Source organism: Streptomyces rimosus subsp. rimosus (assembly GCF_000720725.1).
GTDB lineage: Bacteria > Actinomycetota > Actinomycetes > Streptomycetales > Streptomycetaceae > Streptomyces > Streptomyces rimosus_A.
This window is the reverse complement of the sequence record NZ_JOCQ01000042.1, coordinates 1-57,671: the sequence shown is the minus strand read 5'-3', so window position 1 is coordinate 57,671 and position 57,671 is coordinate 1. Positions and strand designations below refer to the sequence as shown.

Sequence of the window (57,671 nt, the reverse complement as noted above, 5' to 3'; positions counted from 1 at the left end):
CCGGTGGCGAGCAGTCCGGCCACCGGCAGGGCTCGTACGCCGTCCGGCAGCCCGTCGGGCGCCGTACCGCCGTGGAGCACCGTCCCGCTCGCGGAGTCGGTCAGGATGTGGCGCCGCCGCTCGGGCGGGCTCAGCCGGTCGAGCGGGACCACCACGGCTCCCAGCCGCAGGATGCCCAGCATCGCGCAGACCAGCTGCCACGAGCGCGGAAGGCAGACCGCCACCGCCTGTCCGGGCCGTACGCCGTGCCGGTGCAGGGCCCGCGCGACGGCGGCGCTCGTGGTGTCGAGTTCCGCATAGTCCAGGCGGCGGCCGCCGTCCACGACCGCGAGGGCGGCAGGGGTGCGGCGGGCCTGGGCGAGAACGCTCCCAGCCAGACAGGGGGAGGCCGGGAAGGTCGATTCGGGTTCCATCATCACTCCTGCGCCTGTGCTGACTCGGCTTCCGGCCCGGCGGGCAGCGACGGGCCGCCGGACGATGGGGGAGCGGCCGGGAAGCGGGCCAGCTCGGCCTCGATCAACGCAGCCACCCGCAGCACCTCGGCGCTCTCCAGCATTTCCCAGTGGTCGCAGTACGCCGGCTCCACCACGAACCCGGCCTGCGCGCGCCGCTGCCAGAAGTCCCGTACGCCCCGCAGGAACGGGGTGTCGGTGCCGTCCTCCACGGCTTGGACGAGGACCGTCCGGGCCGCCGACGGCGGTGCCGGGTAGCCGCCCGCGGTCTGCCGGTTGTGGTTGTAGATGCGGAAGTACTGGTCGATCTGCTCGTCGTCGATGCCCGGGTACATGCCGTTGAACTTGACGAGCTTGTCGCGGAACTCGGCCATGTCCACCGGGGCCGTCGCGGCCGGGTCCACGGGCCCGTCCGAGCCCTGGGTGTCGAGCAGCACCACGCTGACATCCGTACGGCCCGACTCCGCCAGGCGGCGCCCCATCTCGTGGGCGACCAGCCCGCCGTACGACAGGCCGGTGAGCACCACGGGCCCGTCGAGCAGCGGCGCCACCAGCGTCAGATACGCCTCGGCCATGGCCTCCACCGTCGGCAGGAACGTCTCGCCGGGGTTCACGCCGGGCGACTGGATGCCGTACACCCCGCAGGAGCCGGGCAGCGCCTTGGCCAGCGACAGGTAGCAGAAGGCGGTGCCGCCGGCCGGATGGACGCAGATCACCCGCTGCCGGCCGTCGCCCGCGCGGAACTCGATCAGATTGCTGTCCGGCCGGTCCGGCGCGCCCCGGCGCAGCCGCCCGCCCAGCGCCTCGATCGTCGGGTGCAGCATGATCTCGCGCACCGGCAGCGTCTCGCCGAACTCCTCGCGGACCGCGTGGGCCAGCTTGATGGCGGAGATCGAGGTGCCGCCGATGTCGAAGAAGCTGTCGCGGATGCCGATCTCGGACCGGACCAGCACCTGCTGCCAGATCCGGTACAGCGCCAGCTCGATGTGGTCGCGCGGGCTGGCCTGGTTGACCTGGGCGGGGCCGCCGGCCCGCGCCCGCTCCAGCAGCGCGGCGCGGTCCGGCTTGCCGTTGGGGGTGCGCGGCAGCCGCGGCAGCTCCACGAACAGCGCCGGGATCATGTAGCCGGGCAGCCGTCGCGCCAGCGTGGTGCGCCAGGCGTCGGGCTGCCGCGCCTCGGCCTCGCCGCGGCCCAGGAAGGCCACCAGCCGCGCCTCGCCCGCCGCGTCCCGGTCGGCCAGTACGACCGCTTCGCGCACGCCGGGCCCGTCCAGCAGCGCCGCCTCGATCTCGCCCAGCTCGATACGGAAACCGCGCAGCTTGACCTGGTGGTCGCGGCGGCCGACGTACTCGGCGTCGCCACTCGGCAGCCGCCGGGCCAGGTCGCCGGTGCGGTACATCCGCTCGCCGGGCGCGAACGGGTCCGGTACGAAGCGCTCGGCGGTCAGGCCGGGGCGGCCGACGTAGCCGCGGGCCAGGCCCGCGCCGCCGATGTAGATCTCGCCGGTCACGCCGGGCGGCACCGGCCGCAGGCGCTCGTCGAGCAGCCGGATCCGGGTGCCGTCCAGGGGGCGGCCGACCGGGCACTGCCGGGACAGCGGGCGGGGATCGGTGTAGCCGGTGCTGAAGACCGTCGTCTCGCAGGGGCCGTAGCCGTTGAGCAGGCGCAGCTCCGGCAGGAATTCCCGCATGCGGTGCAGGGCCTGTTCCGGTACGGGCTCCACTCCCGTCAGCAGGCGGCGCAGCGCCAGCCCGGCCAGCCGCTCCCCGGGCGCCTCGTCGATCCACTTGACGAAGGCGGGCGGCAGGAACGCCTGCGCGATGCGGTGGGTGCGCATCCAGTCCAGCAACGCTTCAGGATCGGCGCGCAGTTCCCCGGGGACCGGGTGGAGCGCGGCGCCGGTGGTGAGCGGCAGCAGGATCTCGAACGCCGAGCAGTCGAAGCCGATGCTCGACCACCACGACGCGGCCTCGTCCGCCCCGTCGCCGAACCGCGCGACCCAGTGGCCGAAGAGGCTGGCAACGTTGCCATGCGTGACGCCGACGCCCTTGGGGCGGCCGGTGGAACCCGAGGTGAAGACCACGTACGCCAGCCGGTCGGGATGCGCGGCGATGCCGGGCGCGTCGTCACGCCGCCCTTCCGCCTCGACGGCGGCCAGCGACTGCCGGCCGTCCGGCGGCGCGTCCGCGTCACTCAGCACCAGGGCGGGCGCGGCGTCCTCCACCATGGCGGCCAGCCGCTCGGCGGGCAGTTCGGGGTCGAGCGGCAGATAGGCGGCCCCGGCCTTGAGGATGCCAAGGATGCCCACCACCAGCGCCGTCGAGCGCCCGGCGTGCAGGCCGACCACCTGGTCGGGGTGCACACCACGGGCCAGCAGGGCATGGGCGAGCCGGTTGGCCCGCCGGTCCAGCGTCGCGTAGTCCAGCCGCTCGCCGTCGCACACCAGCGCCGTACGGCCGGGCTGTTCGCGCACCCGGCTCTCGAAGCGGTCGATCACACCGGACCACGCCGCCCGGCGGCCGGTCCCGTCCCACTCCGTGACGAGCCGGTCCCGCTCCTCCTCGTCGAGCAGCGCGAGGGCGTCGGCGGCGGCGCCGGGGTCCGCGGCCATCTGCGTCAGGACGCGCCGGAGATAACAGCCGTACCGTTCCACGGTTTCCGCGTCGAACAGTGCCTGCGCGTAATCCAGGCTGCCGACGATACGGCCGTCCTCTTCCGCGAGCGACAGGGTGAGATCGAACTTCGCGACGTCGTACGGCGAATCCAGCGGTGTCACCTCGATATCCGGCAGTGACAGCTCGCCCTCCTCGCTGTTCTGCCACGCGAACATGGTCTGGAACAGCGGGGTGTGCGCCGGGCTGCGGGAGGGATTGACAAGTTCGACCACCTGCTCCCACGGCAGGTCCTGGTTTTCCAGCGCGGCCAGCGCGACGCCGCGTACCCGCTTGAGGAGTTCGGCCACCGTCGGCCCGCCGGAAAGATCGACACGCAGTGCCAGCGTATTGACGAAGAAGCCGATCAAGCCTTCCAGTTCGGCGCGCCGGCGATTGGCCACCGGCGTGCCGATCACCACATCGGCCTGGCCGGACAGCCGCGCGAGGACCAGTGCCCAGCCCGCCAGCAAGGTCATGAACAACGTACTGCCGTTGCGGCGGCTCGCGTTCTTCAGCGCCGCGGTCAATTCCGCGTCGAATTCCAGCGGGAGTTTGCCGCCGCGGTAGTCCTGCTCGGCCGGGCGCGGCCGGTCGGTGGGCAGTTCCAGCAGTGCCGGGGCGTTTGCCAGGACCTTCTTCCAGTGGTCGGCCTGCTTCGCCGGTACACCGTCGGAAAGCCACTTCCGCTGCCAGGCCGCGTAATCGGCGTACTGGACCGGCAACGGCGGCAGCGGGTCCGCTTCACCGGCGCGGAAAGCGGTGTAGAGAGCGGTGATCTCCCGCGTCATCACCGTCATCGACCAGCCGTCGGACGCGATGTGATGGGCGGTCAGCAGCAGTACGTGGTGGTCGGCCGCCAGCACCACCAGGCGCCCGCGGATCAGCGGGCCCTCGGCCAGGTCGAACGGCGCGGTCGCTTCCTCCGCCAGGAGGGCGGTGAGCCGCGCTTCGGCGGCGGACGCGTCACCGGCCTCGCCCAGGTCGTGGACCTGCAAGGGAAACCCCAGGTCAGCGGGGTCGATCTGCTGGTACGGCGTGCCCGCCAGGGCGACCAGGCGCGTCCGCAGGACCTCGTGGCGGGCGACCAGCGCGTCCAGGGCGCGGGTCAGCGCGTCCCGGTCCAGCGGTCCGCGCAGCCGGAACGCCTGCGGCATGTGGTACGCCTCGCCGGCGCCCCGCAGCTGCGCCAGGAACCACAGCCGCTGCTGCGCGAAGGACAGCTCCAGCGGCCCGGTACGGCTCGGCAGCGGCTCGACAGCGGTCTGCTTCCGCGTCGTCCGGGGGTGTGCGGAAGTCGAGGCGCGGAACGTTTGATTCGCCGGCAAAACTAGCTCTTCTTCTGTGCGAGGAGGTTTGTCCGTGCGGACGGCTGAATACCTGCCGCCGGCCGGGCCCGATCACGGTGCGGTAAGGGGCCGGAAAAGAGTGACGGGCGGGGTGTATTCGGACGCCGCGCAGGCCGCTGCGGGAAGTCACGGCTGAACTCGCCGGGGCCGTTTCCGTTGTGCGGAGATGGCCGGGGAGTTCGCGCATGCGCGCCGGAACGGCTCGACGAGGGGCGGGAATGCGGGGTGGGGGTGCTATTTCGTCGCGGCGGTGAAGTGCGGGCGGGGCCGTGGGACTTCCGCGGGGAAGTGCGGTCGGCCACCCCGGCAGGCCGGTGCCGGTCTGCCCGCCGCCTCAAGTGGCCATGGTGCGCACTCGCTTTCCGGGCCGCCGGTCGGGCGGCCCCGTGCACACGGAGCCCGAATCGGGTGCCGTGCTGGACGCTTTGTGACCCCGAGATGATCGAACAGTGCTGCGGAGTGTGTCAATGGTCGTATGTTCCGTGTTTGACCGGTCCGCCGGGGCGTTCCACGACGGCCCGGAAGCGCGAACGGCCGTGTGGGACGGCCTGAGTGGCGCCTCGGGCGACCGTGTCCCGGCGCCCGGCAAACTCGCCGGAAATCTTTCGGGAAGCGATGAAGTTCGCACAGAAAGTTGCATATCCCAGCTGCAGTGAGGCAGATTGAGAGCGCTTCCATCGGCGGGGACCACCCTCGGCCGCAGCGCTGAAGAAAGCTGTTCGATGTCCGACGCACCAGCACGTCCGCGCTCCCCGATCCAGGCCCGGCCGCAGGCGCGTCCCGCCTCGGCCGCCCAGAGCGGGATCTGGTTCAACGAGCAGCTCGACGACTGCGGGGCCGTGCACCACGTGCCCTTCACCCTGCACTTCGACGGCGCGCTCGACACCGCCGCGCTGCGCCGCGCCTGCGACGCCGTACTGCGCAGGCACCCGGACCTCACCAGCGCCGTCGAGAACCGGGACGGCGCCCCCTACCTCGTCCCGGCGTCCGTACGGCCCGAGTTGACGACCGAGCGGGCCGACGCCGAGGCCACCCGGCAGCACATCACGGCGCCGTTCGACCTCGCCGAGGGGCCGCTGTGCCGCCTGGTGCTCCAGATCATCGGCCCCCGTGAACACCGGCTGCTGGTCGTCGCCCACCACCTCGTCTTCGACGGGCACTCGATGGAGTTGTTCGCGGCCGACCTCGCGGCGCTCTACGGGGCGGAGGCCGGCCACGGCACCCCCGTACCGCCGGAGCCCGCGCCCGCCGAGCCGATCGGCGCGGAGGACGCGCGGATCGCCGCCAAGCTGCCTGCAGCGCGCGATTATTGGGCACGGCACCCGCTCGGCGACGGCGACGTGGTGCTCCCCGGCCTGGAGCGCCCCGCCCACGGAGCGGCGCCCGGCGCATCCGCCGCATTCCGCCTCCCCGAAGACCTGCGGTCCCGGCTCGCGCCGCTCGCGGAACGCCTGGGGATCACGCGCTTCGAGCTGATCGTCGCATCCCTGCACGCCCTCCTGTACCGCTACGGCAACGGCGCGCCGGTCACTGCCCTGGACCTCGGCACCCGTACGCCGGAGCAGCAGACCCACATCGGCGTGCACGTCAACGAACTGCCCTTCACCACCGCGCCGGAGCCCGGCCTGACGTTCGCGGAGTTCGCCCGCGCCACCCGGGCCGGGCTGCGCGAGCTGTACCGGGTGCGCGACGTACCGCTCGGCCGCGCCGGCACGGGCGTGAAGCCGGCGGTCGCCCTCGCGCCGGTCTCGCTCACGTACCGGCGCCCGGGGCCCGCGCCGGACTTCCCCGGGCTCACCGTGTCGGCGGACTGGACGCCCTCCAACCACACCGCCCGCAACGCCCTGCGTATCGAACTGGTCGACGGGCCGGACGCGTTCCACGTACTGCTCCAGTACCCGCCGCAGTCCATCGCCCGCGAGCACGCGGAGAGCCTGGCGCGGCACTGGCTGACCCTCCTCGGCCACACGGCCACCGATCCGGACACGCCGCTGGCCGGGCTGCCCCTCCTCGACACCGGCGAACGCGACCGGGTGCTGGCCCGCCTCAACGACACGGCCGTGGCGTACCCGGCACGGACCGTCCCCGAGCTGATCGCGGAACAGGCGGCCCGGCAGCCCGACGCCGTCGCCGTCGTCCACGCCGACCGCCGCCTGACGTACGCGGAGCTGGACGCCGGCGCGGAACGCCTCGCCGCTCGTCTGCGCGCCAAGGGCATCGGCGCGGGAGCGCTCGTCGCCGTACGGGCGAGCCGCTCCGAGCGCCTCCTGATCGGCCTCCTCGGCGTCCTCAAGGCCGGTGCGGCCTACATCCCCCTCGACGCGGAGTACCCGCCCGAGCGCATCGAGTTCGTCCTCGCGGACGCCGACGCCGCGCACGAACTGGGCGACGCCGACCTGTCGGCCGAAGCCGTCGTGGCCGACGGCGAGCCGCTGTCTGCCGACACGCCGCTCCCGTCACCCGCCCCCGCCGACCTCGCCTACGTCATCTACACCTCCGGCTCGACCGGCCGCCCCAAGGGTGTACAGATCGAGCACCGGTCCCTGACGAACCTCCTGCTGTCCCTGCGCGACCTGCTCGGCTCCGGCCCCGGCCACCGCTGGCTGGCGCTGACCTCCGTCTCGTTCGACATCTCCGGCCTGGAGCTGTTCCTGCCGCTGGTCACCGGCGGCACGGTGGTCGTGGCGGGCGCGGGCGACACGCGCGACGGCGCGGCACTGGCGGACCTGATCGCCCGCCACGGCATCACCCACGTCCAGGCCACGCCGACCGGCTGGGCGATGCTCCTGGACAACGGTTTCGACGCGCCCGCCGTGACCGCGCTCGCCGGCGGCGAGGCCCTGCCCCCGACGCTCGCGCGGCGGCTGCGCCCGAGGGTCGGCCGGCTCCTGAACGTTTACGGACCGACCGAGACCACCATCTGGTCAACATACGACGAGATCGACACCGAAACGGACGAGGTGACGATCGGTCGTCCCCTGGCCAACACCCGGGTGTACGTGCTCGACGAGTGCCTGGAGCCGGTACCGGCCGGTCTGCCCGGTGACCTCTACATCGCCGGGGCGGGCCTCGCGCGCGGCTACGTCGGCCGCCCCGAGCTGGACAGTGAACGCTTCCTGCCCGACCCGTTCGGCCCGCCCGGCAGCCGGATGTACCGGACCGGCGACCGGGCGCGCCGGCGCGCCGACGGCCGCCTGGACTTCCTCGGCCGGACCGACGACCAGATCAAGCTCCGGGGCTACCGGATCGAACTGGGCGAGATCGAGTCCCGGCTGCTCGCGCTGGAGGGCGTGGACCGGGCAGCCGCCGCCGTACGGGACGGCCGTTTGATCGGCTACTACGCAGGCGCCGCGGATGCGGGCCGGCTGCGCCGCGATCTGGCGCCGGCGCTGCCCCCGTACATGGTCCCGGAAGTCTTCGTGGCCCTCGAAGCCCTGCCCACCACCCCGAACGGCAAGCTGGACCGGCCCGCGCTGCCCGCGCCGCCCGAGGAGACGGCCGCGCAGCCGTCGGCGGCGGACAGTCCCCTGGAAGCCGTCCGCGACATCTGGCGCGAGGTCCTCGGCCTCCCCGAACTCACCGACACCGACGACATCTTCGACCTCGGCGGCCACTCGATCACCATGACCCAGATATCGACCCGGATACTCGACCGGCTCGGCGTGGAGGTCCCGCTGTCGGCGTATTTCGACGCGCCGACGGTGGAGGGGATCGCGGCCGTGGTGGCCGAGTTGCAGGAAGAGTTCGCGTAGCGCAGGACAGAGCCAGGATCAGGCCCCCAGCACCTCGGACAGGTCATAACGCACCGGCTCCTCCAACTGCGCGTACGTGCACTGTTCCGGCTCGCGGTCGGGGCGCCAGCGGCGGAACTGGGCGGTGTGGCGGAAGCGGTCGCCCTGCATGTGGTCGTAGGCGACCTCCAGTACGCGTTCCGGGCGCAGTGGAATCCAGGAGAGGTCCTTCTTCCCGGCCCACCTGCTGGGGCCGCCGGGCAGCCGTCCCGACGCCTGCGCCTCCTCGCTGGTCCACTCCTCCCACGGGTGGCCCGCTACGGACTCCATCCGCAGCGGCTCCAGCTCCTCCATCAGCTCCTCGCGACGGCGCATGGGGAAGGACGAGCAGACGCCGACGTGCTGGAGCCGGCCGTCCGCGTCGTACAGGCCCAGCAGCAGGGACCCGACGACCGGCCCGCTCTTGTGGTGGCGCAGGCCCGCCACCACGCAGTCGGCGGTCCGCTCGTGCTTCGTCTTGACCATGACCCGCTGTCCCGGCCGGTACGGCATGCCGGGCGGCTTCGCCACGATGCCGTCCAGCCCGGCGCCCTCGAACTGCTCGAACCACTCGCGCGCCACGTCCAGGCCGTCGGTGACCGGCGCGATGAAGACCGGGTCGGCGGCGTCCCGCAGCGCCGTCGTCAGGGCCTCGCGGCGGTCCCGCTGCGCCGTGGCCATCAGCGACTCGTCGCCCAGGGCCAGCAGGTCGAACGCCACGAAGGAGGCCGAGGTGACCTCCGCCAGGTGGCGCACCCTGGAATCGGCCGGGTGGATGCGCTCCAGCAGGGCGTCGAAGTCCAGGCGCCCCTCCCGAGCGATGACGATCTCCCCGTCCAGTACGCAGCGCGCGGGGATCTCCGTACACAGGGCCTGGACCAGCTCGGGGAAGTACCGGGTGAGCGGCTTGCCCGACCGGCTGCCCAGCTCGACCTCGTCCCCGTCGCGGAAGACGATGGCCCGGAAGCCGTCCCACTTGGCCTCGTACTGTATGCCGGGCGGAATGTCCGGGGCGGCCTTCGCCAGCATCGGCTCCACCGGGGGCATCACGGGAAGGTCCATGAGGGCGATTGTGCGATGGCGCGCGCGGGCGGCCGGTGGTACGCGCCCGCCGACGGGCGGGGGGTGCCCGTACGGCCTAGCTTGGGTGCATGGCAGAGTCGCTGGAGCTGAGTGCGGGCGGGCGGACGGTGCGGGTGTCGCATCCGGACAAGGTCTATTTTCCTCGGCGCGGCTTCACCAAGGCCGATGTCGTCCGCTACTACCTGAGCGTCGGTGACGGCATCCTGCGCGCGCTGAAGGACCGGCCCACCACTCTGGAGCGCTACCCCGACGGAGTGGAGGGTGAATCGTTTTTTCAGAAGCGGGCGCCGAAGAACCTCCCCGACTGGATCCCCACCGGCCGCATCTCCTTCCCCAGCGGCCGGTACGCCGACGAGATCTGCCCCACCGAGCCCGCCGCCGTCCTGTGGGCGGCCAACCTCGGCTGTCTGACCTTCCACCCCTGGCCGGTCCGCCGGGGCGACCCCGAGCACCCGGACGAACTGCGCATCGACCTCGACCCGCAGCCGGGCACGGGCTACGCGGACGCGGTACGGGCCGCCCTCGCCCTGCGCGACGTCCTCGACGGCCTCGGCCTCACCGGCCGGCCCAAGACCTCCGGCGGACGCGGCCTGCACGTCTTCGTCCCCATCGCGCCCGACTGGACCTTCACCCAGGTCCGGCGCTCGGCGATCGCGGTGGCCCGGGAGCTGGAACGGCGCGACCCCGAACGGATCACCACCTCCTGGTGGAAGGAGGAGCGCGGCGCCCGGATCTTCGTGGACTACAACCAGACGGCCCGGGACCGCACCATCGCCAGCGCCTATTCCGTACGGCCCTTTCCGCACGCGCCGGTGTCCGCGCCGCTGCGCTGGGAGGAACTGCCCGACGCCGTACCGGAGGACTTCGACCTCGCGACCATGCCGGCCCGCTTCGCCGAGCTGGGCGACCTGCACGCCGATATGGACGCCCATCCGTGCCGCCTGGAGGCCGCGCTCGAACTCGCCGACCGCGACGAGCGCGAGCACGGGCTGCGGGACCTGCCGTACCCGCCGGAGCACCCGAAGATGAAGGGCGAGCCGAAGCGGGTGCAGCCGAGCCGCGCGAAGAAGTGAGGCGCGGCCCGGCTTCCACGGCGGCCCGGTTCCCACAACGGCCCGTCGGAAGGCCGCCTGTCAGAAGACCCCCTGTCAGAAGACCCCCTGTACGCGCCAGGGCCCGCCCGGCCCCTCCGCCGTCGCCGTGTACACATCGTCCTTGGCGTCGCGCCCGCCCTCCGCGTGGTTGTACTGGCCCGCGAAGACATGCCGCCCGGCGGGCACCGTCCGCCCCGCCTTCAGGGTCCACCGGTAGACGAGCACGCCGTCGCGCTCGCCCACGGACACCGTGAAGTCGGCGGGGGGCAGCGTGCTCCAGTGCCCCGTGTCGTGCACGCCGCCGGTCTGGGCGATCCGCAGTTCCACGGTGAGCGCGGTCAGCGGACGCTTCGTCTGGACCGTGACGTTGCTCTGCGCCCAGTAGGCGTTGCTGTGCGGGTCCACGGAGCCGTCCGACCAGAGCGGGCCGCTTTCGGGGCGGGGCACGCCGCCGCCCGGGGCGGACGGCGCGGGGGGCGAGGCCGGCCGCTGTTCTCCCGGCCCGGCCGGGGGCACCGGGAGGGTGGTCACCTTCCCCGGTGGCTCCGGGATCCGTACGGCCGTCGCCACCGCGTAGCCACCGGCCACGAGCGCCCCCACCGCCGCGGCGGCCGCGAGGGCGATCCGCGGCCACGGGCGGGCCCGCGCCGGGCGGCGCCGCTCCGTACCGGTGTCGGGGGAGTCCGCCATGCCGCGCTCCACCCGCGCCAGCATCCGGGCACGGTCCGGTTCGTGCGCCCGCGCCGCCTCGCGCAGCCGTTCGCGCAGGTTCTCGTCCGCCATCACTTCCCCCTCCCGGAGAGGTCGTCCGCGGCGCCCATCCCCAGGTGCCGCTGCAGCTCCGCCATGCCCCGGGAGGTCTGGCTCTTCACCGTACCGACGGAGATGCCCAGGGCCAGGGCGGTGTCCCGCTCCGACAGGTCGAACGCGTGCCGCAGGACGACGCACGCGCGCTTGCGGAACGGCAGCCGTTCCAGCGCCTGGCGGACGTCCACGACCGCGGCCACATCGGGCCCGTCCGCGCGCTCGGAGCGCTGGGACCAGAACAGGGCGATCCGGCGCCGCTCACGCACGGTGCTGCGGATCCGGCCGCGGGCCATGTTGGCGACCACGCCGCGGGCGTACGCCACCGGGTGTTCCGCGCCGCGCACCCGGTCCCACCGGTGCCACAGGGCGAGCAGCGCGTCCGCCGCGAGGTCGTCGGCGGCGTCCGCCTCACCGGTGAGCAGGTGGGCCAGACGGGCCAGTTCGGCGTGATGGCGTTCGAAGAAGGCGTGGAACTCGGCCGACGCGTCACCGGTGGCGGGGGCGGGTCCGGTGGCGGCGGCGCTGCGCGAGGTGTTCATGCTCATCGGAAGGGTGGACGGGCTCATGCCTGCCATTCCGTCTGCGGCAGCAGTGGCCGGTGACCGGGGCGGGGGAGAAGGGTGGGCACGGGGCGGGCTTCCTTGATCGGGAACACTCTGTCAGCCCCTCAGTTGCCGCCGGTCCCGGAAAGGTTGCCGGGGGATGCGGATTTCTGCGGACGAGCCGGCCGTCGGCGCTCGTCGACGGCACACCGTACGGCCGTACGGGCAACCCTTTGCGGGGCGGCGGCAACCAGGGAGCACTGACCCGACCGAAAGGCAGGCCGTCCCATGGCAGCACCTGGCCGTCACCGCTCGTCCCGCAAGCGCTTCCTCATCGCGTTGCTCGCCGCCGCCACACTCGGCGGCGGAACCCTCTTCGCGCTCGACACCGACAACCACCCCGCACGGGCGGCGGACGGCTGCGCGCCGAACGAGTCCACGCCGATGGGCAAGTACTGGCTCAACAACAACACCTGGGGAGCGGGCAGCGGCTCCGGCTGGACCTGCACCTGGGCCACGTACCAGTCCGGGAACACCATCGGCTGGGGGACCAACCACGACTGGACCGGCGCCCCGGAGTCGGTGAAGTCGTACGCGAGCAGCGTCCTGGGCTGGCACTGGGGCTGGAAGTCCCAGGCCACCGGACTGCCCGTGCGGGTGTCCGCGAAGACCCCGGTCCGCGCGAAGTGGTCGTACAAGGTGAAGGAGACCAGGCCGGGCGCGTACAACGTCGCGTACGACCTGTGGCTGCACGACCGGCCGGACACGGACTGGCAGAGCCGCCCCAAGCACGAGGTCATGGTGTGGCTCGCCAAGGGCGGCGGCGCCGCGCCCCTGGGCACCCGGCAGCAGCGGGTGAAGATCGCCGGTGCCGCCTGGGACCTGTACATCGGCCGGACCGACTGGAACGTGTACTCCTTCGTCCGCGTCGGCAACACCACGGCCTCCGACCTCGACCTGAACGACTTCCTCCAGGCACTCGTCCGGCGGGGCGCGGTGGCGCCGGACGACTACCTCAGCGGGGTGGAGGCCGGTACGGAAGCCTTCACGGGGAAGGCGCAGCTGGACACCACCGCGTATGAGGTGAAGGTCGGCTGACACCGTAGGCGCTGACGGGACGTCGGTTGCGGGGCTTCGCCGGAGGTGCGGCGGAGTCTTGCCCGCGGGGCCTGGGTACCGTACGGGAACCACCCGGCCCCGCCGTACCCATTCGTGCCGAAAGGATCCCGCACATGCCGTCCCGCCCAGAGGTGACCTTGCAGGAGTTCGTCGTGGCCGGTCCGGAGGCGGGCCCGTACGCGCTGACCGCCGGGCCGGACGGCGCGCTGTGGTGCACGCTCGTGCACCAGGGGCGGGTCGCGCGGGTGACCACGGCGGGGGATGTGACCAGCTACCCCCTGCACACCGCCACCGGCGGGCCCACGATGATCGCCACGGGGACGGACGGCGCGCTGTGGTGCACCGAGTTCAAGGAGCACCGCGTCACCCGCCTCGTGCCCGGCGGCACCGCCGGGGGCGGCGCGAAGGTGGAGTCCTTCACCCTGCCGACCCCGGATGCCGGGCCCCTCGGCATCGCCGCGGGCCCGGACGGCGCCGTCTGGTTCACCGAATCCGCCGCCGACCGCATCGGCCGCATCACGCCGGACGGCACGGTCACCGAGTACCCGCTGCCGGTACGCGGCGCCTTCGCCTCGGTGATCGCGACGGGTCCGGACGGCGCCCTGTGGTTCACCGCCAACCAGGCCAACGCCATCGGCCGTATTGCCCCGGACGGCGACACCGTGCTCCACGACCTGCCGACGCCGGGCGCGGGCCCGGTGGGCCTCGCGCCCGGGCCCGACGGCGCCCTGTGGTTCGTGGAGATCGCGGCGGGCCAGGCCGGCCGCATCACCACGGACGGCACGGTCGAGGAGTTCCCGCTGCCGGACCCGTCGTCCCGCCCGCACGCGATCGCCGCGGGCCCGGACGGAGCGCTGTGGTTCACCGAGTGGGGCGCCGGCCGCATCGGCCGCATCACCACCAGCGGACGCATCGACGTGTACGACCTTCCGGACCCTGCGTCCGAGCCGCACGGCATCGCGCTCGGCCCGGACGGCGCGATGTGGGCGGCGCTGGAGACCGGATCGGTGGTGCGGATCGCGGTGGCCACGGAGGGCGCGTAGGCCGTCAGCTCTTCCCCGCTGTGATCCACCGGTAGGCGGCCTCCGCCGTGAACTCCCGTTGGCCGCCCGGGAAGAGCAGCCCGGCGCCGCTGAAGGCCGGGTCCGTCGCCGTCTCCGGTACGTACGGGATCGCGATGCACCGGATGTCCGCCCGGCGCGCGGCCTCGGCGCCGGGCGGCGCGTCCTCCAGCACCACGCACTCCCGCGGCGCGGCGCCCTGCCGGCGCGCCGCCTCCAGGAAGACGTCCGGCGCGGGCTTGCCCTGCCCGACCTCCTCGGCCGAGACGAGCACGGTCAGCTGCGCGTCCAGCCCCGTACTGCCGAGCACCGCCTCGATGGCGTGCCGCGAGGAGCCGGAGGCCACCGCCAGCGGGTGCCCGGCGGCGTGCAGCAGCTCCACGAGCTTCCGCATCTCCGGGAACACCTCGGTGTGCGCCCGCGCCCGTTCCAGATAGGCGCGGTTCTTCTCGGCCAGCAGGTCGTCGAGGGGCGCGTCGACGGCGTACTCCCGCTGGAGCGCCTCCAGCGTCTCGCGGGTGCCGATGCCGATGAAACGGATGTGGTCCTCCCAGGTGAAACCGGTGACGCCGTACCGGGCGAGCGCGCTGCGCGTCGCCTCGAAGTAGTTCGGCTCGCTGTCCACGAGCGTGCCGTCCAGGTCGAAGATCACGGGGGCGGGGGAGCCGGGGCCGGACGCGGCCGGGGCGGGAGAAGCGCTGGTGGAAGTGCTCATGGCCCCAGCATGCCAACAGGGCCCTCAGCGCGGTCCGGCGGTCCCGCCCACGGCTTCGACCAGCGGCAGCATCCGGTGCGGCACCCGTTCGCGCAGGGCCACCTCCGTGCGCGTGCGCACCACGCCCGGCATGCTGATCAACCGTTGGATCACGTCCTCCAGATGCGCCGCGTCGCGTGCGACCACCCGGGTCAGCAGGTCACCCCCGCCGGTCGTGGAGAACGCCTCGATGATCTCGGGCACCTCGGCCAGCGCCTCGGCGATGTCCTCCAGGTGCCCTTGGGTGACCTCGATGTGGACGAAGGCGAGTACGGGGTGGCCGAGCGCGGCGGGCGACAGGCGCGGTCCGTACGCCGTGATTACCCCGTCCCGCTCCAGCCGGTCCAGCCGCGCCTGCACGGTGCCCCGGGCGATGCCGAGGATACGGGCGTACTCCCGCACGCTGGTGCGCGGCTGCTCCAGCAGCAGCCGCAGGATCTTCGCGTCGAGCGTGTCCACGGCCATGGGCCAACGGCCTCCTCAGGGGCGGGGTGGGGTCCGTTGACTGTACCAATGGCCTGGTGGTGGGGGTGTGGGGCGGGCTGTCGGCCCGTTCACGGGGCTTGGTCCCCGTCGCTCACCGCTCGGCTCTCACCGGCTCACCGGCTCACCGCTCACCGGCTCACCCTCACCCCTCACCCCTCTTCTGGTCAGCAGACGCCGTCCCCCGGCTTCGGGTTGGCCAGCCGGAAGACGGGCCGCAGTTTCAGGCCCGCCCAGGTGCCGAGCAGGGCCGTCGCGCCCCAGATCCAGCCGTGCAGGCTGCCGGAGGCGATGCCGGCGAGGTAGGCGCCGATGTTGCAGCCGCCGGCCAGCCGGGCGCCGATGCCCATCAGCACGCCGCCCACGACGGCCGCGACCGCGGTACGCCACGGGGTGCCCCGGTGCAGCGCCCAGGTGCCGCCCAGCGCGGCGGCCACCGCCGCGCCGATCATGATGCCGATGTCCGTGAGGCTCGTCTTGTCGGCCAGCACCGGACCGGACAGCGCGTGCGCGTTCGCCGGCTTCTGCCAGTACGACCAGGTCTCCGGATGCCCGCCGAGCGCGCTCACCAGCTTCGCGCCCCACAGGCTGAACGCGCTGGTCACACCCCACGCGCCGCCGGAGACGAGGAGCACGCCGCCGCCCAGCACCGCCAGCACCACGGCACCGGCCGCCAGCGGCCAGGAACCGCGCAGCACCCGGGCGGCCGTGGACTTCGCCGACGGCACCGGGCCGGTCGGCGGCGGGTTGCGGCGCGCCTGGACCGCCCGGCTGACGACCACGATCACGGCCAGCGCCAGAAGGGTGACGGCCCACGACCCGAACCAGCCGATGTGGTCGGCGAACACCACGGGCTCGTACGCCGGCAGGTCCTTCCACAGATCGAACTGCCAGGCGGCCAGCGTCGAACCGGCGACGAAACCGCCCAGCGTCAGCACGATCGAGGTCTGCCCCGACCCCACGGCGAACAGCGTGCCCGAGGCGCAGGCGCCGCCCAGCTGCATGCCGACGGCGAACACGAACGAGCCGAGGAGCAGCCCGACGCCCAGCGGCCCGCCGGACGGCGCGGGCGCCGAGCCGAACAGCCCGGTGCTTGTGCCGATGACCAGGGCGAACAGCGTCGCCGTTGTACCGAGCAGCAGCGCGTGCGCCCGCAGCCCGGAGCCGTTGCCCACGGCGACGAACTGCCGCCACGCCGAGGTGAACCCGAACCGCGAGTGGAACAGGGCCACTCCCAGCCCGAGCCCGAGCAGCAGCAGGACGCCCGGCTTCGCGCCGTACGAGGCGAAGACGTAACCCGTCAGTGCCGTGGCGATCAGCAGGCCGACGACGAGCGGCACCCGGCGGACCGGCGGCGCCTCGGGGGCCGCCGGGCGGGGCGCGGAGGTGGGGGAGGGGGCGAGCAGGGCCGTGGCCGGGCGGGGGACTTCGACGATCGGATCAGGGGATGCTGTGGTCACAGCGGGCTCCGTGAAGGTGAGCGGGGAGGAAGGAGGGGGCGGCCGGCGGATGTTTCCGGGGTCCCCTGGGCGCACGTCGCCCCGGGAGGGCCCGGGGGGAGCGGAGGGGGATTCACACACGCCGGCGCCGTGCCGTACGGCACGGGCGGGCAGGCCTCAGCGGGCAGGCTTCAGCGGCGACAGAGCCCGTCGTCGACGCACCAGGCCGAGTTCGCGAAGAGCGCGAGACAGAGGAGGCGTGCGGGTGCGGACATGACGACGAGGGTAATGCGTGGCGGATGCACGGGGTCGGGGTGTTCCGCGATGTGGACGTCTGGATGAGACGCGGGGCGGGGTGGGGTTGGGTACGGGCTGGGCGCGGGTGAGGTGCGGGCCGGATGCCGGAGGGGGGTGCCGTCCGGTGCGGGCCGGATGCCGGAGGGCTGGCGCGTCCGGTGCGGGCCGGACGCCGGAGCGGCGGCGCGTCCGGAGCCCGCCGATGCGTACACCGGGCAGTGAGCCGCGCCATTGGCCACCCTCTGGCCCGCGATCATGCATCCCTGCTGGACCAATGGCTCAGTGCTCAAGGAGTCTGTTGAGCCAACGGTAGTGTTGATGTTGTCATAGGCCAGTCGATGGCGCTGCGGATTCCGCGGCGCCTTTTTGATGTGGGAAAGCGGCGCTGCGCGGCGGCGCCGGTCCGCGGCCGGCATACCGAGCTGACTCGACGAGGGGTGGGAAACCGTGGTGAAGAGGGTGTTCATGGCGCCGGACCCGGGGCGGCTGCGGCTGCGCAGCGCCGCCCGGGCCGTGCTGGGCGTCGCCGCGGCGGTGGCCGTGTGCGGCCTCGTCGGGCACTCGCTGGTCGGTGCCGTGGTGGGCGGGCTCGCCGCGCTGCTCGCCCACTTCACCGTGGCGGACACGACGGTCCGCGGCCAGATGGTCTCCACGGCCCTGCTGCCGGTGGTCGGCTTCCCGGTCCTCGCCGCGGCGGCGCTGCTGCACGACCACCCGGTCGTACGGGACGTGGCCTTCCTCGCCATGGTCGGCGTCGGTGTCTACGCCCGCCGGTGGGGACCGCGCGGCAACGCCCTGGGCATCTTCGCGTTCATGTCGTTCTTCGAGGCCCAGTTCCTGCGGACGGTCCCGGAGCAGCTGCCCGAGCTGTACGCGGCCACCGCGCTCTCCCTCCTGGCCTGCTCGGTCGTCCGCTTCGGGCTGTGGTGCTACGAGCGCCGTACGCCCCCGCCCGCCGTACCGGCCCTGTCCGGCGGCAAGGGGCTCGCCCGGGCGACGACCCGCCAGGCGCTCCAGGCGACCGCCGCCGGAGCCTTCGCCCTGCTGGCGGGCCAGCTGCTCTCGCACGAACGCTGGTACTGGGCCGTCGGCGCCACCTGGTGGATCTTCGTCAACACCGCCTCGCGCGGCGAGACCGTGGTCCGCGGCTTCCGCCGGATGCTGGGCACGCTCCTCGGCATCCCCGCCGGTCTGCTGATCGCCGTACCGCTGCACGGCGCCGTGGCCCCCACCGCCGCCCTGATCGCCGTCTGCGTCTTCTCGATCTTCTACGCGTCGCCGGTCTCGTACACCTGGAACATGCTCGCGGTGACCCTGCTCGTCGGCCTGCTGTACGGGCTGCTCGGCGTACTGGACCCCGGCCTGCTCGCGCTGCGCCTCGCGGAGACCGGCGTCGGCGCGCTGAGCGTGATGCTGGCCGTCCTGGTGGTGCTGCCCGTCACGACGCACTCCACGACGGACGCCTGGATCCAGCGCGCCCTGCGCTGTGTGCACCGCTGCACCGCCGAGGCCGCCGCGCGCATCGCCGGCAACGCCACGGCCGACCCTGCCCCGCTCGTCGCCGAGCTGGAGCTGCTGCTGCGCCGCGTACGGCTCTCCCTCTCGCCGCTCGTACACCCGCTGGCCCCGATGCGTGCGCGCAAGGAGCGCGCGCGGCAGGTGCTGGCGCTGCTGGACGACTGCGCGCGCGAGGTACGTGGCCTGACGTCCATCGCCGCCGACCCTGAGGCCTCGCACGACGCCCGCCTCACTGCTGCTTGCCAGCGAGTGGAAGCCGCCGTCGAAGCGCTGACCACGCCCCAGCAGGCCCACGAAGCGGCAGCCGCGAACCCGGCCGCTGCGCCGCACCCGCCCGCCCTGGAGCCGGCCCTCGCCCACCTCCACAGTCTGGAACGAGCCCTGGCGGAACTCGCCGCCCCCCTGCGCAGCCACCCACGCGCCCCGCTGGCCGACGCCTGAGTCCGGGCGAGCTCTCCTGGCGTACCCGGCGGGCTGTTAGCGTCAGCGCGTAGGCGTACGACTCCGTACGACGCGCAGGGCGGACGAAGGGCAGGCGGGGAGCCGATGGGCACGACAGGCAGCGGACGGCGGGCGTACATCGGGTCGTTCACGTCGGCGGGCGGGCGCGGGATCGTCACCGCGGCGGTCGACGTCGAATCGGGCGCCCTGACCCCGCTGCACGCCACGGACGAGGTCGGCAACCCCAGCTACCTCGTCCCCGCGCCCGACGGACGCCACCTGTACGCGGTGAGCGAGACGTCCGGCGGCGCGGCCGCCGCCTTCGCGCTCACGGAGCACGGGCCGCGGCCGCTCGGCGCGCCCGTGCCGGTGCGCGGCGCCGACCCCACGCACCTCGCCCTCTGGGCCGGGCATCTGCTCACGGCCAACTACAGCTCCGGCAGCGTCAGCGCGCTGCCCGTACAGGCCGATGGGGGCCTGGCCGAGCCGGCCGCCGTGATCCAGCACGAAGGCGGCGGCCCGCACCCCGACCGCCAGGAAGGCCCGCACGCGCACGCCGTGGTGCCCGACCCCACCGGCCGCTGGCTGCTCAGCGTCGACCTGGGCACCGATTCCATACGCATCTGCGAACTTCCGACGGCCGACGGGGGACTCGCCGTACGCCAGGAAGTGCCGCTCCGGGTACGCCACGAAGTGCCGCTCCGGCCGGGCAGCGGGCCCCGGCACCTCGCCTTCCATCCGCGCGGCGGCCATGCGTACGTCATCAACGAGCTGGCCTCCACGGTCACGCCCTGCCGCTGGGACGCCACCACCGGCACCCTCACCCCGCTGACCGAGACGGCGATCCTGCCGCCGGGCGCGAACGGGCACGCCGGCGACGGCGCGGCGGGGGAGGCGGCGGACAACTACCCCTCCGAGCTGGTCGTCTCGCAGGACGGCCGGTTCGCCTGGGCGGCGAACCGGGGGCACGACAGCATCTCGGTCCTCGCCATCGACCCGTCGGGGGAAGGGATCTCCCTGGTCACCACCGTCCCGTGCGGCGGCCACTGGCCCCGCGACCTGGCGCTGCACCCCGGCGGACGGCATCTGTACGCCGCCAACGAGCGCTCGGGCGACGTGACCTGGTTCGCCATCGACACCCGCACCGGAGTGCCGGAACAGGGCGGCTCGATCGAGGTGCCTGCCGCTTCGTGCGTGGTGTTCGTCTGAGGCGGGTGGGCGGCGGGCCCGTACGGAGGGCGTGAGCCCGTACGGATGGCGTGGGCCCGTACGGATGGCGCGCGCCCGATGAGCAGAAGGACCGTCGGCAGGCCGCGGGGCGCCGCCGGTAAGCCGCAGGGCCGCTTCCCGGCGGGGAGCGGCCCTGCGTCATGCGGCGGTCACCGTACGGGCGTGCCCTGGCCCGCCGACTGCAGCTTGATGCCCAGCGCCGACGCGTAGTTCGACAGCACCAGGCGGCCGACCGTGCCGTACGCGCCCAGCGGCTCCGCCGCCGAGCAGCCCGCCTCCGCTGCCGCCGCCCCCACCAGGCCGTCGGCGATCTCGGGGCCGATCAGGTACGGGGCCAGGGCCAGCTGCTGCGAGCCGGAGGAGCGCAGCTCGTCGGCCGTACGGGCGATGGCGCCCTCCTCGTCCAGCGCGGCGGCCAGCACCGGCACGGCCAGGCGCGCGGACAGCAGCATGCCGGTGATCCCGGCGGCCTGCACCGCCTCGTCGCCGCCGACGGTGGCGAGGACGATGCCGTCCGCGGCCGTCGCGACCGTGAACAGGCGGGCGCGGTCGGCACGGGCCAGACCGGCCTCGGAGAGGCGTACGTGCAGGGCCTCGGCGAGCAGCGGGTGCGGGCCGAGCACATCGGTCAGCTCGGCGGCCGAACCGCTGTTCATGATCGCCTGGCGTATGCGGCGGAGCAGCGCGCTGTCCGGCCCGGCCAGCAGCGGGACGACCACCGCGGGCGGACCCTGCTGCTCGGGCTGCGCACCGTCGCCGGTACGGGCCTTGTGCTCGGCGGCGGCCTGCGCGAGCACGGCCTCCAGCGCGGGGAACTCCTCGTCGCCGCCGTCCACGTAGCCGACCCGGGCGTCGAGGCCGGGCAGCTCGGAACGCGCGATGCTGGTCACCTCGGCCGCCAGGCCGCGCGCGGCGGCGGAGGGGGCGCCGGGTACGGCGAGGACCAGGGCGGGCGCGCCCTCGGGCGCGACGACGGGCTCCGGTCGGCGGTGCCGACCGGGCTGCCGGGGACGCGGCATTCGTACAGGCAGGCCGGGTGCGGCGCCCGGGCTCGGAGAAACTTCGTCAAAGCGGGGCGAGCCGGGTGCGGGCCCAGTGGGGGAACTCATGGCGTCGCATGCTAACGCCTCATAGGTCCCCCGCGTGGCGGGAGGGCTCGGTCGGGAGGTATCCGTCCCGAATTGTCCCGCGCGGCGTATGGCCAGGTCAGAGCCCGGATGGGCGGACGAGCGGCACCATGCCGGACGGCTCGGTACGGGGTGTTCCGCACCGCCCGCACGCCTGCCCGCGCGCCCGCGCCTTCGATGGTGCTCCGCGCCCCTTGAGTGCGCCTTGCGCGGGCCCGGGTAGGTGTGATGTCGCCGTCGCACGTGGCGGCAGGGGAGCGCGTCGAGGTATCGGGCGAAACGTGACGGTTTCGGGATACGCGAGGACTTCGAGATGCGCGAGGACTCGGAATGCGTGACGGCTACGGAATGCGCGCAGGCTTCGGGATACGTGACGACTTCGGGATTTATGGGGCTTGGAGGGCTGGAGGGCGTCATTGCCGATATGTCTCGGATGTCGCGGCGCCCGTCTCACCGGGCGAACACCCTGCCCACGTACTGGACCGGGCCGCACCTGTGCACCTATCCCGTAACCCGCAGCAACTTCTCATCCCTGGGCAGCCGCAACGCGTCCGTCGCCAGCGCCGCTGCGACGCGCAGCGCACCGTCCAGGGGATCGCCCGCCGCTCGGACGCGCCGGGCGTGCGGCAGCAGCTCGGCGAACGCGGTGCGCAGTGGCGCCAGCAGGGGCTCGCCCAGGTGCAGCAGGCCGCCGGTGAAGGCCACCGCGCTGCCCGCCGCCGGGGGACAGGCCGCCGCTGCCGCTTCCACCAGGTGGCGCGCCGCCTCGTTCAGGATGGCCGACGCCACGGTGTCGTGTCCGGCGCAGGCGGCGACCTCGGGCGCGAAGGACGCCAGGACGGCGGGCCGGTCGGTGCGCGGATAGAGCGCCCCGGGCAGCTCCGCCGCCGGGCCGAACACCGCTTCCATCCGGGCCAGCAGCGCGGCCGAGCCACCCGCCCGCCCGTCGTGGGCGCGCAGCGCGGCCTCCAGCCCGGCCCGGCCGATCCAGGCGCCGCTGCCGCAGTCGCCCAGCAGGTGGCCCCAGCCGTCGGCGCGGCGCCAGCCGCCCGCCGGCGTGAGGTCGGTGCCCATCGCGATGACGCCGGTACCGGCGGCGACGACGGCGCCCGGCGCCTGGCCGAGCGCCCCGGCGTACGCGGTCACCGCATCGGCGGCCAGCGCCAGGCGCCGTACACCGAACGCCTCGGCCAGCGCCGCGGGCAGCTCGGCGCGCAGGTCGTCGCCGAGCGACGCCATGCCGGACGCCCCGACGCACACCGCGTCCAGCTGCCGGGCACCGGTGTCCCGCATCAGGTCCTGGGCCGCGGGCACCAGCTGTTTGAGCAGCTGGTGGGCGTCCATGCCCCTCGGACCGGTGCCGATGGGCTCCTGAGAGGTGTACGAGGCGAGCGGCCGCGCGTCCCCCTCGTCCGCGCGGGCCACGGCGATCCGCAGGCCGGAGCCGCCCGAGTCCACGCCGAGAACATGGCCGGACACCGGGCCCGCCGCACCGCCCCGTGGCTCAGCCAAGCCCGCGCGCGTCCTGTTTGAGGGCCGTGTCCACGGTCAGGGCCGTGGCGACGACCAGGCTCCGCAGCGGTTCGGGGAGCTGGACGTGGATCTGCAGGACGTAGTTGTCCGCGGTGGTGAACATCGTCTTGGCCAGGCCCTCCCAGGTCTTGGTGATCCGGGCGACCTCGGAGTCGGTGTGGTCGACGATCGCGAAGTTCCAGGCGCGCCAGTTCTCCGCCTTGATGGCGCCGATCTGCTGTCCGCCCGCCATCATCGCGAAGTTGATCTTCCCGATGGCGTTCTGCTGCACGATCTCGCCGACCGGCTGCCCGTCGGGCCGCTCCACCAGCACCTTCGACTTGATGAACTTCGCCGGGCGGGTGAGCACCAGCTGCGGCTGCCCGTAGGCGTCCCGGATCTCCAGCCGGTGGGTCATGTACTGGTCGAGGCTGGAGACGATCCGCAGCACCTTCTTCGCGGTGCTCTGGCCGACCTGGACGACCGTGCCGAGCGTGTTGCCGTGCTGGTCGAAGACGCTGTACTCGTTCGTCACCTCGATCAGCTTGGCCTTCTGGTTCACCACCAGGACCGGTTCGGTGAACAGCGTCCCGCCGCCCTGGGCGGTGGGGGCGACACCGGCCTGCTGCTGGACCTGGTACTGCACCGCGCCGGGGGCGCCGCCCGGCTGCCCGTACCCGGGCTGAGCGCCCGCCATCGGCTGTCCGGCCGGCGCCTGCTGTCCCACCGCCACCGGCTGTGCCGCCTGCGGCGCGTACTGCTGCGGCATCGGCTGCCCGGGGCCCTGCTGTCCGTACCCCTGCTGCCCGTACGGCTGCCCGCCCTGCTGCGCCTGCTGCGGCACCTGCTGCGCCTGAGCCGCGTGCGCCGGTACGGGGACCTGGGCCGGTGCCTGCTGGGCGGCCTGCCCCTGGTTCTGCGCCGGAGCCTGGGCCTGCTGCCCCGGGTGCGTGTGCTCGGTCCACCGGGAGCCGTCCCACCAGCGCAGCTGGTCGGGCGTGCCCTGCGGGTCGGCGTACCAGCCCGCAGGGATGTTCGCGTTCGTCATGCGGGCACACTATCCCGCAGCCTCAGGGCAGTCTCCAGTCCACCGGCTGTGCCCCCTGCCGCACCAGCAGGTCGTTGGTCCGGCTGAACGGGCGCGAGCCGAAGAAGCCCCGGTCGGCCGACATGGGGGAGGGGTGCGAGGACTCCACCGCCGGCAGGTTGCCGAGCAGCGGGCGCAGGTTGCGCGCGTCGCGGCCCCACAGCACGGACACCATCGGGCGGCCGCGGGCGACCAGCGCCCGGATGGCCTGCTCCGTGACCTCCTCCCAGCCCTTGCCCCGGTGCGCCGCCGGCTTGCGCGGCGCCGTCGTCAGGGCCCGGTTGAGCAACAGCACACCCTGCTGCGTCCACGGGGTGAGGTCGCCGTTGGACGGCCGCGGCAGCCCCAGGTCCGAGGCCATCTCACGGTAGATGTTCTCCAGGCTTCCGGGCAGCGGGCGGACGTCCGGCGCGACGGAGAAGCTCAGCCCCACCGCGTGTCCGGGGGTCGGGTAGGGGTCCTGCCCGACGATGAGCACCCGTACGTCGTCGAAGGGCTGTTGGAAGGCGCGCAGCACATTGCTGCCCGCCGGGAGGTAGGTACGTCCCGCGGCGATCTCCGCCCGCAGGAACTCGCCCATCTTGGCGATCTGTCCGGCGACCGGCTCAAGTGCCTTGGCCCAGCCGGGTTCGACGATTTCATGAAGAGGTCGTGCAGCCACGCCGTCACCCTACTGGCCGCAAGGTGATCCACTTCAACCGATGGCCCGATCCCGGCTCAGCGTTCCACCCGCTCACCTCCCTCTTGTACGGTCCCGTACGGTCCGGTCGCCGCGCCCGGGTCACCCGACGGCGGCCGCCCGCACGCACAGCACATCCGGCAGGTGCGAGGCGAGTTGCCGCCAGCTGTCGCCGTCGTCGGCGCTGGCGAAGACCTCTCCGTTGCGGTTGCCGAAATAGACGCCCGCGGGGTCGGAGTCGTCGACGCACAGCGCGTCCCTGAGCACCGTGCCGTAGTGGTCCTCCCGGGGCAGGCCGGCGCTGAGCGGTTCCCAGGTCGCGCCGGCGTCCTCGGTACGGAACACCCGGCACCGGTGCTCCGCGGGGACCCGGTCGATGTCCGCGGTGATGGGGAAGACGTACGCGACGTCCGCCCGGCGCGGGTGAGCCGCCGTCGTGAACCCGAAGTCGGAGGGCAGCCCCCCGCCGATGTCCGTCCACTGCGCGCCCGCGTCGTCGCTCCGGTACACGCCCCAGTGGTTCTGCAGATAGAGCCGGTCGCGGTTGACCGGGTCCTGCGCGATCTTGTGGACGCACTGCCCGAACTCCGGGTCCGGGTCCGGCAGGAACACGGCCTTCACGCCGCTGTTGGACGGGGCCCAGCTCGCGCCGCCGTCCGTCGTGCGGAACACCCCCGCGGCGGACACCGCGACCGTCACCGCGTCCGCGTCCCGCGGGTCCGTGATCACCGTGTGGACCGCGAGCCCGCCACCGCCGGGCACCCACCGCTCGCGGGACGGGTGGTCCCAGAGAGGCCGTACGAGCTCGAACGTCTCGCCGCCGTCCGCCGACCGGAACAGCCCGCCGGGCTCCGTCCCGGCGTACACCACGTCGGGGGCGGCCGGGCCGGCCGGGTGGAGCTGCCACACCCGCTCCAGGGAAGTGCCGGTATCCGGCGGGTATTTGACGGGCGGGCGGGAGGGTTCCTGCCAGGTCTCGCCGAGGTCGTCGGAATGGAAGACCGAGGGGCCCCAGTGCGCGCTGTCCGCTCCGGCCAGCAGCCGGGGTGTCGGACGCCGGGTGTCGATGCCGATCGAATAGACCGCTTGCGCGGCGAAGTGCGGTCCGCTCAGCTCCCAGTCGCCGCGCCGCCGCCGGCCGATGAAGAGCCCTTTGCGTGTGCCCACCGCGAGGAGCACATCTGTGGTGTCGGATGCCATGTCGGAACACCTCCGGGACGCCGTTGTCTCCGATACCGCTCAGTCTGCACCCGACCACTGACAACGGCCCTCCGATGGGCTGTCCACGCAGGTCAGACCCACTTTCCGGCGTCCACGGCAAAGGCGGAGGCCCCCTGTCGCCAGGGGGCCTCCGCCTTTGCCGCCGCGCGGTCAGCGTTGCTGATTGCGGCCGATGGTCACCCGGTAGATCGCCAGGACGATCACCGAGCCGATGATGGCGGCGATCCATGTGGAGAGGTGGAAGAAGCCGTTGATCGACTCCACCCCGAAGATCACCTTGCCCAGCCAGCCGCCCAGCAGGCCACCGACGATGCCGATCAGCATCGTGACGAGGCATCCGCCCGGGTCCTTACCGGGCATCAGCGCCTTCGCGATCGCACCCGCCAGCAATCCGATCAGAACCCACGCGATGATTCCCATGGCAGCTCACCTCGTTCACAAATAAGATCAAAACGCTTCGACTCTGGTGTTTCCCGGTTTTGCGGATCGAAACACTGCAAGCGGTCAGGGTCTCGGTGCGAGACCGGTCAGGGCCGCCACCGGCGCCGGCGCGTGGTCCGCTCGTACGGCTGGGCGTCCGGGTACGTCAGCAGTTCCAGCGTGCTCCCCCAGGGCGTGCGCAGATACGCGAAGCGGTTCCGCCACCCCTCCTCCGGGCCGGGCAGGGGCCGCGGAGGCCCGAGCGGCACGGCGCCCGCGGCCTCGGCCCGCGCCACCGCGGCGTCCAGATCGCCGGCGTAACAGGCCAGGTGCTGCCACCCCAGGTCGCACGGGACCGCGGGCGGCCGCTGCCGCGGACCGGTGAACTCGAACAGCTCGATCCCGGGCCCGTTCGGCAGGGCCAGCATCCGTACGGCCGCCTGCGCGGTGCCCTCCGGCACACCGAGCCGCCGCTCGACCTCCTCGCCCGCGTTCGGCCCATCCTCGCGGCGCAGCGTGTCGTACAGCACCTCCGCGCCCAGCGCCGCCGTGAAGAAGGCCGTCGCCGCGTCGATGTCGGGAACCGTGACGCCTACGTGGTCGATGCCGCGGATGACCATGTGCGCGCCCTCCTCGGGACGTTGGGCGGGGGAGTCGCTTGCCCGTAGGCCGTGCCACGCCCCACCTGCGCCTTCTCCCGGGGCGGCGAAATTCGCTCGAAAGGGCGGCGCCGGGCGTCCTATCGTGAGCCGATCGGCCCAGGGCGACGCCCGAGGGCCGACTGTCGGCCGCGGCGATACGGGGGTACGCCGCGGACCGGACGGTGCGGCGGCGATCGGTACACGCGCCGCGGTACGACGTGCGGGGCCGGACCCATGACGGGCCGGCCCCGTTTCCGTACGCGCCGACGGCCACCGCCCTCCCCGTACGCGATCACTCCGCCGTGCCGCCCGGCCCACCCGCCCCGCCATGTACGAGATCCATCGTAGTTTGACAGCTTCCGTACTACGAGAGTTATCGTACGAGGCGTCAAGGTGAAGCAACCCCAACCGCGGGAGTCCGTCGTGAGCGCACTGTTCGAGCCCCTCACCCTCCGGTCGCTGACCATCCCCAACCGCATATGGATGGCCCCCATGTGCATGTACTCGGCGGCGCCCGACGGACCGGAGCAGGGCGCGCCCAACGACTGGCACTTCCAGCACCTGGCCTCCAGGGCCGTCGGCGGCACCGGGCTGATCCTGACCGAGGCCACGGCGGTGAGCCCCGAGGGGCGCATCAGCCCGTACGACCTGGGGCTGTGGAACGACACACAGACCGCCGCGTTCCGGCGGATCACCGACTTCCTCAAGGCGCACGGGTCCGTCCCGGGCATCCAGATCGCGCACGCCGGGCGCAAGGCCTCGACCGAGCGCACCTGGGTGGACCGCGGCGCCCCGATCGCCCCGGGCGAGGGCCACGGGTGGCAGCCGGTGGGCCCGAGCCCGCTGCCCTTCGACGACGCGTCCACCACGCCGGAGGAACTGTCCGTCGAGCAGATCCAGGAGATCGTCGGGCAGTTCGCCGCGACTGCGCGGCGGGCGCTGGAGGCGGGCTTCCAGGTGGCGGAGATCCACGGCGCCCACGGCTATCTGATCGGCGAGTTCCTCTCGCCGTACACCAACCGGCGCACGGACGGGTACGGGGGCTCCTTCGAGAACCGCACCCGCTTCGCGCTGGAGGTCGTGGACGCCGTACGGGCCGTGTGGCCCGAGGAGCTGCCGCTGCTCTTCCGCATCTCGGCGACCGACTGGCTGTCGGAGAACGCGGACGACGAGCGCGAGGGCTGGACCGCCGACGACACCGTGCGCTTCGCCGCTGACCTGAAGGCGCACGGGGTGGACCTGCTGGACACCTCCACCGGCGGCAACGCCCCCGGCGTCAAGATCACTGTGGAGCCCGGGTACCAGGTGCCGTTCGCCGAGCGGGTCAAGAAGGAGACCGGGCTGCCGGTCGGCGCGGTCGGCCTGATCACCGAGGCGCGGCAGGCCGAGAAGATCATCGCGGACGGTCAGGCGGACGTGGCCCTCATCGGCCGCGAGCTGCTGCGCGACCCGTACTTCGCCCGCGGCGCCGCCCGCGAGCTGGGCGCCGACATCCAGCTCCCCAACCCGTACCACCGCTCCTGAATCGTACGGGTGAGCTGTACGGTTGAACCGTACGAACGCGCCGTGCCGGATCATCCGGCACGGCGCGTTCGGGTATCCGGTGCGAACCCGCATACCCGCGCCGTCGGCCCGTACGGAAACCGCCGGTGATCAGCCCGCCGCCGTACCGCCCTGCCTGCGCACCATCTCGCTGATCCAGACAGGCGCGAACGGAGACGTGCACCCCGGAGAAGTCGGGTAGTCCTTGAGCACTCCCAGGCGCTCGCCGATGTCGATCGCGCGGGCGCGGTGCTCCGCGTGTCCGATCCCGATCTGCGCCAGGCAGTGGTTCATCGCCCACTGGAGGCGGTCCGGGGCGTCCCGCATCTCCGCCTCGATGGTGTCGAGCAGTCCCGCGAGGTCGAGGCCCGCGGGCTTCTTCGCCACGCGTTCGGTCGTCAGTGCCCAGCCGGCGCTCGCGACCACCGGATCCGGGTCGGCGGACCAGGCCACGCGCAGCTCCTCCGCGTGCGGGCTCTTCTTCACCACGTAGTTCACGAGCCAGTCGTGCACCTTGGGCGTGCGCGCCTCGCGCAGCATGCCGTCCAGCTCGTCGCGACCGAACGCCTTCGGGCGGCAGATCAGGAGCGCCAGCAGCCGCGCCGCGCTGTCGCCCGTCCCCCAGAGCTCGCACGCGAGCTCCTGCTGCGTCTTGAGCCGCTTCGCGAGCGCGCGCAGCTTGCCGAGGTTCACACCGTGATCGTCACCGTGCTTCGCGTTCACTTCGCGTGTCCTGGGGTCCGCCAGCCCGGCCAGCTCGGCCATCACCTCGGACACCGTCGTCCCGGCCACCGCAGCCTCCTGCTCCTCGTGTCCGGAATTCAGCCTACGACGGACGTCGGCCTCGCGGCGTACGCACCCGTCCGGCGACAGCTACCGGCCCGAAGTCCCGCATATCGGCCGCACATATCCGGCAAAGCGCCCCACCGCCCCACCCCCTGAGCAACGAAAGAGCGGTGGGGTTAGCATCTGAGCACCGCCTAGCTCGAAAGATGGACCTGTGACTGTCAACGAGGACTCGTTCACAAACTGGAAGAACCGCGAGGAGATCGCGGAGTCGATGATCCCGATCATCGGGAAGCTGCACCGGGAGCGGGACGTCACGGTCCTGCTCCACAGCCGCTCCCTGGTGAACAAGTCGGTGGTCAGCATCCTGAAGACCCACCGCTTCGCGCGCCAGATAGCCGGTGAGGAGCTCTCGATCACCGAGACGTTCCCGTTCCTGCAGGCCCTCACCGCCCTCGACCTCGGCCCCTCCCAGATCGACATCGGCCGGCTCGCCGAGACGTACAAGGCCGACGACCGCGGCCTGACGGTGGAGGAGTTCACCGCCGAGGCCGTCGCGGGCGCCACGGGCGACGACAAGATCGAGCGCCGTGAGGGGCGCGACGTCGTCCTCTACGGCTTCGGCCGCATCGGCCGCCTCGTCGCCCGTCTGCTCATCGAGAAGGCCGGCTCCGGCAACGGCCTGCGGTTGCGTGCCATCGTCGTCCGCGGTGGCGGTGACCAGGACATCATCAAGCGCGCCTCGCTGCTGCGGCGCGACTCCATCCACGGCCAGTTCCAGGGCACGATCACCGTCGACGAGGCGAACAGCACCATCGTCGCCAACGGCAACGAGATCAAGGTGATCTACGCCGACGACCCCACCGAGGTCGACTACACGGCGTACGGCATCAAGGACGCCATCCTCATCGACAACACGGGCAAGTGGCGCGACCGCGAGGGCCTGTCGAAGCACCTGCGCCCCGGCGTCGACAAGGTCGTGCTGACCGCGCCGGGCAAGGGCGACGTCCCGAACATCGTGCACGGCGTCAACCACGACATGGTCAAGCCGGACGAGCGGATCCTGTCCTGCGCGTCCTGCACCACCAACGCCATCGTCCCGCCGCTGAAGGCGATGGACGACGAGTACGGCGTGCTGCGCGGCCACGTCGAGACGGTCCACTCGTTCACCAACGACCAGAACCTGCTGGACAACTACCACAAGGCCGACCGCCGCGGCCGCTCGGCGCCGCTCAACATGGTCATCACCGAGACCGGTGCCGCCTCCGCCGTCGCCAAGGCGCTGCCCGACCTCAAGGCGAAGATCACCGGCAGCTCGATCCGCGTCCCGGTGCCGGACGTCTCGATCGCGATCCTCAACCTCCAGCTCGCGCGCGAGACCAGCCGCGAAGAGGTCCTCGAACACCTTCGTGACGTGTCGCTGACCTCGCCGCTGCGACGTCAGATCGACTTCACCAGCGCCCCCGACGCGGTCTCGAACGACTTCATCGGCTCGCGCCACGCCTCGATCGTCGACGCCGGCGCCACCAAGGTCGAGGGCGACAACGCGATCCTCTACCTCTGGTACGACAACGAGTTCGGCTACTCCTGCCAGGTCATCCGCGTCGTCCAGCACGTTTCCGGCGTGGAGTACCCGACCTACCCGGCCCCGGTGATCTGACCCGGCTCCTGTCCGGCCGGTTCCGGTCTTCTCCGTACGGGTACCGCCCGTGCTCCGTACCGCCCCAGCACGGGGGGACGGAGCACGGGCGGCGTGCAAGCGGAGCGAGCCCACGGTGTGGTCCCGGTCGGCCAGGGGAGCGGCCAGCATGTACGCGCCGACGAGCGCGAGGCTGGTGCCCTGCCCGGTGAGGAACGAGGGCGCGTACGCGGCGTCCGGTCGGAGCCGGGGGACATCTGCGTTGCGGAGGTCGGCGAAGCCGGCGTGGGCCAGCTCGACGGCCTCGGGGTATGCCTCCCGCGCTTGGCGTGCTCGGCGAGTGTTCGGTAGATGCTCGCCGCCGAGGGTGCTGCCCCTTGCGCGCCACGGCCGATGGATACCCGGCGCAGAGGTTCGGATGAACCACCGGAAAGCGTACGGTGCGTCGTGACTAAGCCGGAATGAAGCCCGCATCGCCGGCAGCCGGATCCGGGGCACGGAAGGTGCGACGGTACGCCGACGGGGCGACTCCGGCCTCCGCCGCGAGGTGCCGCCGCAGCGAGGTGGCGGTGGCGAATCCGACCTCGTGGGCGACGCGTTCCACCGGCAGATCGCTGGACTCCAGCAGGTGCCGGGCCCGCCGCAGCCGCTGCGAGGTCAGCCAGCGGCCGGGGCTCAGACCGGTCTCCTCCTTGAAGCGCCGGGCGAAGGTACGGGTGCTCATCGCCGCGTGCGCGGCCAACTCGCCCAGCGACAGCGGTAGTTCAAGCCGCTGCAATGCCCAGTCGCGGGTCGGCCCGGTGCCGGTTGTGCCCGTCGGCGGCAGTGGCCGCTCGATGTACTGTGCCTGCCCGCCGTCCCGGTACGGCGGCACGACGCAGTAGCGGGCGGCCTGGTTGGCGACCTCGGTGCCGTGGTCCTGGCGCAGCAGGTGCAGGCAGACGTCGAAGCCGCTGGCCGCCCCCGCTGAGGTCAACACGTCACCGTGGTCGACGAAAAGAACGCCGGCGTCGAGCTCGACCCGGGGGAACAGTTTCCGGAAGTGGTCGCTGAGCGCCCAGTGGGTGGTGGCCCGACGCCCATCGAGGAGACCGGTGCCGGCCAGCAGGAAGGCACCGCTGCAGATCGACACCAGACGGGTGTCGGGCCGGACCCTGGAAAGCGCGTCCAGGGCCTTCGAGTCCGTGGCGGCGGCCGGGGTCTGGGTGATGGCGTACCCAGGGATGATCACGGTGTCCGCCTCGGCCAGCACCTCAGGGCCGTGCCCGGGGGTGACGGTCAGGTCCGAGACGGTGCGCACGGGATTCCCGTCGACGCCCGCGGTCACCACCTCGTAGCGGCCACCGGCGGAGCCCAGGACATGTTGAGGCATGCCGAGTTCGAAGGGGTAGACCCCGTCGACTGCGAGGACGACCACCTTGTGGGCGGCGGGCTGTGGTTCCGGTCGCATCGCGCGATTCGGTTCGGCGGTGCGACCGGCCAGGTCGCGGGCGCCGGGAGTACCGGGGGCGGCATGGTGGACGGGCATGGCGAGAATGTATCGGGAGCTGACCTTTCTGCCATGGCCGAGGCCGGCTCGAACGGCAAGGATCGAGGCATGACCTCGGCGGAGGCATGGGAGAACCTCGCTTCCGGGCCGTCGTCGGGATCGAGCAATCCGAGTGACAATTCGACGTCGGACGTGTCCGGCCGAGCACAGGAGGTTTCCATGGCCAAGGGCTACTGGGTCAGTGTCTACCCCGCCATTTCCGACCCTGAGGGGCTGGCTGACTACAACGAGCTGGCGGGTCCGGCTGTCCGGGCCGGGGGCGGGCGCGTCCTGTCCAATTTCGGCCGAGTCGTCGCCCACGAGGCCGGAATCACCGAACGCGTCGTCCTGATCGAGTTCGACGGCTTTGAACAGGCGGTCGCGGCATACGAGAGCGAGGCATACCAGAAGGCGCTGGCGGCCCTCCCCGACGGCTTCGAGCGCGACTTCCGCATCGTCGAAGGCATCGACTGACCGGCGGGCCCGGCCAACGCTGGGCATCCGTCACCTGATACGCCCACGGTGCTCAACGACGAGGCACGGGACGAGGTCCGGGCTGGGCACTTGAACTCCTCCTGGATCTCCTCCGCGTGCTCGTACACCGTCGGCCTGGTGCGTGTCCCGCAGGCGCGGCAGGATGCCCATCCTCCGGACGACCCCAAGCGCGGTGCCGCGCACGTCGACGGGGTATCCACCGTTACGAAACGTGTCCGCCTTCTCGACCGCCGTGACCTCGAATCCGTAGCGGTTCAGCCGGAACGCCAGGGCGGACCTGCCACTCCGGCCCTGGATATCAGGACCTTGTGCCTTGGTGTGGTACGGAAATTCCTCGGCGGATCGGTGTAGCTCATTTCTCGACTTTTTTGCTCGTGGTGCGGGTGACCAACAGGGAGAGCGCCGAGACGGCACCGGCTATGACGAAGCCGGTGACGAAGGCCGATTCGGCCGGGACGTCCGACCCGGGAGGGGTTCCGGCGGTGAGGATCGCACCGCTGACCTGCACCCCCACGGCGTAGCCGAGCACGCGTGTCACCAGGACCAGGCTGGTGGCGATGCCGGTGTCGCTGTGATCGACGGATGTGGCGGTGCCGGTCACCATCGCCGTGACGCACAGGCCGTTGGCGAGCGCGATCAGCACCTTGCCGACGACGAGGTGCCAGATCTCGGTGTGCACGGCTGCCAGGGCGGTCAAGGCGGCGACCATGATGAGGATTCCGGTGGTGACCACGGCACGCGAGCCGAAACGCCGCGCCCCGATCCCGCCGATCGGCCCGGCCAGCGACGCGGCCACGGCGCCGGGCAGCAGGAAGAAGCCGATCTCGGTGGCGCCGGCACCGAAACCGTGCGTGCTGCCGGACACCGCGAACAGTTGGGGGACGAGATAGACCGCCACCGAGGTGCCCACGCAGACCACGAACGTCAGCACGCACGACTTCCACACCGCGGGCCGTGCCAGCATGCGCAGATCGACCGTCGGCGAGGCCGCGCGACGCTCGACGGCCGTCCATCCCGTCACGAAGGCGGCCAGCACCACGACGAGGGTGCCGAGCAGGAGCGGCTGCGAGCCGATGTCGGGCGTCAGCGAGAGCAGGAGCATGAGCGTGACCAGCGCGCCGCTCAGGAGAAGCAGACCGGGCCAGTCGACCCCGGCACTGCCCGGCCGGCCCGGCGGATCATGCGGCAGCAGCCTGTTCACCAGCAGGGTGGCCCCGATGACCGCGATCGTCGGCAGCGCGAACATCCAGTGTCGGGACAGCCCTTCCGCCACGGGCCCGGCCGACAGCGTGCCCGCCATCCCGCCGCCCACGAACAATCCGCTGACCACCCCGATGGCCACCTTCGACGCATCCGCGGGGAGGTGTGCGCGCACCAGGATGAACGACAGGGGCAGTGCGCCGACCATCGCCCCCTGAAGTACCTGACCGAGCAGCAGCACCGGCAGGTTCGGCGCCAGGGCGGACACCAGACCGCCGGCACAGACCACCGCCATCAGCCGGATCAGGACCCGCTTCCCGCCGTAGCGGTCGCCCAACTTGCCCGCGACCGGTGTCACGAGCGCGCCGGTGATGAGGAGCACGATGCTGAGTAACGCCCCTTCGGCGGGACTCATGTCCAGCTCGCGTTGCAGGAGCGGCAGCGTCGGCGTCACCACCGACTCCAAGGCACCGGTGGCGACTGCCAGCATGCCGAGGGCCCCGACAGCGGCCTTCCCGATGTGCACCGGTGGAGCCAGCGTTGCGGTCATGAACGTCCTTTCCGTCGGCGCCGGGCGAGGAAGGGGGCCGCCGTAGGCGCAGCGCTGCCGCCTTGCCGTGTCCGGCGCGGAGGCGGCGGCCCCGCACGCGGGGCGCAGGGTGCGTGGTGCGTTGTGGACAGGGCCGGTGGCGTTCGGCTGGGTGAACGCGGGGGAGGTTGTGGCCGAGGCGGCTCATGTACGTATCCGCCGGGCGGAGTTGGTGGGCGGGGAGGCTCGCTCGGGCAGTATTACACTACACCGTGCAGTGTAGAAACGGTACGATGTGCCCATGCCGACCACGAAGACGCCGACCACGAAGACACTGCGCGAGGGGTCCGCGCGGAAGCGGGCCGCCATCCTCTCGGCGGCCCGGGAACTGTTCCTCGCCGACGGCTTCGACCGGTCCAGCGTCGACGCGGTCGCCGCCCGGGCCGAGGTGTCCAAGCGGACGGTCTACGACTACTTCGGCGACAAGCAGACGCTGCTGCGCGCAGTCGTCGACGCCGTCGGCCAGTCACTGGTCACCACGATCCGGCGTACCCTCGACGACACCCTCACCGGCCTCACCGAGGACGCCGATCTCGAAAACGGTCTGGTCACGTTCTCGATGTGCATCGCGACCGACATGCTCGGCTCGGCGGAGTACGCGACGCTGCAACGACTGGTCCGGGCGGAATCCGGCCACCTGCCGCACCGCGGCTACAACTCGATGGCCGACACCCCCGACGAAGCACTCGCCGAGCGGTTCGCCGCCTTCGCCGCGGCCGGACTGCTCGACGTCCCCGACCCCCGGCTCGCGGCCGACCAGTTCATCGCGCTGACCTTCGGCGTCGCGCTGGACAGGCTCGGTTCCGCGAATGCCGCGGAGGACGCCCGTGTCCGGCCGCTCGTCGTCGAAGGGGTACGGACCTTTCTCCGGGCCTACCGGACCAGGTAGGGCCGGGGCGGCGTGCCGCCCCGGGGGCGGCCCGGTCCCCGGGCCGTCACCACCGTCCCTCCCCGTAGCGGCGGCGCAGCTCGTTGATCTCCTGCTCGTCGCGGGCGGCCGGGGGCCGTGCGCGCCGTACACCGGCTTCTATGAGGAACACCACCAGCCCGCCGACCAGTACGGAGGCGAGCAACAGCACCACCACATACTCCACATATGCCTTCTACCCGCTTCGCGGGAATCCAACGAAGACCTGTGGTGCGCGGCAGTGCGCCCGCCGGTCCGTCAGGCCGAGGAGTTGAAGGAATACGCGTGGCCGCAGGCGTCGCACGCGAAGCGGCCGTTGAGTCCGTCGTTGGCGGTCTGGCAGCGGGGGCACGGGGCCGTGGTGAAGTACTCCGGCCGCCGTACGGCCGGTTCCCCGATGCCCGCGCTGCCGGGACCTGGTTCAGCCTCCGTCATCCAGACGCTCCACAGTTGCACGACCATCCGCCGTCCGGCCCTTGAATGACCTGGGCACCACACCGGTTGCAATACATAGCAGCTCCTCGAACCCACACCACCCCGCGTGCAGCCCGAGTACACCCATCACAACATCAGCACGCCGTTATTCAGAGAATGTCCGGAAAAGGCGCGCCGTTCCGGAGGAGGGATGCCGCACGGTCATCCGGTGTCCGTTCCGGCGTCATTGGCCCCACCAGCAGCCGTACCATAGACGACTTGTCCTGATCTGGGGATCACTTTCGGCCAGTACTTCTCCTGTCGCCCGCTCCGGCCCGGCCTAGAGCCAGACGATGCGTGTCGCCGGGTCCGGCGCATACGAGCAGTACGCCCCGGTTCGTACGCTGCGTTGCAGATGCAGCCCGAGCACCGGGTCGTGCACGGCAACGCGTTTCACCGCGGCTTTCAGGGCTTTGGTGACGCTCAGGCGGGCGCGCTCGCTGTCGGAGGCGGCCCGGCGGTCGCGGCCGCCCAGGCCGACCGCACCGGCGAGCTGCTCGGTCACCGCGTCGAGTTCGACGCGGGCCCGTTCGGCGCGTCCGGTGTCATGGAAGCGCTCGGCCTCCTCCAGCTCCCCGGCCAGCTCGCGCACGCGCCTGCGGTAGGCCGCCTTCGCGCGGGCGTCCAGGGCCGGACCGGCGTCGCCGGAGCCGGAGAAGGCGGGCCATTCCCGTACGGCCGGGACGGGAGCCGCCGTACCGCGCTCGGCCGCCGCCAGTTCGCGGGCCAGGAACTCCCGGTCGGGATCGGCGAGCAGCCGGGCCAGGTAGCCGAGACCGACCGTGTGCTTGAGGTGGACGACCAGCCCGTCGTGGCTGAGGGTCCAGTAGTCCCCTTTTCTGCGCAGCGCGGCCTGGTGGGGCACTGCCGCCCCGGGGCCCGCGGGGGCGCGGATGTCGGCGACGGCCGCGCCGTTACGGGGCGTCTCCACAAGAGGTGACTCCGTACGAGGCGTACGAGGTGTCTCCCTGCGGGGCGTCCCCGAACGCGCCGTCTCCCCGGGGGCCGGGGGGAGCGGCGGCGGTGCCGTACCGAGTTCCGCCGCGGCGGCCAGTACGGCGGCTTCGAGCGGCCACCGCAGCCCGTGCTCCCGCGCCGTGCCGAAGCGCTGTTCGCCCAGTTCCGCCCGCACCTTGCGGATGCCGGCCGCCCGCCACCCCTTGAGGAAGGCGAGCAGCGCGGCACCGGACTTCTTCCGTGCCGTGTCCGCGGCTCCGAACAGCGCGGCGGCCCGCTCCCAGTGCCGATGGGACATGGCCAGCATCGCCGCGACCTGGAAGACCTCGGCGAGACCCCACGGCGCGTCGAGCCGCTGGAACAGGCGCAGCGCCTCTCCCGTACGGGCACGGGCGTCCCGGACGTCCCCCAGGCCCCACGAAGCGGTGGCGAGGGTGAGGTGGGCCCAGGCGATGCTCTTCGGCTCACCCGCCTCGTACAGCAGGTGGAACGCGGTCCTGCCGTGCCGGGAAGCCTGCGCGAAGTCGCTCCGTACGACCTCCACCGTGGCCAGGAACAGGTACGACCAGCCCGTCAGCCACGGTTCACCGGTCTTCAGGGCGGCCTCCAGCGACTCGCCCAGCTTCTCCGCCGCGCCGTCCGGATTGCCCAGGAGCAGTGCGGCGAACCCGAGGCACTGGAGGGCGCACACGAGGCCGGGCAGGTCGCCGTTGCGCCGTGACAGAAGCTCGGCTTCGGAGCAGGACAGCCGGGCGCGTTCCAGGTCCCCCTGGATCACGGCGAGGAGCCCCAGCCCGTTCAGCGCCCGTACGCGCCCCTTGGCGGCGGCGTCGCGATCCGCGCCCAGCGCCCGTTCGAGCCGTACGCGCCCCTCGGCATAGTGGCCCTGCACGTCCCAGAACGAGGCGAGGGCACCGGCCAGGCACACCGCGTTGTCGGTGTCGTGGGAGGCCAGCAGGTATTCGAGGGCGGCCCGGAGGTCGTCGTGCTCGGCCCTCAGCCGCTCCAGCCATACCGCCTGGTGCGGGCCCCGGAACCGTTCCCACGCCTGTTCGGCGAGGTCGTGGAAGTACGCGGCGTGCTGCGCGGACAGCGACGCGAGGCCGCCGCGCTCCCGTAATCGCGCCAGCCCGTACGCGCGCAGGGTCTTCAGCATCCGGTACCGGACGGGGGTGTGCTGCGGTACGACCGTCACCAGCGACTTGTCGACCAGCCGCAGGAGGAGTTCACCGAGGTCCGCGGTGCCGGCCCCTTCGGCGGCCACGGCCTCGACGGCGTCCAGTGTGAAGGCGCCCGCGAACACCGCCAGCCGCTCGAACAGCGTCCGTTCGGGCTCGCTCAGCAGGTCGTAACTCCACTCCACGACGCTGTCCAGCGTCCGGTGGCGGGGCGAGGGTGCCCGGGTCTGCCACGCCAGGGACCGGAAGCGGCCGTCCAGCCACCCGCTGAGCTGCGCCGCGTCGAGCGCGTTCGTGCGCGCCGCGGCCAGCTCGATGGCCAGCGGCAGGCCGTCCAGCTTGCGGCAGATCTCCGCCACCGCCGCCGCGTTCGCGTCGGTGACCGCGAACCCCGGCTCGACCGCGGCGGCCCGGTCGGCGAACAGCCGCACCGCGTCGTACTCCAGGATCTCGGCCCCGCCGGCGTGCGGCGGGGGAGTGGCCAGGCCCGTCACCGGCCAGAGCACTTCGCCGGGGACGCCCAGCCGCTCCCGGCTCGTCGCCAGGACGCGCAGGTTCGGACAGGCGGGCAGCAGGGTGAGGACGAACTGCGCTACCGCTTCCACGCGGTGCTCGCAGCAGTCCAGGACGAGCAGCATGTCCGCGTCGCGCAGCCGCTCGGCCAGGACCTCCGGCAGCGTCCGGCCCGCCTGCTCCTGTACGCCGAGACCGGCCGCCACCGCGTGGGCCGGCAGCAGCGGATCGGCCAGGACCGCCAGTTCGACGAAGCGCACACCGTCCCGGTGGCGGGGCGCGCGGCTCGTGGCCACCTCGATGGCGAGCCGGCTCTTGCCGGCGCCGCCGGCTCCGGTCAGGGTGACCAGCCGGCTGCTCTCCAGACGCGCCCCGACTCCGGCGGCTTCCTGCCGACGGCCCACGAAGGTCGTCAGTGGTGCGGGGAAGCCTTCGGGTCCTGTGGCTGACACCATCTTCGACGCTCCAACCGAGTGGCGCATCGTGGTGCACCCCCCGCCGCGAGGATAAGTTCGCCGCCGTCGCCGGAACAACCGAAAGCGGGCCGATTCCCCGCAGCCCGCCCGTACCGACCAGGCGGTTGTATACGGCAGTGACAGGTCTGCCGGTGGCGGGTGAGGCAGACGGCGTCGCCGGTTAACGGGGCACCGGCGGCAGGCCGCCGCGGCGGTCGGTGGGCGGCGCCGGGCGAGCGTCCGGAGCGGATGAACGTGAGGGTGCCACGGCCGCCGTGGACGTACCGGCCCTACGGATTACGGACCCCTCCGCGCTGCCCGGCCGGCTGTGGTCTTCCCAGTGTTACTTGAATTTTCACGATGTTCCTTCGCTGTTCACGCCTCTCCCGGAAAGAGCCCCCGAGCACCGCCGGCGCACCGGGAACCGCCCCGTCGGCAGACGGCCGCCCGGTGTGCCCCCACCTCTTCCGCCCCTCCGAAGGAGCTCACGTGCTGGGAAAATCCGTCGAGGTACCAGCAGCCGGCCCGGCCGGCGCGTCCAGCGGCCCGGCAGCCGCACCGCCGGCCGGTCCGTCCCCCGTCCCGCACGGCCCACCCGGTGCCCCGGCCGATACCGGGGCCGTGCTCGCCGCGACGCTGGCGGACCTCCTGCGCGTCGAGCGGGTGCCGGCCGACGCCCACTTCTTCACCGACCTGGGCGCCGACTCGCTGGTCATGGCCCACTTCTGCGCCCGCGTCAGGAAGCGCGCCGACCTCCCGTCGGTGTCGATGAAGGACATCTACCGGTACCCGACGATCGGCGACCTGGCGACGGCGCTCGCCGGGTCCGCGGCAGAACCGGCGGCCCAGGCGCCGGCCCCCGAGCCGCCCGAGGCGGCGCGTCCCGTCGGCACCGCCGCGTACGCACTGTGCGCGACGCTCCAGCTCCTGACGCTCCTCGGCTGCTCCTACCTCGCCGCGGTCGTCACCGCCACCGGTTACGACTGGATGTCCGCCGCACCGGGACCGGGCGGCGTCTACCTGCGGGCGGTCCTCTTCGGCGCCGCGGTCTTCCTGGGCCTGTGCGGCCTCCCGGTGCTCGCCAAGTGGGTGCTCATCGGACGGTGGAAGCCGCGGGAGATACGCATCTGGAGCCTGACGTACTTCCGCTTCTGGGCCGTCAGGACCCTGCTGCACGTCAGCCCGCTGGTGCTCTTCGTGGGCTCACCGCTCTACGTCGGCTACCTCAGGGCGCTGGGCGCCAGGATCGGACGGGACGTCACGATCCTCTCCAAGCACGTGCCGGTCTGCGCCGACCTGCTGACCGTCGGGGCGGGCACGGTCATCCGCAAGGACGCGTACCTCACCTGCTACCGGGCCCGCGCCGGAGTGATCCGGACGGGCACGGTCACCCTCGGACAGGATGTGCTCATCAGTGAGGCAACGGTGCTCGACATCGGAACCTCACTCGGCGACGGGGCCCAGCTGGGCCACGCCTCCTCCCTCCACCCCGGCCAGACCGTCCCCGCCGGCGAACACTGGCACGGCTCTCCGGCGCAGCGTACGGAGGTGGACTACCGGACGCTCGACGCGACCGGCCGCGGCGGCCCGCGCGCCGCCTACGGCGCGCTGCAACTGCTGAGCGCGCTGCTCGTGTACCTGCCGCTGAGCATCGGCGGGGTGAGCATCCTGCTCGCCGAGGTCCCGCGGCTCGCCGCGCTCCTGGACGCGGGCCCGCTCGCCTTCACGACCTGGTCGTTCTACGGCGAAGCGCTGGTCACCTCGCTCGTGCTGTTCTTCGGCGGCCTGCTCGCCGGCCTGCTCGTGGTGACCACCGTGCCCCGGCTGCTCAACCTCCTCATCGTGCCCGGCAAGGTCTACCGGCTCTACGGCCTGCACTATTCGCTGCACCGGACCATCGCCCGGATGACCAACCTCAAGTTCTTCACACGGCTCTTCGGCGACAGCTCCTACATCGTCCCCTACCTCGGCCGCCTCGGATACGACCTGTCCCGCGTCGAACAGACCGGGTCGAACTTCGGCACGGAGGTGCGCCACGAATCGCCGCACCTGAGCACGGTCGGCAGCGGCACGATGGTCGCCGACGGCCTGTCGATCATGAACGCGGACTACTCCCGGACCTCCTTCCGCCTGTCGCGCGTCGCCATCGGACCGCACAACTTCCTCGGCAACGCCGTCCACTACCCGCCCGGGGGCCGCACGGGCGACAACTGCCTCCTCGCCACGAAGGTCGCGGTCCCCCTGGACGGGCCCGTCCGGGAAGGCGTCGGCCTGCTGGGCTCGCCCTGCTTCGAGATCCCCCGGTCCGTCGAGCGCGACGCCGCGTTCGACCACCTGCGCAGCGGTGCGGCACTGCGCCGCCACCTCGCCGCCAAGAACGCCTACAACCTGCGCACGATGGGCCTGTTCCTGCTGGTCCGGTGGTCGCAGGTGTTCGTGGTCACCCTGATCGCCTGGGCCGCCGCCGACCTCTACACGGTGCTCGGCGCCTCGGCGGTCGCGCTGGGCTCCGTCCTCGCGCTGCTCTTCTCCATGGGCTACTCGGTGTGCGCCGAACGCGCCGTCAACGGCTTCCGGCGCCAGGCCCCGCGCTACTGCTCGATCTACACCCCGTACTTCTGGCGGCACGAACGGTTCTGGAAGCTCCACGCGATGCCCCTGCGCTTCCTGAACGGCACCCCGTTCAAGAACCTGTTCTGGCGGCTGCTGGGCGCCCGGATCGGGCGGCGCGTCTACGACGACGGCTGCTTCCTGCCCGAACGCTCCCTCGTCACCATCGGCGACCACGCCACGCTCAACGTGGGCAGCGTCATCCAGTGCCACTCCCAGGAGGACGGCACGTTCAAGTCCGACCGCACCACCCTCGGCGCCGGCTGCACCCTCGGCACCGGAGCCTTCGTCCACTACGGCGCCACCGTGGGCGACGGCGCGGTGCTCGCGCCCGACTCCTTCCTCATGAAGGGCGAGGACGTGCCCCGGCACGCGCGCTGGGGCGGCAACCCCGCCCGGGAGATGCCCGACGCCGTGCCCGACACCATGACCGAGAAGTGAGGACCCCACGATGGCCAGGTCAGCAGCAGAAGCCGACCGCGAGTTCTGGCGTGGCGTGCTCGGCGGCGGTGGCTTCACCGCCATCCCGCGGTGGACCCGCGACCCCGTACCGGGCCTGGCCGAGCACGAGGCCACGATCCCCGGCGACACCCTGGCGGCCCTGCGACGCGTCGCGGACGAACTGGCGGTGCCGCTCCGCTCCGTACTGCTGGCCGCACACGTCAAGGTGCTCGCCGCGCTGACCGGCGAACGCGCGGTCACCATCGGCTATGCCGCGACGGCGGGCGGCCGGCCGCTCCCGTGCCGCCTGACGGCCGCCCCCGGCACCTGGCGGGCGCTGGTGCTGCACACCCGCCGGGCCGAATCCCGGCTGCTGGCCCACCAGGACGCGCCCGTCGAGGACCTGGAACGTCAACTGGGCCTGGCAGAACCGCTCTACGAGACGGTCTTCGACCCGCACGACACCGGCGACGGCCTCGCCCCGACCACCGTCCTCGCGATCACCACGGCCCCGCATCCGGACCGCCTGACCTTACGGCTGCGCCACCGCACCGACGCGCTCGACGCGGAGTGCGCCGCCCGCATCGCCGGCTACCACCTGACCGCCCTCGCCCTGATCGCCGCCGATCCGTACGCCGAACACGACCGGCAGAGCCTGCTCTCCGCCGGTGAACTCCACCATCAGCTCGAAGAGCTCGCCGGACCCCGCAGGGCACTCCCGGACCACCGCGCGCACGAGATCTTCGAACAGCGGGTGGCGGCGCACCCCGACGCCGTCGCCGCCGTCCACGGCGATCAGCACTGGACGTACGGCGAACTCAACGCCCGCGCCAACCGGATCGGCCGGGCCCTGCTGGCACGGGGCCTGCGCCGCGAGGGAGTCGTCGCGGTGGTCACCGAACGCACCCTGGACTGGATGGCAGCCGTCCTCGCCGTCCTCAAGGCCGGTGGCGTCTACCTGCCCATCGAGCCGCATTTCCCCGCCGACCGCATCGCGACCACCCTCACCCGGGCCGGCTGCGGCCTCGTCCTCACCGAACGCGGCAGCACGGCCACCCTCGACGCGGCCCTGAAGACCTTGCCCGAGGTCCGGTGCCTGCCCGTGGACACGGCCTACACGGAAGACCACCCCGGCCACGACCTCGGCCTCCGCGTCACGCCCGGACAGCTCGCCTACATCTACTTCACCTCCGGCTCCACCGGCGAGCCCAAGGGCGCGATGTGCGAGCACGCGGGCCTGGTCAACCACCTCTACGCCAAGATCGACGACCTGGAGATCGGCCCGGGCCAGGTGGTCGCCCAGACCGCGCCCCAGTGCTTCGACATCTCGCTGTGGCAGCTGGTCGCCGCGCTCCTCGTCGGCGGCCGCACCCTCCTGATCGAGCAGGAGGCCGTCCTGGACGTCCCCCGCTTCGTCGACCGCCTCGCCGACGGCCGGGTCCGCGTCCTCCAGGTCGTACCGTCGTACCTGGAAGCCGTCCTGTCCTACCTGGAACAGCACCCCCGCGAGCTGCCCGACCTGGCGTACGTGTCCGCGACCGGCGAGGCCCTCAAGCCCGAGCTGGCGCAGCGCTGGTTCGCCGCCCGGCCCGGCGTCGCCCTGGTCAACGCGTACGGGCTGACGGAGACCTCGGACGACACCAACCACGAGGTCATGCGCCGCGCACCGGACGGGCCCCGCGTCCCGCTCGGCCCGCCGGTCGGCAATGTGCGCCAGTACGTCGTGGACGAACACCTCGCGCCGGTCCCGCTCGGCGCGCCCGGCGCGATCGTCTTCTCCGGCGTGTGCGTGGGCCGCGGCTACGTCAACGACCCCGAACGCACCCGCGCCTGCTTCGGCACCGACCCCCACCGGCCGGGCCAGCGGCTCTACCAGGGCGGCGACTTCGGACGCTGGCGGCCCGACGGGAAGCTGGAGTTCCTCGGCCGCCGTGACACCCAGGTCAAGGTCCGCGGCTTCCGCGTCGAGACCGGCGAGGTCGAGAACGCGCTGCTGCGGGCGCCCGGCGTCCGCGACGCCGCCGTGGTCGTCAGCGAACGGGCCGGACAGGCCGCCCGCCTGGTGGCCTTCTACAGCGGTCCGAGGTCCCTCGGCGCCGACACCCTGCGCGGCCGCCTGGCACGGTCGCTGCCCGCGTACATGGTCCCTTCGGCCTTCCACTGGCGCGGCGACGGACTGCCGCTGACCGCCAACAGCAAGACCGACCGCAAGGCCCTGACCGCGCTCGCCGCCGAACTGGACGCCACCGACGACCACCGCCGTACGCTGCGCACACCGACCGAACGGCGGCTCGCCGCCGCGTGGGCCGCGGTCCTCGGCATCCCCCAGGACCGCGTCGACCGCCGGGACCACTTCTTCGACCGGGGCGGCACCTCGCTCGCGGCGGTGAAACTGGCGATCCTCCTGGACCGCGCGGTCACCCTCAAGGACGTCACCCGGCACCCGGTCCTCACCGACCTGGCGGGTTTGCTCGACCGCAGGTCAGGGGCGGTTACGGAGACGGGTACGCAGCTGCTGCGCCCGCTGTCCGCACCGGAGGCCGCCCACGCGGGCGCCCTGGTGTGCTTCCCCTGGGCGGGCGGCGACACGGCGGCTTTCCAGCCGCTGGCCGAGGCGCTGCGGGGGAGCGGGTGGCAGGTGCACGGGGCCGAGCTGCCGGGGCGGGAGCCGCCCGGGGCCGGACCGACGGCCGCCACGGAACGCGTCGGTCACCTCGTCGCCGAGCTGACCCGGCTGGCCCCGGCCGGGCTCCTGCTGTGGGGGCACGGCCCGGGGGCCGCGTACGCCGTGGAGGCGGCCAGGCAACTGGAGGACCGCGGGAAACACGCCCGGCGGCTGTTCATCGGCGCGCACCTGCCCGATGACGTCCACACCCCGCCCGTACCGCCCGCGGCGAAGCTGACCACACCGGTCACCGTCGTCGTCGCGGCCGACGACCCGAGCACGGCCCGGTTCCGGCACCGGTACCGCGCCTGGGAGCTGCTGGCCGAGCACGTCGAGCTGTACGCACTGCCGGCGGGCGGCCCCGGCTTCCCGCTCACCAGGCCGGACGACACGGCACGGGCGGTGCTGAGCGCCGCCGGAACCGCGGGCGCCCTCCTGGGCGGTACACGGACTTCGCAGCCGGGCCGCCCGTAACCACCGCAACCAGACCACCCGTAAGTACCGCCTGTACGACCGAAAGGACGACCACCCATGCCACCCTCACCCGCCACCACACCACCCGTCGACGTCAGCCTCGTCCCCGGCACGCCCCCGGTCCTCCTGGCCGAACCCACCGGCGACGCGGCGAGCTGGGCCGCCGGCTACCGGGAGACCCTGCGGGCCCTCGCAGTCGAGCACGGCTGCGTCCTGGTCCGCGGCCTCGGACTGCGGGACGCCGACCAGACCACCGCCGTCTTCCGGCACCTGGCCACCGGACTGCTGACCGAGCGGGAAGCCTTCGCGCCGCGCAGTGAGTACGCCGACGGCGTGTACTCCTCCGCCAAGTGGCCGCCGTACCAGCCGATGTGCATGCACCACGAGCTCAGCTACACCCTCGCGGCCCCCGGCCTGCTGCTCTTCGCGTGCCTCGGCGCGCCGGACAGCGGCGGCGCCACCGCGGTCGCCGACGCGTCGGCCGTCCTCGACGCGCTGCCCGCCGAGCTGACCGCACGCTTCGAGGCCGAGGGCTGGCTGCTCACCCGGACCTACAACGACGAGATCGGGGCCACCCTCACCGAGGCGTTCGGCACCGACGACCGCCGTGCCGTCGAGCGTTACTGCCGCGGCCACGCCATCGAGTACGCCTGGCAGCCGGACGGCTCCCTGCGCACCCGGCAGCGGCGCGGCGCGGTGCTGTGCCACCCGGTCACCGGCCGCCGCTGCTGGTTCAACCAGATCGCCTTCCTCAACGAATGGACGATGGACCCTGAGGTGCGCGAGTACCTGATGGACGTGTACGGCGCCGACGCGCTCCCGTTCAACACCCGTTACGGCGGCGGCGACCCGATCGGCGAGGACGTCGTACGGCTGCTCAACTCCGTCTACGAGGCCCACACCGCGCGCGAACCGTGGCAGGCGGGCGACCTGATGCTCGTCGACAACGTCCGTACGGCACACAGCAGGGAGCCGTACGAAGGCCCGCGCGAAGTCCTCGTCGGCATGACCGACGCGGTGCACCTCACGGCCGGCGCGCCCACGGGGGAGGCGATGGCCTCATGACCAGCACGCATTCCACCGGGACCGACACCGGGACCGACACCGGGACCGACACCGCGGCGCGGAAGGCGCCCGGCACCCCGGAGGGGCCGCACTCGGTGCCGCCGTTCGCGGTGATCCCCGGTGCGCAGGTGCAGCAGGTCCTGCAGGGCCGCGAGCGGCAGCTCGTCCGCCTGGTCGAGGGCACCTACCGGCTGCACGGCGACGGCCGCACGCTCAACCCGCCGTCCTACTTCCTGCGCTTCCCCGACCGCCCGGACTCCCGGATCATCGCCCTGCCGGCCTCGCTCGGCGGACCGCACCCGGTGGACGGCCTGAAGTGGATCTCCAGCTTCCCGCGGAACGTGGCGGCGGGCATCCCGCGCGCCTCGGCCGTGCTGATCCTCAACGATCCGGCCACCGGCTACCCGTACGCCTGCCTGGAGAGTTCGATCATCAGCGCCACCAGGACGGCGGCCTCGGCGGCAGCGGCGGCCGACCGGCTCAGCCGCGGCCGGCCGCGCCCGCTGCGCGTCGGATTCTTCGGCACCGGCCTGATCGCCCGCTACATCCACACCTTCCTGGCCGCCACCGGCCGGCGGTTCGAGGCGACCGGAATCTACGACGTGTCCGCCGACAGCGCGGCCGGCTTCCGCACCTACCTCGAACAGCACGCGGAAGCACACCCGGCGCCGCCCTCCGGCCGCATCACCCTCCACACCGACCCCGAACGGCTGATCCGCACCAGCGATCTCGTCGTCTTCGCGACCGTCGCCGCCCGGCCGCACATCACCGACCCGGCCTGGTTCGCGCACCACCCGCTGGTGCTGCACATCTCGCTGCGCGACCTGGCGCCCGAGATCGTGCTCGACTCGGCCAACTTCGTCGACGACGTGGAGCACTGCCTGAAGGCCGACACCTCACCGCACCTCGCCGAACAGCGCACCGGAACCCGGGACTTCATCGACGGGACGCTGGCCGACGTGCTGGCCGGGCGGGTGCGCGTACCGGAGGACCGGACCGTTATCTTCTCGCCCTTCGGGCTCGGGGTGCTCGACCTCGCCGTCGGCGGCTTCGTCCACGGCGAAGTGGCCCGCTCCGGCGAACTGAACGTCATCGACGACTTCTTCCGGGACCTGCGCCGGTACGGATGAACGCGCCGCCGGCGCGGACGGGCCGACCACCTCGGCCCGTATGAACGACTGCGTGCACGGCAGAACGAGGGGGACCTAGTGCCAGTCATATCCATGCCGCTGGACTTCAACGAGGAGGACCTCTACGTCGACCTGCGGGCGACGTTCGGGCATCCGCTCTTCCTGAAATGCGAGGGCTTCAATTTCGCGGGCTCGATCAAACTGAAAGCCGCCACGGAAATGGTGGCGGCCGCCGAACGCGACGGGGTGCTCACGCCCGGAGCCACCCTGGTGGAATCCTCGTCCGGAAACCTGGGGGTGGCGCTGAGCATCATCGCGGCCAGCAAGGGCTACGGATTCCTGTGCGTGACCGACGCCCGCTGCAATCTGTCGGCCCGGCGGACCATGGAGGCGCTGGGCAGCCGGGTACACGTGATCACCGAGCCGGACGCCCAAGCGGGCTTCCTCGGCGCGCGCATCGCCTACGTGCGCAACCTGACCGCCTCGGACGACCGCTACGTCTGGCTGAACCAGTTCGCCAACCCGGACAACTGGAAGGCGCACTACCGCCGGACGGCGCCCGCGATCGCCCGCCAGTTCCCGCAGCTGGACGTGCTGTTCGTGGGCGCGGGCACCACCGGCACCCTCATGGGCTGCGCCCGGTACTTCCGCAGGTGGCACCGGCCGGTGCGGGTCATCGCGGTGGACAGCGCAGGCTCGGTCTCCTTCGGCGGCGCCCCGGGCCGCCGGATGATCCCGGGGCTGGGCACCAGCGTCCCGCCGCAGCTGCTCGACGCGTCGTACGTGGACGAGGTGATCCGCGTGGAGGAGACGGACACCATCCGCGCCTGCCACCGCCTGGCCGGCCGCGGCTTCCTCTTCGGCGGCTCCACCGGCACCGTCGTCAGCGGCGCCGCGGACTGGCTCGCCCGCCACCGCCCGCACCGCCTCACCGCCGTCGCGATCGCCCCCGACCTCGGCGAACGCTATCTCGACACGGTCTACCGGCCCACCTGGCTGCAGGACTGTTACGGCGACGACCTGCACGGCGAGGGCCCGCTCGCCTCGGACCGGCTGACCGGCATGCGCTCGGCGTGATCCGCGCCCGCCGTCGCCGCCCGCCCCGGCCGGAGGTCCGTCCACCGGCCGGGAACGGTGCCGGGCGATTCGCTCCCGGGGACGGACAAGAGCGTGAGCCGCCCCGGCGGGGGTACGTGAGCGGTTCCGAAGGCCCGGATGCCGAGAAAGGGTGGACGACGTGCGCAGTGTGGGTGTGGAGGAGGAACTGCTGCTGGTGGATGCCCGTACGGGGCTGCCGCGCGCCCTGTCGGCGGCGGTCCTCGCGGCGGCGTCGAGGGACCCGCAGGGCAACGAGGAGGTCTTCGAGAGCGAGCTGCACCGGCAGCAGCTGGAATTCGCCACCCGGCCCCAGACGGACATGGGCGACCTCGACAAGGAGATCCGGCGCTGGCGGGCGGAGGCGGCGCGCCACGCCGAAGGGCTGGACGCGGCGGTCGCGGCCCTGGCCACCTCACCGCTGGAGGTGAGCCCGTCCATCGGCACCGGCGAACGCCACCAGTGGCTCGCGCAGCACTTCGGCCTCACCGCCCAGGAGCAGCTGACCTGCGGCTGCCACATCCACGTGGCGGTCGACTCGGACGAGGAGGGCGTGGCCGTACTGGACCGGATGCGCCCCTGGCTGTCCGTCCTGCTCGCGATGAGCGCGAACTCACCCTTCTGGCAGGGCGAGGACACCGCCTACAGCAGCTACCGCAACCGGGTCTGGGGGCGGTGGCCGTCGGCCGGGCCGGTCGAGGTGTTCGGGTCGGCCGACCGGTACCACGAGCAGGTACGCGACATGACGGCCAGCGGCGTACTGAAGGACGCGGGCATGGTCTACTTCGACGCCCGCCTGTCCCACACGTACCCCACCGTGGAGGTACGGGTCGCCGACGTGTGCCTGGACCCGTCCACCACGGTGCTGCTGGCGACCCTGATCCGCGGACTGGTGGAGACGGCGGCACGGCAGTGGCGCGACGGGGTCCCGCCCACCCGGCACGCGGTGGCGCTGCTGCGCCTGGCGGCCTGGCGGGCCGCCCGCTCCGGCCTGGACGGCGAGCTGATCCACCCCGTCACGATGCGGCCGGCCCCGGCCGAGGCCGTCGTACGGGCCCTGTTCGACCACGTACGCGACGCCCTGGAGGACAGCGGCGACATCCTGCCCGCGCAGGAGGCCCTGGCCGCCCTCCTGAAGACGGGCAACGGCGCCCACGTACAGCGGCAACTGCTGCGCCGCACCGGCAGCCTCCAGGGCGTGGTCACCGAATGCGTACGCCGCACGCTCGACTGAGACGGACGGGCCGCCCGCCCCCTCCCCGCCCTCCGGTTCTGCCGCGACAATCCCCGCACCCGACGCGACGAGGCAGTGACCGGAGGGAAGATGGACCAGTTCCGGAACAAGGTCGCAGTGATCACCGGTGCCGCGAGCGGAATCGGACGCGGTATGGCCGAGACGTTCGCCGACGCGGGAATGCGCGTGGTGCTGAGCGATGTGGAGGAGGCGGTCCTCCATTCCACGACGGACGCCCTGCGCGCCGGGGGCGCCGACGTCCACGCCGTGGTCACCGACGTATCGGTGGCGGCGGACGTCACCGTGCTCGCCGAATCCACCCTGCGGGAATTCGGCGCCGTACACGTCCTGTGCAACAACGCGGGAATCTTCACCGGCAGCCGCCCGAGCTGGGAGAGCACGCTCGACGACTGGGCATGGATCCTCGGCGTGAACCTGATGGGCGTCGTCCACGGAATCCGCGCCTTCCTGCCCGTCATGATCGAACAGAACGAGGACGCGCACATCGTCAACACCGCGTCGATGGCGGGCCTGCTGCCCGGCGGCTCCCTCTACGGCGCGACGAAGACGGCCGTGGTCGCCCTGTCCGAAACCCTCCACTTCGAACTGCTCAAGGGCGACCTCAGACCCCGCGTCTCCGTGCTCTGCCCCGGCCTGGTGGACACCCGCATCCATGACTCCGCCCGCAACCGCCCGCCCCGCTACCCCGACGCGGGCCCGACCCCGGACCACTGGTCCACCGAGGCGGCCCGCCAAGCCTTCCGGAAACACGGCCTGCCGCCGCGAACCGTCGGCGACCAGGTCCTCCAGGCGATCCGCGAACAGCGCTTCTACGTCCTGACCCACCCGGAATACGCGAAGCATGTGGAACATCGCGCGCGACAGATCACGGCGGGGGAGAATCCCACGCTGCTGCCGCCTTTGGGGACGTGACGCCGGCACATCGGGACAACGAAAGGTGCGGAGCAGCCATGCAGCTGCTCCGCACCGGGAATCACGCGCCGCGCCGTCAATGGCGCGTCAGGGTGTCGACGTCAGTCGTTGACGCAGGTGTTGCCGAACGCCGGGTTCAGCAGGCCGACGACGTTGATGCTGTTCCCGCAGACGTTGACCGGTACGTGGACCGGGACCTGCACGGTGTTGCCGGACACCACGCCCGGTGAGTTGAGCGCCGCGCCCTGGGCGCCGGAGTCGGCAGCCGCGAGGCCCGCTCCGCCCAGGAGGATGGCGCAGGTTCCCACGGCGGCAGCGGCAGTCTTCTTGACACGCGACATGGAATGTTGCTCCTCGGAATCTGAGATATCTGGACAGGCGGCCTGACAGGGGCCATGGGGTGCCCGCTGTCCCGGCTGGTGGGCCGCCGTGTCCAATCAACCGGATACCGGTGCCGTCTGTTGCGGGACACGGAAGGTGTTCACTCTATTTAGGGTGTATCGAATCAGCGTATTAATTCCACTGGTCCGGGCGGACGCCGGGCCGCTTCCGGCGCTTTCGCGGAACCGGCCCGGCGTCCCTCCCGTTGCTCAGCCGCAGCGTCCGGCCGGCCGCGTCCGCGTGACCAGGTCGGTGTAGCCGGTCGTGCCGTCCACCCACACCACCTGCCGGCCGCCGGGCATCGCGGGCCACCCCTGCTGGCCGCGGTTGCAGGAGACCCGGCCCCGCTGTTTCCCGTCGGCCGAGAACTGCCAGAGCTTGAACAGCGACTCGTTGGTGTACACGATGTTCGGCGACCAGGTGGCGACGGTCACCGCCTCGTCCGTGGCCACGATGTCGTAGCCGCTGAGCGCGTCCGGCCCCTCGGCGGGACTGAGGTCGGTGACCCCCGTACCGTCCAGGTCGGCGCGGCGCAGCGCCGCGCGGTCCGATTCGCCGCCCGCGGGCACCAGCCAGAAGACGTGCTGCCCGGTGACCGCGGTCGCCCCGATGTCCGCGGGGGTCCCGAGCTGGCCCATCCGGGTGTGCCGGCCCGTCTTCAGGTCCAGCGTCTCGACGCCGAACACCCGGTCGTTGCCGGTGCCGCGGATGGTGCTGTACGCGATCCGGCCGTGGCTGATGGAGGGGTTCCCGGTCCGCACGCCCTGCTCGTCGGTGACACTCACCGCGGTCGGGTCGCTCAGCCGTACGTACCGTACGTTCTGCCCGCCCGGCCGGGGCCGCGACTCGAACACCACCACGTCGCCCTCGACCCGCACGTTGTCGGAACCGCGCCGGCCCGACCACAGCTTCTTGATCGGCCCGCCCGCGAGCGGCCGCGCGAGGATGTCCACGGTCCTGCGGTTGTACGCCTGCCAGACCACCGTCTTGCCGTCGGTCGCCGGGTGCACGTGGAAGCGGCCGTCGTTGGGGCTCATCAGCTTGAGCGCGCCGGTGCCGTCCGCCCGCCCGGCCCATATCGAGTACGGCTCGGTGCCGTCGTCGTTGGACTTGGCCGCGGCCCACCAGCCGCCGCCGGCGCCGGTGGCCGAGCCGTCCGTGTTGACCCGGCCCAGGAGCGGGTCGGAGTCGACGCCCAGCGCCAGCTCCCAGCCGGGCACGATGCCGTGTGCGTTGAACGCCCGCTCCGCGGCGCGCAGTTGGGCGTCCGTGGCGTGCAGGTCGCGGGCGGCGGCGAGGACGGCGGCGCGGCCCTCGGTGAAGCCGTCCAGCGGGGTGAGGTACTCGGTCAGCGCCTTGTAGACGATCTTGTCGGCGAGGGTCTTGCCGAGATCCTCGCGCAGGTCCCACAGGGCGCCGGAGAAGATCGTGGAGTTCAGGTGGACGCCGCCGTTGTCCTCGGAGAACGACACGCCGAGGAAGGACTTGGCGGTGGTCCGACCGTCGTTGAGGTCGCGGATCGCGCATTCGCGCGCGGGCTTGGTCCGGCACAGTGTCTCGCCCAGCAGCCCGGAGTCGGGGCTGTTCATGGGGATGCCGTAGGTGTCGTTCTCGATGGCGTTGCCGAAGTAGTCGGCGATGCCCTCGTTCAGCGCGCCGGACTGGCCCGCGTAGACGAGGTTGGCGGAGTGCTCCACGACGCCGTGGGTCATCTCGTGCCCGACCACGTCCAGGCCGGCGGAGAGCGCGCGGTACTCCGCGTCGCCGCCGCCGTAGACCATCTTGGAGCCGTCCCAGAAGGCGTTGATGTACGGCTGCCCGAACTGCGTGACGCCGACGAGCGAGTTGACGGCCATGCCCCGGCCGTCCAGGCTGTCGCGGCCGTGCCGTTCGCGGTAGTAGTCGTAGACCTTGCCGGCCGCCCAGTGCGCGTCGACCGCGCCCGCCTCGGTGGCCTCCGGACCGAAGGCCGGGGTGGGCGACCCGAACTCCTGGATGTCGTACGGCCAGGACGGGGTGACCTCGCTGACGTCCTTGCCGCGCGCGTCCCACGTGGACAGCGTGTTCTTGCTGGTGCCCGCCATCCGGGTGTCATCGCGCAGCACGTAGGCCTTGCGCGACTCCTCGTACACCACGGGGAGTTCGACGGTCTTGCCGTCGTACTTGACGCCGGAGCCCTGGATGCCCTTCACCCCGGCCGCCGCACGGGCACTACGTGACCGGGCGTCCCCGGCCCGCGGCGCGCCGGCCGCCGTGCCGGCGGCCGGGGGCCGGAACGTCTTGATCCCGCTGTACTGGAGCACCGGGTACCCGGCCCGCGCGTCCACGTAGACCTCGTGCAGCACCGGCTCGCCGGTGACCGGATGCGTGCCCCGGACGGTCACGTGCCGGGCGAGCACGCCCGCGCCCCGCGGGATCACGACCAGCCCGCGTGAGGTGCCGGTCAGTGTCGGCGCATCCGTGCGGGGGAGGCGCTTGTTCAGGAGCCGGTCGGTGGTCGCGTCGACCGCCCGCTCGACCGCCAGCGCCTCGTCCACCTCGGGTTCCACGTCGGTCTTCAGCCCGGTGAAGTACTTGCCGGAGGTGCCGGTGACGACCCGCTCGCCGCCCTGGTGCTCCATCCGCACCACGTACTGCCCGCCCAGGACGTCCACGCCCCGGTGCTTCTGCTGGAGCCGGACGACCTCATGGGTGCCCGAGTCCACCGTCTGTACGGGCCGCAGGTCGCGTGCCGGAGCGGCGATGTGGTAGCGGCCCTCTTTCGCCGCGAGGTGGCCGCGCGCCGCGTCCGCCGGGCTGCCGGTGGCCCTGGCCGGTTCCCGGATGCCCTCCACCAGGGCCGGGGTGGCGGTGCGCTGGCCCGGCACCACTTGGCCGGGGCCGGGCGGCGGGCCGGCGGGTGCCGCGCCGGCCGGTACCGCCGAAGCCAGCAGTGCGGCGACGCCCAGAAGCGCCGCCGCACCCGTCAGGCTTCCGCGGACCCCGGCCGCCGCACGCGACCCGCCCGGCCCGCCGGGTCTTCCGCCCCTCGCTCTCCCGTCCCGCGCTCTTCGCTCACGCAAGGTGACCCCTCCCGCCTTCTGCCACATGCCTGGCAGCCGTCACTGACACGGACAGGCATATGCAAGCGGCACCGGTTCACCACCACAACGAATCCGGCAAGTCGATGGACGACTTCCGGACGGCCGCACTGCGGCGCCTGACAGCGGCAGGGTCAGCCGGAGATCGCGGTCTCCGTGACCTGCCGGCCCAGGAGGTCGTGCAGCAGGGTGGTGGCGGGGAGGGCGGGGTGGAGGTAGACGCGTTCACGGCGGTGTTCGATGACGGCGAGCATCTTGCGGAGGGTGGCCGCGGCGTCGTCGCGGCGGCCGACGTGGTGCTGGGCCTGGGCGAGCAGGCCGAGGTGCAGGGGCAGGCGCAAGTGCGAGCGGGAGGGGCGGAGTTCGGCGATCGAGGTGTGCATCAGGTCGAGGCCCGCGTCCGCGCGGCCCAGGTGGGCCAGGGACCAGCCCTCGGTGAGGCGCAGCATCGCCTTCCAGTACAGGAGCCCGTGCTCCTCCGCCACCCGCGCGCCCTCGGAGCCGGAGGCCCGCGCCGTGTCGGGGTCGCCTTCCCAGGCGGCCAGGACCGCGTCGACGTACAGGGCGAAGCACCGGTCGGAGGGCCTGCTCTCGTACGCGGTCAAGGCCTGTAACTGGCGGCGGCGCCCGAGGGCGGTGTCCCGGTCGCCCAGGATCCAGTGGGTGAAGGCGTCGTAGGAGCGGCAGGAGACGCGCGGGTCGTGCTGGAAGGTGCGGGCCAGGCTGCGGCCCTCCCGGGCGAAACGGTCCGCCAGCCCGACGCTGCGCTCCAGTTCCGCGAGCGCCTCCGGCAGCCGGCCGCGTACGTGCAGCGCCACGCCCTTGCCGTACGCCGCGCCGAGCTGGGCCACCGGGTGCCGGGTGCGGCCCCCGATGTCCCGCAGCAGCCGGGCGAACCGCCCGGACTCGTCGTAGCGGCCGGTGACCAGGAACGCCGCGCACAGCGCCCACAGCACCGACGGGTCCTCGGGCGCGTGGGTGATCGCCCCGAGAGCACGGCCCCGGCTGAGCGCCGCCTCCGCCTCCGCGTCCCCGTAACCGCGCACGGTGGCCAGCAGCTGGCCGAGCTGGACGTACAGGCGCTGCTCCAGCGAGCGGGCCGACGCGTCGTCGCGCGGCAGCAGCCCGGCCAGGTGGACGGCGCGCCGCAGCCACGTCTCGACCTTCTCGTACGCCAGCTGCTGTTCGGCCTGCTCGGCGGCGCGCAGCAGCCGGGGGAGGGCCTGCCGGGCCGGCAGCGCGTCCTGCGCGTGCCAGGTGTGGTGGGCCAGCCGCTCGTACTCGTCGTCGCCCACCTGCCCTCCGCGCGCGCACAGCGCACCGGCCACCCGGGCGTGCAGCTGCTGGCGTTCGTTGCGCGCGAGTACGTCGACGAGCGTTTCGCGGACCAGGGCGTGTACGAAGTGCAGCCGCCCGGGATGGTGCGGGTCCTCGCCCAGCAGGCCCGCCCGGATCGCCGTCTCCAGGGCCGGGGCGACCGGTTCGTCCTCGGTGGCGGTGCGGTGCAGCAGGTCCGTGTCGATCTCGGTGCCGATGACCGCGCACAGCCGCAGCACCCGCAGGGCGGGTTCCGGCAGCCCGGCGAAGCGCTGGCGCAGCGCCTCGCGCACCCCGGTCGGAATCTGCGCCAGCAGGACGTCGGTGGCGTCCGCGTCGTGCAGGCGCCGCACGTCGCCGAGGAGGGAGAGGAGCTGCATGACGAAGTACGGATTGCCCTTGCTGCGCTCGTGCAGCACCTCGATCACGTCGTCGCCCACCCCGTACCCGGCCCGGGACTCCACGAGAGCGGCGACGGCGCTGCGGGGCAGCCCGCCGAGCCGCAGCGATTCGGTGCGGGGGCTGCGCAGGACCTCGGCCAGGATCCGGCGGATCGAGGCGTCGGAGTCGCCCTCGAAGTCCCGGGCGGTCAGCACGATGCTGATCCGCTGCCCCTGGCGGCGGGTGCCGAGCAGCCGCAGCAGGTCCAGGGACGCGGCGTCGGCCCAGTGCAGGTCCTCCAGGAGCAGCACCAGCGGGCGTTCGGCGGCCAGCGTGAGCAGCACCTCGCACACCGCGTCGTGGGTGAGGAACCGTGCCTGCGCCCAGTCGTCCTCGTGGTCCTGCCCGCCAGGGCCCGCCGACTGCTCCGGCATCAGCGGGGCGAGCAGCGATCCGAAGGGCGCGGTCGCGCTGCGGAAGGCGTCCGGCCGGGTGGAGCACAGGCGTCGCAGCACCTGCGTCCACAGCCAGTACGGCGGTACGCCCTCGCCCGGGAAGCAGTGGCTCCACACCACTTCGAGCGCGTCGCCGTCCTCCAGCGCGGGCGCCAGCTCCATCAGCAGACGCGTCTTGCCGACTCCGGCGGCGCCCAGGACGCAGGCCACGTGGCCCTCGCCGGTGACGGCGCCGGCCGCGGCGGTGACCAGGCGGTACAGCTCCTGGTCGCGCCCGATGAACGGCCAGGGAGCCGTCGTGTCCTCGGCAGCCGAGCTGCCGTCCGGGGCGGACGCCGCCCGGACCGGCGCGGCCCTGCCGGCCCCGCGCACGCGCCGCGCGCCCGCAGCCCGCGCGCCCCGGGCCGGCCCCGTCACCGCCGTACCCCGGTCCGCAACTCCCCCGCCCCGAGCCGGACTTTGTGCGGCTGCGGCCCGCACCGGCGCCGCCGCGGCTTCCTGCGTACGCGCGGACGGGTCGGCAGGGGCCAGGGAGGCCTCCGCGGCCGGGGGAGCGGCCGGAGCAGCAGCGGGGACAACGCCGTTCGCCGGGCCGTGGTCGTCCAGCTCCTGGCGGAGGATGGCGGTGTGCACCCGCTGGAGTTCGGCGGCAGTGTCCACACCGAACTCCTCCACCAGATGGGAGCGCGTCCGCTCGTACACCTCCAGCGCCTCCGCCTGCCGTCCGAGGCGGGACAGCGCCGTCATCAGGTGGCCGACCAGACGCTCGCGGGTCGGGTGATGACGTACCTCCAGGCCCAGTTCGGCTGCCACCTCCTCGGGTGCGCCGAGCGTGAGCCGGGCCTCCGCACAGGCCTCCAGCGCGGTGAGCCGCACCTGTTCCAGGCGGGCGGTCTCGTCGGAGAGCGGCGGCTGGGCGCCGAACTCCGTGTACGGAGAGCCCTGCCACAGCTCCAGCGCCTCGGTGAGCCGGTCGCGGGCGCCGCGCGGATCACGCCGGTCCAGGAGCTGCCGCCCGTCGGCGACCATCCGCTCGAAGCGGTACGCGTCGACCTGCTCCGGGGCGAGCTGGAGCACGTACCCGGGCGCCTGGTAGCGCAGGACGGACGAGGCGCCCTGGCCCGCTGCCGGGGCGAGCACCCGGCGCAGGTGGGACAGGTGGCTCTGCAAGGTGGCGACGGGGTGCCGCGGAGGGTCTTCGTGCCACAGCTCCTCGATGAGCAGTTCGGTGGGGACGACTCTGCCAAGTCGTATGAGCAGCAGGGCGAGCAGCGCCCGCCGTCTGGGCGGGCCGAGGGGCAGGTCCTCCCCGTCGAGCCGTGCCGACATCGGGCCGAGGACGCGCAGTACGGGCCCGGGGAGGGCGGCG

Annotated in this window: 41 protein-coding genes and 1 pseudogene (1 of these 42 running past the window's edge); 17 read left to right on the top strand and 25 right to left on the bottom strand. The window is 72.7% G+C overall.

Annotated elements, in window-relative coordinates; all coding sequences use genetic code 11:
- A protein-coding gene (locus IH45_RS01000000143965; RefSeq protein WP_234440628.1) for a non-ribosomal peptide synthetase crosses the window boundary here: on the bottom strand, positions 1 to 416 show its 5' end (the start). It extends 8,956 nt beyond the left edge of the window; the window shows 416 of its 9,372 coding nt (coding positions 1-416); the start codon lies at positions 414 to 416; the stop codon falls past the left edge of the window.
- Positions 416 to 4,432, bottom strand: a complete 4,017-nt coding sequence (locus tag IH45_RS0122395; RefSeq protein WP_030671161.1) for a non-ribosomal peptide synthetase — start codon at positions 4,430 to 4,432, stop codon at positions 416 to 418. Before IH45_RS0122395 ends, IH45_RS01000000143965 begins: the two co-directional genes overlap by 1 nt.
- Positions 4,433 to 5,175: 743 nt before the next feature.
- Between IH45_RS0122395 and IH45_RS0122390 the strand changes: the two genes are divergently transcribed.
- Positions 5,176 to 8,205, top strand: a complete 3,030-nt coding sequence (locus tag IH45_RS0122390; protein ID WP_050515073.1) for a non-ribosomal peptide synthetase — start codon at positions 5,176 to 5,178, stop codon at positions 8,203 to 8,205.
- Between the two features lie 18 nt (positions 8,206 to 8,223).
- Here the strand turns inward: IH45_RS0122390 and IH45_RS0122385 are convergent, their stop codons facing one another.
- The gene (locus tag IH45_RS0122385; RefSeq protein WP_030671154.1) at positions 8,224 to 9,285 is read right to left on the bottom strand and encodes an ATP-dependent DNA ligase; all 1,062 of its coding nucleotides are present in this window, start codon (positions 9,283 to 9,285) and stop codon (positions 8,224 to 8,226) included.
- Positions 9,286 to 9,374: 89 nt separating this feature from the next.
- Between IH45_RS0122385 and ligD the strand changes: the two genes are divergently transcribed.
- Positions 9,375 to 10,379, top strand: coding sequence for a non-homologous end-joining DNA ligase (gene ligD / locus IH45_RS0122380; protein ID WP_030671151.1), 1,005 nt, complete (start codon positions 9,375 to 9,377; stop codon positions 10,377 to 10,379).
- Between the two features lie 75 nt (positions 10,380 to 10,454).
- Here ligD and IH45_RS0122375 read toward each other — a convergent pair whose 3' ends face one another.
- Both IH45_RS0122375 and IH45_RS0122370 read right to left on the bottom strand, forming a co-directional pair.
- Positions 10,455 to 11,183 (bottom strand): hypothetical protein, encoded by a 729-nt coding sequence (locus IH45_RS0122375; RefSeq protein ID WP_030671148.1) that lies wholly within the window; start codon positions 11,181 to 11,183, stop codon positions 10,455 to 10,457.
- Positions 11,183 to 11,746, bottom strand: coding sequence for a SigE family RNA polymerase sigma factor (locus IH45_RS0122370; protein WP_050515077.1), 564 nt, complete (start codon positions 11,744 to 11,746; stop codon positions 11,183 to 11,185). The genes IH45_RS0122375 and IH45_RS0122370 overlap by 1 nt, the downstream gene beginning before the upstream one ends.
- Before the next feature lie 291 nt (positions 11,747 to 12,037).
- Here IH45_RS0122370 and IH45_RS0122365 point away from each other — a divergent pair, with 291 nt between their 5' ends.
- Together IH45_RS0122365 and IH45_RS0122360 are read left to right on the top strand one after the other, a co-directional pair.
- The gene (locus IH45_RS0122365) at positions 12,038 to 12,847 is read left to right on the top strand and encodes a GH12 family glycosyl hydrolase domain-containing protein (RefSeq protein ID WP_050515072.1); all 810 of its coding nucleotides are present in this window, start codon (positions 12,038 to 12,040) and stop codon (positions 12,845 to 12,847) included.
- Between the two features lie 134 nt (positions 12,848 to 12,981).
- A complete protein-coding gene (locus IH45_RS0122360) occupies positions 12,982 to 13,911 on the top strand; it encodes a Vgb family protein (RefSeq protein WP_030671139.1) in 930 nt (309 codons plus the stop codon).
- A gap of 4 nt (positions 13,912 to 13,915) precedes the next feature.
- Here IH45_RS0122360 and IH45_RS0122355 read toward each other — a convergent pair whose 3' ends face one another.
- From IH45_RS0122355 to IH45_RS0122345, 3 genes are all read right to left on the bottom strand, one after another.
- Positions 13,916 to 14,644 (bottom strand): HAD family hydrolase, encoded by a 729-nt coding sequence (locus IH45_RS0122355; RefSeq protein WP_078897715.1) that lies wholly within the window; start codon positions 14,642 to 14,644, stop codon positions 13,916 to 13,918.
- A 24-nt stretch (positions 14,645 to 14,668) separates the two neighbouring features.
- Positions 14,669 to 15,148 (bottom strand): Lrp/AsnC family transcriptional regulator, encoded by a 480-nt coding sequence (locus tag IH45_RS0122350; RefSeq protein ID WP_030671133.1) that lies wholly within the window; start codon positions 15,146 to 15,148, stop codon positions 14,669 to 14,671.
- A gap of 185 nt (positions 15,149 to 15,333) precedes the next feature.
- A complete protein-coding gene (locus IH45_RS0122345) occupies positions 15,334 to 16,626 on the bottom strand; it encodes a YeeE/YedE family protein (protein WP_030671130.1) in 1,293 nt (430 codons plus the stop codon).
- Between the two features lie 723 nt (positions 16,627 to 17,349).
- Between IH45_RS0122345 and IH45_RS0122340 the strand changes: the two genes are divergently transcribed.
- Together IH45_RS0122340 and IH45_RS0122335 are read left to right on the top strand one after the other, a co-directional pair.
- A complete protein-coding gene (locus IH45_RS0122340; protein WP_030671127.1) occupies positions 17,350 to 18,861 on the top strand; it encodes an FUSC family protein in 1,512 nt (503 codons plus the stop codon).
- A 105-nt stretch (positions 18,862 to 18,966) separates the two neighbouring features.
- Positions 18,967 to 20,070, top strand: coding sequence for a lactonase family protein (locus tag IH45_RS0122335; RefSeq protein WP_030671125.1), 1,104 nt, complete (start codon positions 18,967 to 18,969; stop codon positions 20,068 to 20,070).
- A gap of 170 nt (positions 20,071 to 20,240) precedes the next feature.
- Here IH45_RS0122335 and IH45_RS0122330 read toward each other — a convergent pair whose 3' ends face one another.
- From IH45_RS0122330 to IH45_RS0122300, 7 genes are all read right to left on the bottom strand, one after another.
- Positions 20,241 to 21,200, bottom strand: a complete 960-nt coding sequence (locus IH45_RS0122330; RefSeq protein ID WP_394298696.1) for a sirohydrochlorin chelatase — start codon at positions 21,198 to 21,200, stop codon at positions 20,241 to 20,243.
- A 519-nt stretch (positions 21,201 to 21,719) separates the two neighbouring features.
- A complete protein-coding gene (locus IH45_RS0122325) occupies positions 21,720 to 22,730 on the bottom strand; it encodes an N-acetylglucosamine kinase (protein ID WP_050515071.1) in 1,011 nt (336 codons plus the stop codon).
- Positions 22,723 to 23,778: a phospholipid scramblase-related protein gene (locus IH45_RS0122320; protein ID WP_030671117.1), complete on the bottom strand. Its 1,056-nt coding sequence runs from the start codon at positions 23,776 to 23,778 to the stop codon at positions 22,723 to 22,725. Before IH45_RS0122320 ends, IH45_RS0122325 begins: the two co-directional genes overlap by 8 nt.
- Positions 23,779 to 23,800: 22 nt before the next feature.
- The gene (locus IH45_RS0122315) at positions 23,801 to 24,478 is read right to left on the bottom strand and encodes a uracil-DNA glycosylase (RefSeq protein ID WP_030643139.1); all 678 of its coding nucleotides are present in this window, start codon (positions 24,476 to 24,478) and stop codon (positions 23,801 to 23,803) included.
- A 120-nt stretch (positions 24,479 to 24,598) separates the two neighbouring features.
- Complete coding sequence (locus IH45_RS0122310) at positions 24,599 to 25,696, bottom strand: WD40/YVTN/BNR-like repeat-containing protein (RefSeq protein WP_030671114.1); 1,098 nt, start codon at positions 25,694 to 25,696, stop codon at positions 24,599 to 24,601.
- Positions 25,697 to 25,867: 171 nt separating this feature from the next.
- Complete coding sequence (locus IH45_RS0122305) at positions 25,868 to 26,137, bottom strand: GlsB/YeaQ/YmgE family stress response membrane protein (RefSeq protein WP_030671111.1); 270 nt, start codon at positions 26,135 to 26,137, stop codon at positions 25,868 to 25,870.
- 107 nt (positions 26,138 to 26,244) lie between these two features.
- A complete protein-coding gene (locus IH45_RS0122300) occupies positions 26,245 to 26,757 on the bottom strand; it encodes a VOC family protein (protein WP_030671108.1) in 513 nt (170 codons plus the stop codon).
- A 444-nt stretch (positions 26,758 to 27,201) separates the two neighbouring features.
- On the opposite strand from IH45_RS0122300, the gene IH45_RS0122295 reads away from it, so the two are divergent.
- The gene (locus tag IH45_RS0122295) at positions 27,202 to 28,302 is read left to right on the top strand and encodes an NADH:flavin oxidoreductase/NADH oxidase (RefSeq protein WP_030671105.1); all 1,101 of its coding nucleotides are present in this window, start codon (positions 27,202 to 27,204) and stop codon (positions 28,300 to 28,302) included.
- A 129-nt stretch (positions 28,303 to 28,431) separates the two neighbouring features.
- Here IH45_RS0122295 and IH45_RS0122290 read toward each other — a convergent pair whose 3' ends face one another.
- Positions 28,432 to 29,085, bottom strand: a complete 654-nt coding sequence (locus IH45_RS0122290; RefSeq protein WP_050515076.1) for a DNA alkylation repair protein — start codon at positions 29,083 to 29,085, stop codon at positions 28,432 to 28,434.
- Between the two features lie 235 nt (positions 29,086 to 29,320).
- Between IH45_RS0122290 and IH45_RS0122285 the strand changes: the two genes are divergently transcribed.
- The gene (locus tag IH45_RS0122285; protein ID WP_030671099.1) at positions 29,321 to 30,766 is read left to right on the top strand and encodes a glyceraldehyde-3-phosphate dehydrogenase; all 1,446 of its coding nucleotides are present in this window, start codon (positions 29,321 to 29,323) and stop codon (positions 30,764 to 30,766) included.
- Between the two features lie 430 nt (positions 30,767 to 31,196).
- Here IH45_RS0122285 and IH45_RS0122275 read toward each other — a convergent pair whose 3' ends face one another.
- On the bottom strand, positions 31,197 to 32,273 hold the full coding sequence (locus tag IH45_RS0122275) for a GlxA family transcriptional regulator (protein WP_107058694.1): 1,077 nt from the start codon (positions 32,271 to 32,273) through the stop codon (positions 31,197 to 31,199).
- Positions 32,274 to 32,453: 180 nt separating this feature from the next.
- Between IH45_RS0122275 and IH45_RS0122270 the strand changes: the two genes are divergently transcribed.
- Positions 32,454 to 32,747, top strand: a complete 294-nt coding sequence (locus IH45_RS0122270; RefSeq protein WP_030671168.1) for a DUF1330 domain-containing protein — start codon at positions 32,454 to 32,456, stop codon at positions 32,745 to 32,747.
- Between the two features lie 138 nt (positions 32,748 to 32,885).
- Here IH45_RS0122270 and IH45_RS1000000150045 read toward each other — a convergent pair.
- Positions 32,886 to 33,124: pseudogene (locus tag IH45_RS1000000150045) on the bottom strand (FAD-dependent oxidoreductase); the annotation flags it as partial.
- Entirely contained in the window at positions 33,121 to 34,518 is a 1,398-nt protein-coding gene (locus tag IH45_RS0122265; protein WP_030671091.1) for an MFS transporter, read from the bottom strand. The pseudogene IH45_RS1000000150045 and the gene IH45_RS0122265, both read right to left, overlap by 4 nt.
- 280 nt (positions 34,519 to 34,798) lie before the next feature.
- On the opposite strand from IH45_RS0122265, the gene IH45_RS0122260 reads away from it, so the two are divergent.
- Complete coding sequence (locus tag IH45_RS0122260) at positions 34,799 to 35,446, top strand: TetR/AcrR family transcriptional regulator (protein WP_030671088.1); 648 nt, start codon at positions 34,799 to 34,801, stop codon at positions 35,444 to 35,446.
- A 46-nt stretch (positions 35,447 to 35,492) separates the two neighbouring features.
- On the opposite strand, the gene IH45_RS1000000148870 is transcribed toward IH45_RS0122260, so the two are convergent.
- The 3 genes from IH45_RS1000000148870 to IH45_RS1000000145385 all read right to left on the bottom strand — a co-directional run bounded on the left by IH45_RS1000000148870 (position 35,493) and on the right by IH45_RS1000000145385 (position 39,041).
- Positions 35,493 to 35,651 (bottom strand): hypothetical protein, encoded by a 159-nt coding sequence (locus IH45_RS1000000148870; RefSeq protein ID WP_158813228.1) that lies wholly within the window; start codon positions 35,649 to 35,651, stop codon positions 35,493 to 35,495.
- 71 nt (positions 35,652 to 35,722) lie between these two features.
- Positions 35,723 to 35,899 (bottom strand): hypothetical protein, encoded by a 177-nt coding sequence (locus tag IH45_RS0122250; RefSeq protein ID WP_158813226.1) that lies wholly within the window; start codon positions 35,897 to 35,899, stop codon positions 35,723 to 35,725.
- A gap of 319 nt (positions 35,900 to 36,218) precedes the next feature.
- A complete protein-coding gene (locus IH45_RS1000000145385) occupies positions 36,219 to 39,041 on the bottom strand; it encodes an ATP-binding protein (RefSeq protein ID WP_158813224.1) in 2,823 nt (940 codons plus the stop codon).
- A 489-nt stretch (positions 39,042 to 39,530) separates the two neighbouring features.
- On the opposite strand from IH45_RS1000000145385, the gene IH45_RS0122240 reads away from it, so the two are divergent.
- From IH45_RS0122240 to IH45_RS0122210, 7 genes are all read left to right on the top strand, one after another.
- Positions 39,531 to 42,092: a Pls/PosA family non-ribosomal peptide synthetase gene (locus IH45_RS0122240; protein WP_394298695.1), complete on the top strand. Its 2,562-nt coding sequence runs from the start codon at positions 39,531 to 39,533 to the stop codon at positions 42,090 to 42,092.
- 10 nt (positions 42,093 to 42,102) lie between these two features.
- Positions 42,103 to 45,231 (top strand): non-ribosomal peptide synthetase, encoded by a 3,129-nt coding sequence (locus IH45_RS0122235; protein ID WP_050515069.1) that lies wholly within the window; start codon positions 42,103 to 42,105, stop codon positions 45,229 to 45,231.
- 57 nt (positions 45,232 to 45,288) lie between these two features.
- Positions 45,289 to 46,296 (top strand): TauD/TfdA family dioxygenase, encoded by a 1,008-nt coding sequence (locus IH45_RS0122230; protein ID WP_030671051.1) that lies wholly within the window; start codon positions 45,289 to 45,291, stop codon positions 46,294 to 46,296.
- A complete protein-coding gene (gene sbnB, locus IH45_RS0122225; protein ID WP_030671048.1) occupies positions 46,293 to 47,426 on the top strand; it encodes a 2,3-diaminopropionate biosynthesis protein SbnB in 1,134 nt (377 codons plus the stop codon). The genes IH45_RS0122230 and sbnB overlap by 4 nt, the downstream gene beginning before the upstream one ends.
- 78 nt (positions 47,427 to 47,504) lie before the next feature.
- Positions 47,505 to 48,503, top strand: a complete 999-nt coding sequence (gene sbnA / locus IH45_RS0122220; RefSeq protein WP_030671045.1) for a 2,3-diaminopropionate biosynthesis protein SbnA — start codon at positions 47,505 to 47,507, stop codon at positions 48,501 to 48,503.
- A gap of 160 nt (positions 48,504 to 48,663) precedes the next feature.
- Positions 48,664 to 49,755: a glutamate--cysteine ligase 2 gene (locus IH45_RS0122215; RefSeq protein ID WP_030671042.1), complete on the top strand. Its 1,092-nt coding sequence runs from the start codon at positions 48,664 to 48,666 to the stop codon at positions 49,753 to 49,755.
- 90 nt (positions 49,756 to 49,845) lie between these two features.
- Entirely contained in the window at positions 49,846 to 50,688 is an 843-nt protein-coding gene (locus IH45_RS0122210) for an SDR family NAD(P)-dependent oxidoreductase (protein WP_050515068.1), read from the top strand.
- Between the two features lie 101 nt (positions 50,689 to 50,789).
- On the opposite strand, the gene IH45_RS0122205 is transcribed toward IH45_RS0122210, so the two are convergent.
- The 3 genes from IH45_RS0122205 to IH45_RS0122195 all read right to left on the bottom strand — a co-directional run.
- Positions 50,790 to 51,029 (bottom strand): chaplin, encoded by a 240-nt coding sequence (locus IH45_RS0122205; protein ID WP_030671036.1) that lies wholly within the window; start codon positions 51,027 to 51,029, stop codon positions 50,790 to 50,792.
- A gap of 249 nt (positions 51,030 to 51,278) precedes the next feature.
- On the bottom strand, positions 51,279 to 54,017 hold the full coding sequence (locus IH45_RS0122200) for a M4 family metallopeptidase (RefSeq protein ID WP_030671033.1): 2,739 nt from the start codon (positions 54,015 to 54,017) through the stop codon (positions 51,279 to 51,281).
- Positions 54,018 to 54,283: 266 nt separating this feature from the next.
- Positions 54,284 to 57,671, bottom strand: a 3,388-nt coding sequence (locus IH45_RS0122195; protein ID WP_030671030.1) for an ATP-binding protein, incomplete at its 5' end; no start/stop codon positions are given.

What these genes read in the sequence shown, in the direction of transcription:
- IH45_RS0122390 (WP_050515073.1), top strand. Translation starts at nt 5,176, where the DNA reads ATGTCCGACGCACCAGCACGTCCGCGCTCCCCGATCCAGGCCCGGCCG.
- IH45_RS0122385 (WP_030671154.1), bottom strand. Translation starts at nt 9,285, where the DNA reads ATGGACCTTCCCGTGATGCCCCCGGTGGAGCCGATGCTGGCGAAGGCC.
- ligD (WP_030671151.1), top strand. Translation starts at nt 9,375, where the DNA reads ATGGCAGAGTCGCTGGAGCTGAGTGCGGGCGGGCGGACGGTGCGGGTG.
- IH45_RS0122375 (WP_030671148.1), bottom strand. Translation starts at nt 11,183, where the DNA reads ATGGCGGACGAGAACCTGCGCGAACGGCTGCGCGAGGCGGCGCGGGCG.
- IH45_RS0122370 (WP_050515077.1), bottom strand. Translation starts at nt 11,746, where the DNA reads ATGAACACCTCGCGCAGCGCCGCCGCCACCGGACCCGCCCCCGCCACC.
- IH45_RS0122365 (WP_050515072.1), top strand. Translation starts at nt 12,038, where the DNA reads ATGGCAGCACCTGGCCGTCACCGCTCGTCCCGCAAGCGCTTCCTCATC.
- IH45_RS0122360 (WP_030671139.1), top strand. Translation starts at nt 12,982, where the DNA reads ATGCCGTCCCGCCCAGAGGTGACCTTGCAGGAGTTCGTCGTGGCCGGT.
- IH45_RS0122355 (WP_078897715.1), bottom strand. Translation starts at nt 14,644, where the DNA reads ATGAGCACTTCCACCAGCGCTTCTCCCGCCCCGGCCGCGTCCGGCCCC.
- IH45_RS0122350 (WP_030671133.1), bottom strand. Translation starts at nt 15,148, where the DNA reads ATGGCCGTGGACACGCTCGACGCGAAGATCCTGCGGCTGCTGCTGGAG.
- IH45_RS0122335 (WP_030671125.1), top strand. Translation starts at nt 18,967, where the DNA reads ATGGGCACGACAGGCAGCGGACGGCGGGCGTACATCGGGTCGTTCACG.
- IH45_RS0122330 (WP_394298696.1), bottom strand. Translation starts at nt 21,200, where the DNA reads ATGAGTTCCCCCACTGGGCCCGCACCCGGCTCGCCCCGCTTTGACGAA.
- IH45_RS0122320 (WP_030671117.1), bottom strand. Translation starts at nt 23,778, where the DNA reads ATGACGAACGCGAACATCCCTGCGGGCTGGTACGCCGACCCGCAGGGC.
- IH45_RS0122310 (WP_030671114.1), bottom strand. Translation starts at nt 25,696, where the DNA reads ATGGCATCCGACACCACAGATGTGCTCCTCGCGGTGGGCACACGCAAA.
- IH45_RS0122305 (WP_030671111.1), bottom strand. Translation starts at nt 26,137, where the DNA reads ATGGGAATCATCGCGTGGGTTCTGATCGGATTGCTGGCGGGTGCGATC.
- IH45_RS0122300 (WP_030671108.1), bottom strand. Translation starts at nt 26,757, where the DNA reads ATGGTCATCCGCGGCATCGACCACGTAGGCGTCACGGTTCCCGACATC.
- IH45_RS0122290 (WP_050515076.1), bottom strand. Translation starts at nt 29,085, where the DNA reads ATGGCCGAGCTGGCCGGGCTGGCGGACCCCAGGACACGCGAAGTGAAC.
- IH45_RS0122275 (WP_107058694.1), bottom strand. Translation starts at nt 32,273, where the DNA reads ATGCCCGTCCACCATGCCGCCCCCGGTACTCCCGGCGCCCGCGACCTG.
- IH45_RS0122270 (WP_030671168.1), top strand. Translation starts at nt 32,454, where the DNA reads ATGGCCAAGGGCTACTGGGTCAGTGTCTACCCCGCCATTTCCGACCCT.
- IH45_RS0122265 (WP_030671091.1), bottom strand. Translation starts at nt 34,518, where the DNA reads ATGACCGCAACGCTGGCTCCACCGGTGCACATCGGGAAGGCCGCTGTC.
- IH45_RS0122260 (WP_030671088.1), top strand. Translation starts at nt 34,799, where the DNA reads ATGCCGACCACGAAGACGCCGACCACGAAGACACTGCGCGAGGGGTCC.
- IH45_RS0122250 (WP_158813226.1), bottom strand. Translation starts at nt 35,899, where the DNA reads ATGACGGAGGCTGAACCAGGTCCCGGCAGCGCGGGCATCGGGGAACCG.
- IH45_RS1000000145385 (WP_158813224.1), bottom strand. Translation starts at nt 39,041, where the DNA reads ATGGTGTCAGCCACAGGACCCGAAGGCTTCCCCGCACCACTGACGACC.
- IH45_RS0122235 (WP_050515069.1), top strand. Translation starts at nt 42,103, where the DNA reads ATGGCCAGGTCAGCAGCAGAAGCCGACCGCGAGTTCTGGCGTGGCGTG.
- IH45_RS0122230 (WP_030671051.1), top strand. Translation starts at nt 45,289, where the DNA reads ATGCCACCCTCACCCGCCACCACACCACCCGTCGACGTCAGCCTCGTC.
- sbnB (WP_030671048.1), top strand. Translation starts at nt 46,293, where the DNA reads ATGACCAGCACGCATTCCACCGGGACCGACACCGGGACCGACACCGGG.
- IH45_RS0122210 (WP_050515068.1), top strand. Translation starts at nt 49,846, where the DNA reads ATGGACCAGTTCCGGAACAAGGTCGCAGTGATCACCGGTGCCGCGAGC.
- IH45_RS0122205 (WP_030671036.1), bottom strand. Translation starts at nt 51,029, where the DNA reads ATGTCGCGTGTCAAGAAGACTGCCGCTGCCGCCGTGGGAACCTGCGCC.